At 71.4% G+C, this 54,925-nt stretch carries 59 protein-coding genes, 1 tRNA gene and 1 pseudogene (2 of these 61 cut by a window edge); 33 read left to right on the forward strand and 28 right to left on the reverse strand.

From position 1 onward, the window contains the following. Positions 1-163 carry the 5' end (the start) of an alpha/beta hydrolase gene (locus Pta02_RS12620; protein WP_203874946.1) on the reverse strand. 1,373 nt of this gene lie to the left of the window's left edge, so the window shows 163 of its 1,536 coding nt (coding positions 1-163); the start codon lies at positions 161-163; its stop codon lies beyond the left edge, outside the window. Between the two features lie 99 nt (positions 164-262). Continuing rightward, complete coding sequence (aceE, locus tag Pta02_RS12625) at positions 263-3,058, reverse strand: pyruvate dehydrogenase (acetyl-transferring), homodimeric type (protein WP_507763416.1); 2,796 nt, start codon at positions 3,056-3,058, stop codon at positions 263-265. A gap of 227 nt (positions 3,059-3,285) precedes the next feature. Between aceE and Pta02_RS12630 the strand changes: the two genes are divergently transcribed. From Pta02_RS12630 to Pta02_RS12660, 7 genes are all read left to right on the forward strand, one after another. Then, entirely contained in the window at positions 3,286-3,480 is a 195-nt protein-coding gene (locus Pta02_RS12630) for a DUF1918 domain-containing protein (protein WP_203874947.1), read from the forward strand. A gap of 10 nt (positions 3,481-3,490) precedes the next feature. Further along, positions 3,491-3,898, forward strand: a complete 408-nt coding sequence (locus Pta02_RS12635) for a secondary thiamine-phosphate synthase enzyme YjbQ (protein WP_203874948.1) — start codon at positions 3,491-3,493, stop codon at positions 3,896-3,898. A 123-nt stretch (positions 3,899-4,021) separates the two neighbouring features. After that, complete coding sequence (locus tag Pta02_RS12640; RefSeq protein ID WP_203874949.1) at positions 4,022-4,450, forward strand: DUF3052 domain-containing protein; 429 nt, start codon at positions 4,022-4,024, stop codon at positions 4,448-4,450. Between the two features lie 97 nt (positions 4,451-4,547). Then, positions 4,548-5,009, forward strand: coding sequence for a peroxiredoxin (locus Pta02_RS12645; protein ID WP_203874950.1), 462 nt, complete (start codon positions 4,548-4,550; stop codon positions 5,007-5,009). A gap of 59 nt (positions 5,010-5,068) precedes the next feature. After that, positions 5,069-5,386, forward strand: a complete 318-nt coding sequence (locus Pta02_RS12650; protein WP_203874951.1) for a hypothetical protein — start codon at positions 5,069-5,071, stop codon at positions 5,384-5,386. A 404-nt stretch (positions 5,387-5,790) separates the two neighbouring features. After that, positions 5,791-6,756 (forward strand): ROK family protein, encoded by a 966-nt coding sequence (locus Pta02_RS12655; RefSeq protein WP_203874952.1) that lies wholly within the window; start codon positions 5,791-5,793, stop codon positions 6,754-6,756. Between the two features lie 33 nt (positions 6,757-6,789). Next, positions 6,790-6,864: transfer RNA gene (locus Pta02_RS12660), tRNA-Val, on the forward strand. Between the two features lie 145 nt (positions 6,865-7,009). Here Pta02_RS12660 and Pta02_RS12665 read toward each other — a convergent pair. Together Pta02_RS12665 and Pta02_RS12670 are read right to left on the reverse strand one after the other, a co-directional pair. Next, a complete protein-coding gene (locus Pta02_RS12665; RefSeq protein ID WP_203874953.1) occupies positions 7,010-7,339 on the reverse strand; it encodes a helix-turn-helix domain-containing protein in 330 nt (109 codons plus the stop codon). Continuing rightward, complete coding sequence (locus tag Pta02_RS12670) at positions 7,336-7,590, reverse strand: hypothetical protein (RefSeq protein WP_203874954.1); 255 nt, start codon at positions 7,588-7,590, stop codon at positions 7,336-7,338. Before Pta02_RS12670 ends, Pta02_RS12665 begins: the two co-directional genes overlap by 4 nt. Before the next feature lie 200 nt (positions 7,591-7,790). Between Pta02_RS12670 and Pta02_RS12675 the strand changes: the two genes are divergently transcribed. Beyond that, positions 7,791-8,039, forward strand: a complete 249-nt coding sequence (locus Pta02_RS12675) for a hypothetical protein (RefSeq protein WP_203874955.1) — start codon at positions 7,791-7,793, stop codon at positions 8,037-8,039. A 34-nt stretch (positions 8,040-8,073) separates the two neighbouring features. Here Pta02_RS12675 and Pta02_RS12680 read toward each other — a convergent pair whose 3' ends face one another. The 3 genes from Pta02_RS12680 to Pta02_RS12690 all read right to left on the reverse strand — a co-directional run bounded on the left by Pta02_RS12680 (position 8,074) and on the right by Pta02_RS12690 (position 10,273). Continuing rightward, a complete protein-coding gene (locus Pta02_RS12680) occupies positions 8,074-8,688 on the reverse strand; it encodes a DUF6461 domain-containing protein (protein ID WP_203875035.1) in 615 nt (204 codons plus the stop codon). A gap of 363 nt (positions 8,689-9,051) precedes the next feature. Beyond that, a complete protein-coding gene (locus tag Pta02_RS12685; RefSeq protein ID WP_203874956.1) occupies positions 9,052-9,543 on the reverse strand; it encodes an SRPBCC family protein in 492 nt (163 codons plus the stop codon). Between the two features lie 355 nt (positions 9,544-9,898). After that, positions 9,899-10,273 (reverse strand): hypothetical protein, encoded by a 375-nt coding sequence (locus tag Pta02_RS12690; RefSeq protein WP_203874957.1) that lies wholly within the window; start codon positions 10,271-10,273, stop codon positions 9,899-9,901. Positions 10,274-10,635: 362 nt separating this feature from the next. On the opposite strand from Pta02_RS12690, the gene Pta02_RS12695 reads away from it, so the two are divergent. Then, on the forward strand, positions 10,636-10,926 hold the full coding sequence (locus tag Pta02_RS12695; RefSeq protein ID WP_203874958.1) for a hypothetical protein: 291 nt from the start codon (positions 10,636-10,638) through the stop codon (positions 10,924-10,926). A 208-nt stretch (positions 10,927-11,134) separates the two neighbouring features. Here the strand turns inward: Pta02_RS12695 and Pta02_RS12700 are convergent, their stop codons facing one another. The 6 genes from Pta02_RS12700 to Pta02_RS12725 all read right to left on the reverse strand — a co-directional run bounded on the left by Pta02_RS12700 (position 11,135) and on the right by Pta02_RS12725 (position 16,690). Next, positions 11,135-11,770, reverse strand: coding sequence for a DUF6461 domain-containing protein (locus Pta02_RS12700; RefSeq protein ID WP_203874959.1), 636 nt, complete (start codon positions 11,768-11,770; stop codon positions 11,135-11,137). 117 nt (positions 11,771-11,887) lie between these two features. Further along, entirely contained in the window at positions 11,888-12,139 is a 252-nt protein-coding gene (locus Pta02_RS12705) for a hypothetical protein (protein ID WP_203874960.1), read from the reverse strand. A gap of 414 nt (positions 12,140-12,553) precedes the next feature. Beyond that, on the reverse strand, positions 12,554-13,363 hold the full coding sequence (locus Pta02_RS12710; RefSeq protein WP_203874961.1) for an isocitrate lyase/PEP mutase family protein: 810 nt from the start codon (positions 13,361-13,363) through the stop codon (positions 12,554-12,556). A gap of 39 nt (positions 13,364-13,402) precedes the next feature. After that, entirely contained in the window at positions 13,403-14,797 is a 1,395-nt protein-coding gene (locus tag Pta02_RS12715) for a DHA2 family efflux MFS transporter permease subunit (protein WP_203874962.1), read from the reverse strand. A 197-nt stretch (positions 14,798-14,994) separates the two neighbouring features. After that, positions 14,995-16,065 (reverse strand): sigma-70 family RNA polymerase sigma factor, encoded by a 1,071-nt coding sequence (locus Pta02_RS12720; RefSeq protein WP_203874963.1) that lies wholly within the window; start codon positions 16,063-16,065, stop codon positions 14,995-14,997. Positions 16,066-16,315: 250 nt separating this feature from the next. Then, positions 16,316-16,690 carry a hypothetical protein gene (locus Pta02_RS12725; protein ID WP_203874964.1) on the reverse strand — a complete coding sequence of 125 codons (375 nt, stop codon included), beginning with the start codon at positions 16,688-16,690 and terminating at the stop codon, positions 16,316-16,318. A 25-nt stretch (positions 16,691-16,715) separates the two neighbouring features. Between Pta02_RS12725 and Pta02_RS12730 the strand changes: the two genes are divergently transcribed. Continuing rightward, complete coding sequence (locus Pta02_RS12730) at positions 16,716-16,973, forward strand: hypothetical protein (protein ID WP_203874965.1); 258 nt, start codon at positions 16,716-16,718, stop codon at positions 16,971-16,973. Between the two features lie 164 nt (positions 16,974-17,137). After that, a pseudogene (locus tag Pta02_RS12735) lies at positions 17,138-17,377 on the forward strand (SpoIIAA family protein); the annotation flags it as partial. Positions 17,378-17,418: 41 nt separating this feature from the next. On the opposite strand, the gene Pta02_RS12740 reads toward Pta02_RS12735, so the two are convergent. Beyond that, positions 17,419-18,042 (reverse strand): DUF2269 family protein, encoded by a 624-nt coding sequence (locus Pta02_RS12740; RefSeq protein ID WP_203874967.1) that lies wholly within the window; start codon positions 18,040-18,042, stop codon positions 17,419-17,421. 192 nt (positions 18,043-18,234) lie between these two features. Between Pta02_RS12740 and Pta02_RS12745 the strand changes: the two genes are divergently transcribed. Both Pta02_RS12745 and Pta02_RS12750 read left to right on the forward strand, forming a co-directional pair. Next, positions 18,235-19,380 (forward strand): sensor histidine kinase, encoded by a 1,146-nt coding sequence (locus Pta02_RS12745; protein ID WP_203874968.1) that lies wholly within the window; start codon positions 18,235-18,237, stop codon positions 19,378-19,380. Then, positions 19,355-20,005: a response regulator gene (locus tag Pta02_RS12750; RefSeq protein WP_203874969.1), complete on the forward strand. Its 651-nt coding sequence runs from the start codon at positions 19,355-19,357 to the stop codon at positions 20,003-20,005. The genes Pta02_RS12745 and Pta02_RS12750 overlap by 26 nt, the downstream gene beginning before the upstream one ends. Before the next feature lie 117 nt (positions 20,006-20,122). Here Pta02_RS12750 and Pta02_RS12755 read toward each other — a convergent pair whose 3' ends face one another. Next, positions 20,123-20,593, reverse strand: a complete 471-nt coding sequence (locus Pta02_RS12755) for a hypothetical protein (protein WP_203874970.1) — start codon at positions 20,591-20,593, stop codon at positions 20,123-20,125. Positions 20,594-20,845: 252 nt separating this feature from the next. Between Pta02_RS12755 and Pta02_RS12760 the strand changes: the two genes are divergently transcribed. The 3 genes from Pta02_RS12760 to Pta02_RS41890 all read left to right on the forward strand — a co-directional run bounded on the left by Pta02_RS12760 (position 20,846) and on the right by Pta02_RS41890 (position 22,797). After that, positions 20,846-21,175: a YciI family protein gene (locus Pta02_RS12760; RefSeq protein WP_203874971.1), complete on the forward strand. Its 330-nt coding sequence runs from the start codon at positions 20,846-20,848 to the stop codon at positions 21,173-21,175. Beyond that, positions 21,172-22,407: an RNA polymerase sigma factor gene (locus tag Pta02_RS12765; protein WP_203874972.1), complete on the forward strand. Its 1,236-nt coding sequence runs from the start codon at positions 21,172-21,174 to the stop codon at positions 22,405-22,407. Before Pta02_RS12760 ends, Pta02_RS12765 begins: the two co-directional genes overlap by 4 nt. A 267-nt stretch (positions 22,408-22,674) precedes the next feature. After that, positions 22,675-22,797, forward strand: a complete 123-nt coding sequence (locus tag Pta02_RS41890; RefSeq protein ID WP_275423576.1) for a hypothetical protein — start codon at positions 22,675-22,677, stop codon at positions 22,795-22,797. Positions 22,798-22,818: 21 nt separating this feature from the next. On the opposite strand, the gene Pta02_RS12770 is transcribed toward Pta02_RS41890, so the two are convergent. The 3 genes from Pta02_RS12770 to Pta02_RS12780 form a co-directional block, all read right to left on the reverse strand. Beyond that, positions 22,819-23,445: a hypothetical protein gene (locus tag Pta02_RS12770; RefSeq protein ID WP_203874973.1), complete on the reverse strand. Its 627-nt coding sequence runs from the start codon at positions 23,443-23,445 to the stop codon at positions 22,819-22,821. Positions 23,446-23,617: 172 nt separating this feature from the next. Beyond that, a complete protein-coding gene (locus Pta02_RS12775; protein WP_203874974.1) occupies positions 23,618-24,100 on the reverse strand; it encodes a metallophosphoesterase family protein in 483 nt (160 codons plus the stop codon). Positions 24,101-24,189: 89 nt separating this feature from the next. Next, a complete protein-coding gene (locus tag Pta02_RS12780) occupies positions 24,190-25,965 on the reverse strand; it encodes a glycoside hydrolase family 43 protein (RefSeq protein ID WP_203874975.1) in 1,776 nt (591 codons plus the stop codon). A 255-nt stretch (positions 25,966-26,220) separates the two neighbouring features. Here Pta02_RS12780 and Pta02_RS12785 point away from each other — a divergent pair, with 255 nt between their 5' ends. Next, positions 26,221-26,376 (forward strand): hypothetical protein, encoded by a 156-nt coding sequence (locus Pta02_RS12785; RefSeq protein ID WP_203874976.1) that lies wholly within the window; start codon positions 26,221-26,223, stop codon positions 26,374-26,376. Between the two features lie 85 nt (positions 26,377-26,461). On the opposite strand, the gene Pta02_RS12790 is transcribed toward Pta02_RS12785, so the two are convergent. The 3 genes from Pta02_RS12790 to Pta02_RS42175 form a co-directional block, all read right to left on the reverse strand. Then, a complete protein-coding gene (locus Pta02_RS12790) occupies positions 26,462-28,432 on the reverse strand; it encodes a prolyl oligopeptidase family serine peptidase (RefSeq protein ID WP_203874977.1) in 1,971 nt (656 codons plus the stop codon). Beyond that, entirely contained in the window at positions 28,432-30,219 is a 1,788-nt protein-coding gene (locus Pta02_RS12795) for an N-acetylglutaminylglutamine amidotransferase (protein ID WP_203874978.1), read from the reverse strand. Before Pta02_RS12795 ends, Pta02_RS12790 begins: the two co-directional genes overlap by 1 nt. A 73-nt stretch (positions 30,220-30,292) precedes the next feature. Then, positions 30,293-32,212 carry a zinc-binding dehydrogenase gene (locus Pta02_RS42175; protein WP_203874979.1) on the reverse strand — a complete coding sequence of 640 codons (1,920 nt, stop codon included), beginning with the start codon at positions 32,210-32,212 and terminating at the stop codon, positions 30,293-30,295. Positions 32,213-32,330: 118 nt separating this feature from the next. On the opposite strand from Pta02_RS42175, the gene Pta02_RS12805 reads away from it, so the two are divergent. Further along, entirely contained in the window at positions 32,331-33,275 is a 945-nt protein-coding gene (locus Pta02_RS12805; RefSeq protein WP_203874980.1) for an AraC family transcriptional regulator, read from the forward strand. Between the two features lie 3 nt (positions 33,276-33,278). Then, on the forward strand, positions 33,279-33,641 hold the full coding sequence (locus Pta02_RS12810) for an MmcQ/YjbR family DNA-binding protein (RefSeq protein WP_203874981.1): 363 nt from the start codon (positions 33,279-33,281) through the stop codon (positions 33,639-33,641). Here the strand turns inward: Pta02_RS12810 and Pta02_RS12815 are convergent. Further along, positions 33,559-34,194 carry a hypothetical protein gene (locus tag Pta02_RS12815; RefSeq protein ID WP_203874982.1) on the reverse strand — a complete coding sequence of 212 codons (636 nt, stop codon included), beginning with the start codon at positions 34,192-34,194 and terminating at the stop codon, positions 33,559-33,561. The two genes, Pta02_RS12810 and Pta02_RS12815, sit on opposite strands and share 83 nt — an antisense overlap. A 167-nt stretch (positions 34,195-34,361) precedes the next feature. Between Pta02_RS12815 and Pta02_RS12820 the strand changes: the two genes are divergently transcribed. After that, positions 34,362-35,504, forward strand: coding sequence for an XdhC family protein (locus Pta02_RS12820; RefSeq protein ID WP_203875036.1), 1,143 nt, complete (start codon positions 34,362-34,364; stop codon positions 35,502-35,504). Positions 35,505-35,717: 213 nt separating this feature from the next. Here Pta02_RS12820 and Pta02_RS12825 read toward each other — a convergent pair whose 3' ends face one another. Both Pta02_RS12825 and Pta02_RS12830 read right to left on the reverse strand, forming a co-directional pair. Further along, positions 35,718-36,965 (reverse strand): RNA polymerase sigma factor, encoded by a 1,248-nt coding sequence (locus Pta02_RS12825; protein WP_203874983.1) that lies wholly within the window; start codon positions 36,963-36,965, stop codon positions 35,718-35,720. After that, positions 36,962-37,315: a YciI family protein gene (locus Pta02_RS12830; RefSeq protein ID WP_239130382.1), complete on the reverse strand. Its 354-nt coding sequence runs from the start codon at positions 37,313-37,315 to the stop codon at positions 36,962-36,964. The genes Pta02_RS12825 and Pta02_RS12830 overlap by 4 nt, the downstream gene beginning before the upstream one ends. Positions 37,316-37,654: 339 nt before the next feature. Here Pta02_RS12830 and Pta02_RS12835 point away from each other — a divergent pair, with 339 nt between their 5' ends. Further along, positions 37,655-39,304 carry an FAD-dependent monooxygenase gene (locus Pta02_RS12835; protein ID WP_203874985.1) on the forward strand — a complete coding sequence of 550 codons (1,650 nt, stop codon included), beginning with the start codon at positions 37,655-37,657 and terminating at the stop codon, positions 39,302-39,304. Positions 39,305-39,391: 87 nt separating this feature from the next. Here the strand turns inward: Pta02_RS12835 and Pta02_RS12840 are convergent, their stop codons facing one another. Beyond that, entirely contained in the window at positions 39,392-39,625 is a 234-nt protein-coding gene (locus Pta02_RS12840) for a hypothetical protein (protein WP_203874986.1), read from the reverse strand. A gap of 333 nt (positions 39,626-39,958) precedes the next feature. On the opposite strand from Pta02_RS12840, the gene Pta02_RS12845 reads away from it, so the two are divergent. The 7 genes from Pta02_RS12845 (at position 39,959) to mihF (ending at position 46,906) form a co-directional block, all read left to right on the forward strand. Next, a complete protein-coding gene (locus Pta02_RS12845; protein ID WP_203874987.1) occupies positions 39,959-41,200 on the forward strand; it encodes a BtrH N-terminal domain-containing protein in 1,242 nt (413 codons plus the stop codon). A gap of 242 nt (positions 41,201-41,442) precedes the next feature. Then, entirely contained in the window at positions 41,443-42,630 is a 1,188-nt protein-coding gene (locus Pta02_RS12850; RefSeq protein WP_239130341.1) for a hypothetical protein, read from the forward strand. A 144-nt stretch (positions 42,631-42,774) separates the two neighbouring features. Continuing rightward, positions 42,775-43,656, forward strand: coding sequence for an MBL fold metallo-hydrolase (locus Pta02_RS12855; RefSeq protein ID WP_203874989.1), 882 nt, complete (start codon positions 42,775-42,777; stop codon positions 43,654-43,656). An 85-nt stretch (positions 43,657-43,741) separates the two neighbouring features. Next, a complete protein-coding gene (locus Pta02_RS12860) occupies positions 43,742-43,951 on the forward strand; it encodes a hypothetical protein (protein ID WP_203874990.1) in 210 nt (69 codons plus the stop codon). Positions 43,952-44,015: 64 nt separating this feature from the next. After that, the gene (locus tag Pta02_RS12865) at positions 44,016-45,005 is read left to right on the forward strand and encodes a GlxA family transcriptional regulator (protein WP_203874991.1); all 990 of its coding nucleotides are present in this window, start codon (positions 44,016-44,018) and stop codon (positions 45,003-45,005) included. Positions 45,006-45,088: 83 nt separating this feature from the next. Further along, a complete protein-coding gene (locus Pta02_RS12870; RefSeq protein ID WP_203874992.1) occupies positions 45,089-46,504 on the forward strand; it encodes a DJ-1/PfpI family protein in 1,416 nt (471 codons plus the stop codon). Positions 46,505-46,594: 90 nt separating this feature from the next. Beyond that, complete coding sequence (gene mihF, locus Pta02_RS12875) at positions 46,595-46,906, forward strand: integration host factor, actinobacterial type (RefSeq protein ID WP_203874993.1); 312 nt, start codon at positions 46,595-46,597, stop codon at positions 46,904-46,906. Between the two features lie 34 nt (positions 46,907-46,940). Here mihF and Pta02_RS12880 read toward each other — a convergent pair whose 3' ends face one another. Beyond that, positions 46,941-48,173 (reverse strand): NAD(P)/FAD-dependent oxidoreductase, encoded by a 1,233-nt coding sequence (locus Pta02_RS12880; protein WP_203874994.1) that lies wholly within the window; start codon positions 48,171-48,173, stop codon positions 46,941-46,943. A 164-nt stretch (positions 48,174-48,337) separates the two neighbouring features. Between Pta02_RS12880 and Pta02_RS12885 the strand changes: the two genes are divergently transcribed. Together Pta02_RS12885 and Pta02_RS12890 are read left to right on the forward strand one after the other, a co-directional pair. After that, positions 48,338-48,775, forward strand: a complete 438-nt coding sequence (locus tag Pta02_RS12885; protein ID WP_203874995.1) for a hypothetical protein — start codon at positions 48,338-48,340, stop codon at positions 48,773-48,775. A gap of 68 nt (positions 48,776-48,843) precedes the next feature. Then, on the forward strand, positions 48,844-49,104 hold the full coding sequence (locus tag Pta02_RS12890) for a hypothetical protein (protein ID WP_203874996.1): 261 nt from the start codon (positions 48,844-48,846) through the stop codon (positions 49,102-49,104). A 190-nt stretch (positions 49,105-49,294) separates the two neighbouring features. On the opposite strand, the gene Pta02_RS12895 is transcribed toward Pta02_RS12890, so the two are convergent. Then, positions 49,295-50,038: a hypothetical protein gene (locus Pta02_RS12895; RefSeq protein WP_203874997.1), complete on the reverse strand. Its 744-nt coding sequence runs from the start codon at positions 50,036-50,038 to the stop codon at positions 49,295-49,297. 286 nt (positions 50,039-50,324) lie between these two features. On the opposite strand from Pta02_RS12895, the gene Pta02_RS12900 reads away from it, so the two are divergent. Then, positions 50,325-51,962 (forward strand): ABC-F family ATP-binding cassette domain-containing protein, encoded by a 1,638-nt coding sequence (locus tag Pta02_RS12900; RefSeq protein WP_203874998.1) that lies wholly within the window; start codon positions 50,325-50,327, stop codon positions 51,960-51,962. A gap of 62 nt (positions 51,963-52,024) precedes the next feature. On the opposite strand, the gene Pta02_RS12905 is transcribed toward Pta02_RS12900, so the two are convergent. Next, positions 52,025-52,969 carry a trypsin-like serine peptidase gene (locus Pta02_RS12905; protein ID WP_203874999.1) on the reverse strand — a complete coding sequence of 315 codons (945 nt, stop codon included), beginning with the start codon at positions 52,967-52,969 and terminating at the stop codon, positions 52,025-52,027. 194 nt (positions 52,970-53,163) lie between these two features. Here Pta02_RS12905 and Pta02_RS12910 point away from each other — a divergent pair, with 194 nt between their 5' ends. Beyond that, positions 53,164-53,736, forward strand: a complete 573-nt coding sequence (locus tag Pta02_RS12910) for an NADPH-dependent FMN reductase (protein ID WP_203875000.1) — start codon at positions 53,164-53,166, stop codon at positions 53,734-53,736. A 114-nt stretch (positions 53,737-53,850) separates the two neighbouring features. Then, positions 53,851-54,925, forward strand: the 5' portion of a protein-coding gene (locus tag Pta02_RS12915) for an ABC transporter ATP-binding protein (RefSeq protein ID WP_203875001.1). It continues 686 nt past the right edge of the window; only the first 1,075 of its 1,761 coding nucleotides appear in the window; its start codon is at positions 53,851-53,853; the stop codon falls past the right edge of the window.

The raw sequence follows: 54,925 nt of genomic DNA on the forward strand, positions 1-54,925 counted from the left end.
ATTTGATGTCGGTGCACGTCCCCCAGGTGACGGCGCCCTGCACCTCGGGCGTCTGCGGCGCGGTGGTGCCCGGGGCCGCGTCACCGCTCCCGTCGCTCCCGCTGCAGGCCGTCAGTCCGGCCGACAGGGCCACCGCCGTGACGGCCGCCAGAATCCTTCGCACGATGTGCTCCCCTCGAAATCGCTCGCATCGCTCGCAGGGGAAGAGATTCAACCCTAACCGGGCGGGGTCTTCGAATCGAAGGCCCCGCCCGGCCGAATCTCAGAAGCCCATCGACTGGGTGTCGTTGCTCTCGGCGCCACCGGCCTCGGTCACGCCGTTCTTGAGGTGGTAGCGGGAGATGGCCTCGCGCAGCACCTCCGAGTCCAGCTCGCCGCGCCGGACGAGCTGGGTGAGCACGGCCAGGGTGATCGAGGCCGCGTCCACGTGGAAGTGGCGGCGCAGCGCCGAACGGGTGTCCGACAGGCCGAAGCCGTCGGTGCCCAGCGAGGACCAGTCACCCGGCACCCACTGGGCGATCTGGTCCTGCACCGCGCGCATGTAGTCGCTGACGCCCACGAACGGGCCCTGGGCCTGCGACAGCGCCCGGGTCACGTACGGCACGCGCTGCTCGGCGTCGGGGTTGAGCAGGTTGTGCTCCTCGGCCGCCAGCGCCTCGCGGCGCAGCTCCGTCCAGGAGGTGGCCGACCAGACCTCGGCCGCCACGCCCCAGTCCTCGGCGAGCATCCGCTGGGCCTCCACGGCCCACGGGCCGGCCACGCCGGAGACCAGGATGTTGGCCTTCGGGCCGGAGACCCCCTCGGGCGCCGGAGCGAAGCGGTACAGGCCCTTCAGCAGGCCGTCCACGTCGAGGTTCTCCGGCTCGGCGGGCTGGAGGTAGGGCTCGTTGTAGACGGTCAGGTAGTAGAAGACGTCCTCCGGCTGCTCGCCGTACATCCTGCGCAGGCCGTCGCGGACGATGTGGCCGATCTCGAAGGCCCACGACGGGTCGTAGGACACCGCCGCCGGGTTCGTCGAGGCGATCAGCGGGGTGTGGCCGTCCTCGTGCTGCAGGCCCTCGCCGTTCAGGGTCGTACGGCCCGCCGTGGCGCCGAGCAGGAAGCCGCGGCCCATCTGGTCGCCCATCTGCCACATCTGGTCGCCGGTGCGCTGCCAGCCGAACATCGAGTAGAAGATGTAGATCGGGATCATGTGCTCGCCGTGCGTGGAGTACGACGTGCCGGCGGCGACGAGCGAGGCCATCGAGCCCGCCTCGCTGATGCCCTCGTGCAGGATCTGACCCTCGGTCGACTCCTTGTAGGACAGCAGCAGCTCCCGGTCCACGGCCTCGTAGGTCTGGCCGTGCGGCGAGTAGATCTTCGCGGTCGGGAAGATCGCGTCGAGACCGAAGGTGCGCGCCTCGTCCGGGATGATCGGCACGAAACGGTGGCCGATCTCCTTGTCGCGCATGAGGTCCTTGAGCAGGCGGACGAACGCCATGGTGGTGGCGACGTTCTGCTTGCCGGAGCCCTTCTTGAGCTGCGCGTAGGCCGCGTCTCCGGGGAGCGCGATCGGCTTGGCGCGGAGCACGCGCTTGGGCAGGACGCCGCCCAGGGCCGCGCGGCGCTCCTTCATGTAGGCGATCTCGGGGTCGTTCTCGCCCGGGTGGAAGTAGGGCGGCAGGTCGGCGTCCAGCGCCGAGTCCGGGATCGGCAGGTAGAGCCGGTCGCGGAACTCCTTCAGCTCGGCCTTGGACATCTTCTTCATCTGGTGCGTGGCGTTGCGCGCCTCGAAGTCCTTGCCCAGCGTCCAGCCCTTGATGGTCTGGGCGAGGATGACCGTCGGCTGGCCGACGTGCTCGCGGGCCGCCTTGAAGGCCGCGTAGACCTTGCGGTAGTCGTGGCCGCCGCGCGACAGCTTGCGGATGTCGTCGTCGGTCAGGTGCTCGACCATCTTGCGCAGGCGCGGGTCGCCGCCGAAGAAGTGCTCGCGGATGTACTCGCCGCTCTCGACGGAGTAGGTCTGGAACTGGCCGTCGGGGGTGGTGTTCATCTGGTTGACCAGCACACCGTCGACGTCGGCGGCCAGCAGCGGGTCCCAGTCGCGGCCCCAGACCACCTTGATGACGTTCCAGCCGGCGCCGCGGAAGTAGGACTCCAGCTCCTGGATGATCTTTCCGTTGCCGCGTACGGGGCCGTCGAGGCGCTGCAGGTTGCAGTTGATGACGAAGGTGAGGTTGTCGAGCTCCTCGCGGGCGGCGATGCCGATCGCGCCGAGCGACTCCGGCTCGTCCATCTCGCCGTCGCCCAGGAAGCACCAGACGTGGCTGCGGCTGGTGTCCTTGATCTGGCGGTTGAGCAGGTAGCGGTTGAACCGCGCCTGGTAGATCGCGCCGATCGGGCCCAGGCCCATGGAGACCGTGGGGAACTCCCAGAAGTCCGGCATGAGGCGCGGGTGCGGGTAGGACGGCAGGCCCTTGAAGCCGTGCGACAGCTCCTGGCGGAATGCGTCGAGCTGGGCCTCGTTGAGGCGGCCCTCCAGGAAGGCGCGGGCGTAGATGCCGGGTGCGGCGTGTCCCTGGAAGAAGACCTGGTCGCCCGACTCGCCGTGATCCTTGCCGCGGAAGAAGTGGTTGAAGCCCACCTCGTAGAGCGACGCGGCGGAGGCGTAGGTGGCGATGTGGCCGCCGACGTTGGTGCGGGCGTTGGCCCGGGTCACCATGACCGCCGCGTTCCACCGGATGTAGGCGCGGATCCGCCGCTCGACGTGCTCGTCGCCGGGGAACCAGGGCTCACGCTCCGGGGGGATGGTGTTGATGTAGTCGGTGCTGCGCAGGCCGGGCACGCCGACCTGGTGCTCGCGGGCCCGCTCCAACAGGCGGAGCATGAGGTACCGTGCCCGGGTTCGACCCTCCGTCTTCACGACGTTGTCGAGCGACTCAAGCCACTCCTGGGTCTCGCTGGGGTCGACATCAGGGAGCTGACTGGGTAGGCCGTCGCTGATGATCGAGAAACGCTGGCGTCCGGAAGCCACTGGGTCTCGCCTTCCGAGAATGGACTTTTGTCTGGTGTAGGTCACCTTCCATCCTGGTCGCTTACTCCGGAAAGTGCATCTCTACTGACCGGTAACCAGGATGTCCCTGCTGGCAGGGGGAGAACAGTGGCCTAGACCACCGATGGTAGGACGAATCAACATCAAAGGTTACATCGGGGCGCCTCTTTTCTGGAGAGCGCAGTCGTACGAACCTGGAGATGCCCGAACTCGTCATGTTCAGAGCTCGTCATGTTCAGAGGGAGGCACAAGGGATGCGTGCGGCAGTGGGCGACCAGATCGTGGTGCACGGTCACACGACCGGCCACGGAGACCGGCGGGGCGAGATCGTCGAAGTGCGCGGAAGCGGGGGAGAACCCCCCTATCTGGTCCGGTTCGACGACGGGCACACCGGCCTGGTGTTCCCCGGGCCGGACGCCGTCGTCGTCCCGGCCTCCCGCGGATCGTAGGATTTGACATGTGAGATCTCAGACGATCGAGGTGGTGACCGGTTCCCATGAGCGGGTGCACGACATCACCTTCGAGTGCGAGAGTTTCGTCCGGTCGTGCGGGGGCGACGGCCTGCTGCACGTCTTCGTGCCGCACGCGACGGCGGGGGTCGCGCTGATCGAGCTCGGCTCGGGCAGCGACGACGACCTGCTCGCGGCCCTGAAGGACCTGCTCCCGGCCGACGACCGATGGAAGCACGCACACGGATCCCGGGGGCACGGCCGGTCGCACGTCATGCCCGCCCTCATTCCTCCGTACGCCACCGTCCCGGTTCTCGCCGGGCGTCTCGCGCTGGGCACCTGGCAGTCCATCGCCGTGGTCGATCTCAATGTCGACAATCGCGAACGCCAGGTGCGGCTGTCATTTTTGTCGGACTAATTCATGCGTAGCCCAGTCGTTGCCGTGGCGACCGTTGACGACTGAGGGTCACAGCGTGTGGACTGTGCCGAAGCACTGTGAGCACCGTGTAAGGACGGGGCCGTCGAAGCAGGAGGGATAAACGTGAGCGCGACCGCGGGTCAGGCGCAGGGCGAACGCAGCCTGGCCGAACGACTCGGCCTCAAGCCGGGTCAGGTGGTGCAGGAGGTCGGATGGGACGAGGACGCCGACGACGATCTGCGCGACTCCATCGAGGAGCTGACCGGTAACGAACTGGTCGACGAGGACTACGACGACGTCGTGGACGTCGTGCTGCTGTGGTGGCGTGACGGGGACGGCGATCTGTTCGACGCGCTGAGCAGCGTGGTGACCAACCTGACCGACGGTGGCCAGATCTGGCTGCTCACTCCCAAGGCGGGCCGCGAAGGCCACGTGGAGCCCAGCGACATCGGTGAGGACGCCACGACTGCGGGTCTGTCGCAGACCAGCAGCATCAGCGCCGCTCCCGACTGGTCGGGCACGCGCCTGGCCACGCCCAAGGCGCGCCGGTAGGACCGGCGAGGTCCGGTCCGCCCTGCCGTACGGCTCGCGCGAGCCGTACGGCAGGATGACGGTGTCCGCCCGTCACCCGCGTGAAAGGACCAGCGACATGGCGGTCGAGGTGGGCTCCCCGGCACCGGACTTCGAGCTGAGAGATCAGCACGGCGCTCCGGTCAGGCTCTCGGACCTCCGGGGGCGGAAGGTCCTGCTGGTCTTCTACCCCTTCGCCTTCAGCAACGTGTGTCACGGCGAGCTGTCCGCGATCCGCGACGAGCTCGCCGGCGGCGGCCTGCCGCAGGACGTCCGCGTTCTCACCGTCTCCGTCGACTCCGTCTTCGTCCAGCGCGCCTGGGCCGACCAGGAGGGCTACGGTTTCGCCATGCTCTCCGATTTCTGGCCGCACGGACAGGTGGCGCGGGCGTACGGTGTGTTCGACGATGACAGGGGCATCGCGATGCGGGGCACCTTCGTCATCGACGGCGAGGGCGTGGTCCGCTGGCGTGTCGTGAGCCCGATCCCGGAGGCACGCGACATGGCCGAGTACCGCAAGGTGCTCGCCGAACTTTCCTAAGCCGTGATCCGGCGGACGCGCGACCCGTGACCGCCGGTCTCGACCCATCGGAGGCGATCATGCCCTGCTTCTCGTGCGGGGCCCGGCAGACCGACCCGGTCCGTGGCGCCAGCCCCTGGAAGCGCGGGGTGCGCCAGGAGACCCAGGTGCTCATCTGCCCGGACTGCCAGCGCACCCACGACCTCGACCTCGACACCTGCACCGCGTGCGGCTCCATCGCGCTCATCTGCCGGCTCGGCGAGGTGGAATGCCGCTCCTGCGGGGCGGTACGGCTCGCGGGCAGCCGCCCGGAGAACCCCGCACGGCCCGACGGCCTGGCCGACGAGGTCGCCGCCGCCCTCGACCGCGTGCTCGGCCGGCTGACCTCCCACGCCTGAACCGTCCTGTCCGTGATCCGGACGGCCTATGCCGCCGACGGTCCGGCTGGGTTAGGGTAAGTCGGCACAAACAGGGCATGCAGCCGATGTCGCGCTGCTCTTCGCCCGGGGTGCACACCGGTGATCGTGAAGAGGGCTGGATGAGCATTCGTGGTGACCGTCATGGTGATTGCCATGGTTGCCGTGGTTGCCGTGCCTGCAATGGTGGCCGTCATGGCGGCTGTCTGCGCCGGAGGCGCTTCGCGGGCGGGCGTGTGATGGTGCTCTGCGCTGGAGGCGCTTTGTGAGCGGCCGTATGGTCGTCGGTGTCGGAGGCGCTTCGTGAGTGGGTGTGCGGCGGTCGTCGATGTCGGAGCCGCTTCGTTGAACGGCCACGTGGTGGCCGCGGATGTCAGGGGGACCTCGTGAGCGACTATGTGGTGGCCGTCGACGTCGGGGGCACCTCGATGAAGGGCGGCGTCGTCACGCGCTCGGGCGAGGTCGCCGCGACCGACCGCCGCCCCACCGGCCGCGAGGGCGGCCCGGGCACCGTGGTCGCCACCATCCGCTCCTTCGTCGGCGACCTGGCCGCCCGGGGCTCCGCGCTGTTCGGCGCCGGGCCCGCGGCCGTCGGCATCGCCGTCCCCGGGCTCGTAGACGACGCCACCGCCACCGCCCTCTACGCGGCCAACCTCGGCTGGCGCGACGTGCCCGCGACGGACTTCGTGCCTCTGGACGTGCCCGCCCTGCTCGGCCACGACGTGCGCACCGGCGGCCTGGGCGAGAGCGTGCTCGGCGCCGGCCGGGAGCTGTCCGACTTCCTGTTCCTGCCGATCGGCACCGGCATCGCCGGCGCGATGATCATCGCGGGCGAGCCGTACGCCGGGATCTCCGGCTGGAGCGGCGAGATCGGCCACATCCCGGTCTTCCCCGACGGCGAGACGTGCGCCTGCGGCCAGACGGGGTGCCTGGAGACCTACGCCTCCGCCTCGGCCGTCGGCCGCCGCTACTCCGCCCGCGCGGACCGCCCCGCCACGGCGAAGGAGGTCGCCGCCCTGACCGTCGCCGGCGACCCGGTCGCCACGGCGGTGTGGGACGAGGCGATCGAGGCCCTGTCCCTGGCCCTGGCCACCTACACCCTCCTGCTCGACCCCTCCGCGATCGTCCTGGGCGGTGGCCTGGCCGAGGCGGGCCCCCTGCTGTCCGACCCCCTGTCCGAACGCCTCGCCAAACGCCTGGCCTTCCGCTCCGCACCCCCGCTGCGCCGCGCCGTCCTGGGCGTCGACGCCGGCATGCTCGGCGCCTCCCTGCTCGGCTGGCGAGCCGCCGGAGTCCGGGACGCGGGCGCGTCGTGGACGCTGGATGTGCCGACAACCCCCATGGTGTCGTAAGGTTGTGTCCGCCTGTTCCGTAAGGAACCTCCCGGGCGCTTAGCTCAGCGGTAGAGCGCTCGCCTTACAAGCGAGATGTCACTGGTTCGAACCCAGTAGTGCCCACCACGATGCCCCTGACCTGCTTTGGCAGGCCAGGGGCTCTGTATTTTCAGGGAAGGCGCCCGGTGTTCGCCGCTTGGTGACATCTCGCTTCATCGGCGAGTGCTCCATACGATGAGGCGAGGGCTGGTCCTGGCGAACGTAACCTGCTTCAGGCGACCTTGACGGAGTGCGGGCCGACGCTGATCGTCACGTTGAGGTGCCCGCCCAGCGCGGTCGCATAGGCGCGGAGGGTTTCCAGCCCCATGGCGTCGAGATCGCCGTTTTCGATCTGGGAGACCCGTGACTGGGAGATGTCGAGCGCGGCGGCGACATCGGCCTGGGTTTTGCCGAGAGACTTGCGCAGTTCCTTCAGATGGTGGCCGGCCACGTAGGCATCCAGCTCGGCTTCAGCGGCGGCCTGCCGTTCCGGGGTCGCCAACTCCGGATGGAGCCGGTGAGCCTCGGCCTTGACCTCCTGCCAGCGGCGCGCAGGGCTCATCGCCTGTCCTCCTCGGCCTTCTCGGCCTTCTTCGCGCGGTACTCCACATAGCGGGACTTGGTCAGGGGGATGGCCTCGTCATACCAGCGAGACCACTTACCCGCCTTGTCCCCGGCCACGAGGAAGATCGCTTCTCTGTCGGGGAGGCGGTCAATGGCCTTCTCGATGAGGGCTGCGGAGTCAGGATCGCTCTCGCAGAGCTTGAGGAACCAGGACTCCACGGGCTCCAGTAGGAGGATCTCCCAGGGCACCTCCAAAATATAACCTCTGACTCATATTTTGTCTGGGGATTGGCTGGATACACGAGCGCTGGGCAAGGTGAGTACAGCTCTGGTCGGCGGCGCTGGAGCCGCTGAACCGGCTCATCTCTACTGGGTCAGCGCCGACGAACTCCAGATCATCGAGGCCCGCGTCTACGCCGAGCTGCGCCGTACCCCTGCTCTCCGAGGCGTTGACGCACTACGACGCCGCGCACATCCGGGAACTGGTGCCGTATCCGTCTTGGCTGGCCGTGGCCCTGGCCGACGCCGACGAGCCGGAGGAAGCGGCGCATACGGCCTTCCGGCTGCTGGAGCTGTCTGCCGGCCTGACCAGTGACCGCACCACCCAGCGCGCCCATGTAGTCCTGGCTCGGCTCAAGCCGTACGCCAATGTCCCTCAAGTTCGGGAACTCCTAATCCGCTACCCCATGCGTGCCTGAGCCTGTCGACAGAAGGCCTCCCTGGATTCGTCGATCAGTCCTCAAGGGGTTCCGCGCCGAGGAATCGCAGCTCCAGCATCTCCAGGGAGAAGGGGAGACCCGTGATCCTTCCCGCGAGGGCGAACGAACGCTCTATCGGGAAGTCGATGTGCGAGTCGTCATCGAAGATGTCGTATTCGGGATCCAGGCCGACTCCACGCATCTCCTCGATGAAACGGTCCGGATCGCTGCCCGACCGATCGTCTGGGCACATCGGATCGAAGTGGACGACCGACTCACCCTCAACGATGTAGGCGAAGCTGTCCGAGGCGTAGTCATGGCGGCAGACCGACACGACCTCGGTTCCCCGTGAGACCGGGCCGTACACGTCGGAGTCGACGGCGATCTTCCATCCTCCCGGTTCGATGACCAGGGTCCAGTCACCGATCTTCGCGGCGCCGATGTAACCGGCCGAGTCGGCCCTCATGCTCTCCACCGAGCGTTCGTTCAGTTCCTCGGCTGTCGCTCCTTCCTCCATGGTGTTCTCGTCCACGCCGAATCGGCGGAGGACCTCGTCCGGGGAGAGCCCTCGGACGAAGGACACACAGTAGATCTCACCCAGTTCTTCACGGCCGGAGAGCCAGCGGAACCCCTCAGGGCACTCGGTCATCGTCACTCCTTTGAACAGGTGGACGGCATGATCGCAGTTGTCGCCGACAGAAAGGGATCGAAGGTCCGATCGGTGAGGGAAGCTCGGCGACAGCTCTGGTTTTAGGGATGTCTTCTGGGCGACAACGACCGGGGATGCGGCTGGACACCGGTGGACGGTCAAAGCCCGTAGCTTCAGGTCAGGGCAGGTATCGGTACCAGTCATGCTGCGGTACCGATCAGGACGGTGCCGAAAGGGTCCCGGATCAGGTACCGCAGAGCCTGGACGACCTTGACGACCGTGGTGGGTCAGCGGCTGCAACGTGTGGCACGCGGCTACAACCCCCTGGTCGCAACGTTGTCGGCGCCGCCGTCCGCAAGCAGATCAGTCCTTCGCTTCGCGGACGTCCTCTCCCTGCTCGGCGAACGCCTTGAAGTCCTGCATGTGCTGTAGCGACTGCTTGCGGAAGGCACCGGGCATCAGGAGGCCCACCAGCCGCATCAGCAAGCCGCTGAACCGGTATTCGTTCTCGCTCACCCAGAGCGTCGTGTCCGGACCGGCTTCGGTGAACCGGTCGCGCGTGGCGCTCCACATGCCCTCGCCGACGATCTCGCGTTCGAAGTGGACGACGCTCTCTTTCGGGATCCCGTGCAGGTCTTCCGGCTCCCGGCGCGTGATGGTCTCGATGCCCTCGAACTTCTGCTGCCCCATCTGCATCACGACCCGCGACTTGGTACCGACCTGCCCGTGCACCCCACTCAGCGGCTCATGCAGCACCAGGCCCCGCAGCCACATCGGCATGTGTGCCGGGTCGGCGAGCAACTGGACCGCCCTCTCCCGCGGCAGGGCGATCTCGATCGAGACGGTGTACTTCATGGCGGAGCGCTCCAGGTTCCTGAGTGAACGGACCTACGCTGACAGCCTCGCCTCATATCGAACAGGAGACCGATCAACATCGATCAGAAGGGCGAAGCCAGGATCAGTTCTAACGAATCACCGTGCATCGCCCAACGCTAGGGGATCACTGATCTTCTCGGAAGGGGTAAGCGCCCATGCCTCCGGCGGGGGTGCTCCGGCTCCGGGATGATCACCGTGCCCGTTGCGTGCCCGTTCTGTCGGCGATCGCCGGGGAGTCCCGGTGACTCACGGGGATCCGGCTGCATAGGCCCAGGTCAGCGTTGGCCTTGGTCAGGAGCGGTGATCCGGGGAGAGTTCCCAAGCTGATAGCGCATCACGCCGGGTAGTCGGTGTTCCAGGGGTAGGCGAGGCGCTCGGGTGACACTCCCCATTCCTGAAGGTGTACTACGAGCCCTGCTTCATCCTGAGCCGATTCCCGCTTGATCTCGCTGCTCCCCATGTCGTAGTCCCAGCTGTCGAGGTACTCGGCGACGAACTCACGATGCACGAGCCGGAAGGCGCGTCCCGCATCGCTTCGCGTCCACCCCTCCCGTCGAGCTGCGGCATCGGTCTCCGTCAGGATCGGACGGATCTCGACCCATGCCCGGCGCCCCGGCCGGCTCGCCTCCACCTCGGCGATGAGGAGGCGGCCGAGCCGAAGCGCATTCAGCTTGTCCGCGGGAAGCGCCTCGGCAAGGTCATCGGTCATGGAGCACCCTTCAGATGAACTGACAGCGAACGGCTCTGAAGGGTCCTGGACGTCGTTCGGGGACCTTCAAATGAGATGTCACTGGTTCGAACCCGGTAGCGCCCACCAGCGAAAACGCCCCGTTTCCGATCGAGGGAACGGGGTGTCGTGCCATTGACGTGCCATAGGCCAGCGCGGGCGAGCACTCCTGAAGATCCATCGTCATCGTCCGGGCGGACCTCTTCGACCTTGCTGTTCATCGCGTCGGCGATCTTCCGGTCGGCTTCCGCCGTACGGTGCTTATAGATCGGATCGGCGCCGACCGCTCGGCTCCCGGATGGAGATCTACTCCGCCGGAATCCCATGTCCTACGATCGTCCGCCATGACGACGTTCCAGAAGGACCGCCTCAAGTTCCTTCCCATGACAGCTTGGATCTTCCCGGCCCTCAGCACCTTCCTGCTGGTCTTGAGCTTCCCCGACGAAGGCGCGCCGGTTACCGCGCAAACGCTGTTCATGATCGCGACAGCAGTCGTCATCGCACTCGGAGGAGTCATCGCGGTCCTCGCCGGGATCATGTCCGCACTGGTCGCACGGCTCGGTGAGGGAAAAGACGCCTCCGGCGGTGCCACTCGGCTCCGGGGTGATCGCCAAGGTGAGACCGTGGAGCCGTAGGCGGCCGAGGTGGAGTCTGATCGTCCCGCCTGCCACATCCCAGGCAGAGCCCAGCAACCCGGTTCCTCCGGCCCAAGCACGTCTGCGCTCGCCGGCATCCGATGATCGAGGAACGGCGACCGGTCCAGGGACATGCCAAGACGGGCTCGACCGCCGTTTCCGGGGCGCTTTCGACGCCAATGCCCGTGCTACGGGCGCTTGAAAGCGGTCATCGGTTACGAACTGCGGCACCGAGGAGCGGGGTGTTCACCGTGTCCTCGGTGAAGGAGATGCCGGTGATCTTTTTTGCCAGTGCGAAGCACTGCGGAAACGGATTATGTGCGATGGGAGTCTCCCTGGAGGGGCCGAGATCTAGGCCGACCTCACGCATCGTGTCGAGCAGACGGTCCGGGGCGCTGCCCCGGCGGGCGTAGGGAGCCAGTTGATCGAAGAAGGTGACCAGTTCACCGTCGACCGTGTAGGAGAAGCAGTCCGAAGCCTGGACGTTGCGGTAGACGGATACGACCTCGGTTGCCCGGGAAAGACTGCGCAGCAGGTGCTCATCAGTGGTGAGTGAACCTGTCCAGAACTGGATGAGTATCGTCCAGCCGTCCTTCTCCAGTGCGCCCACGTAGCTGCTCCGGAAGTTGTCGGAGTAGATGTATTCCATCGTGCGCTCCTGGTGTGCGTCAAAGGTCACCTCCTCGATCGTGTCCTCCTCTGCGCCGAGGCGGATCAATGCCTCAGAGGGGGTGAGGGATCGGACGAAGGAGACGCAGGAGACGTCGCGGAACGGGCCGTGCTTCAGCAGCCAGCCGAATTCCTCGTGTGAGATCGTCAGCGTAGCCTCCTTGAGGGTTTTCATTCCGAATAGTGATCAGATTCAGTCGTTCACAGTACGGGCGGCCCGCGCCGTCGAAGAGTCGTTCCTCAGAGGGGATGGCTCACCGCTTCTCGGCAGAAGCCGTCTATACCCGTGGTGTCAGTCCCGGCGTCGCTCGACCGCGATCACCCGGCCGGCTTCCGCCTCGGTCGCCGCGCGGACCTCGACGAAGTCGTTTTCGGCGCGCAGACCATAGGCGAAGAACGGCGGACCAAGTAGCAGCCGTTGCCCGGAAGGGCCGCGCATGGGACCGCACAGTTCCACGATGCCAGCGTGACTCAGGTAGGTGACCTGCCCAGTCTCGCCCCAAGGCTCACCGGGTGCGGGAGGTTCGGCGTACCAGGCTTCCATCCGCACCTGCGCCGTTCGCGCCCTGGCATGACTTTTGATGCCGACCGGGGACACGGCTGGACACCGGTGGACGGCCAGATCGTAGCTGCAGGTCAGGGTCGATATCGGTACTGGTCGGGGACCTGCTCGGATTGCCTGACAAGCGAGATGTCACTGGTCCGAACCCGGTAGCGCCCACAGAGATGCCCCTGACCTGCACTGACAGGTCAGGGGCCCTATGTTTTCAGGGAACGCGCCGAGCGTTCACCGCTTGGTGGCATCCCGCTTCGGCGGCAGTCTGCCGTTGCGGGGCGGCCGGCTCGGGATGGAGCGGCGGACCTCGACCTTGGCCTCCTGGCAACGGCGCGCGGGGCTCATCGCCCGTCCTTCTCATCCTCCCCGGCCGGCGCATCAAGGTGAAAACGGCTGACTGCGTCAGAGCACGAATGGATTCTCGTCGGATGTGACGGCCGAGAGCAGCGCGGAGCCGAACTTGCCGTACAGGTGTCGCTGAAGGGCCGGACCGAAGCTCACCCGAGCGACGCCGAGCGCGGCGAGTTCGGCCAGCGACAGCTTCCCGAGCCCGTACGCGACGTTGACGGGACCGGGAATGCCCTCGGCCAGGACCTTGATCACGTCGGGGTTGCCGGCGCCGATCGGATAAACGCAGTCCGCGCCGGCCGCGAGGTATCGGGCGCCGCGGTCGAGTGTGGCGGCCAGCTGCGCCCGCGGCGACCCGGACCGGCGCAGGAACGAGTCCGTACGCGCGTTGATGACCAGGTCCACGTTCAGCGACGTCGCCGCATCGCGCACCGCCGCCAGGAAGTCCGCCTGCTCGGCGACGTCGATCATGTTTCCGTCCGGCGGGTTCGAATCCTCCAGATTCAGGCCGGCGGCCCCGGTCGCGGCGAACCGCTCGACGAGCTCAGCCGGCGCGAGCCCGTAGCCGCGCTCGAAGTCGACGGTCACCGGCAGGCTCACCGCCCGGACGATCCGCTCGGCCGCGGCCAGCACCTCCTCGACCGGCGCCGCCTCACCGTCGTCGTAGCCGAGTACCGCGGCCGTGGCGGCGCTGCTCGTGGCCACGGCCGGCAGCCCGGCCGCCTCGACCATCCGGGCCGAGGCCGCATCCCAGGCGTTGGGCAGCACAAGCGGGTCACCGCTCACGTGCAACCGGCGGAGTGCGGCGGCCTCTCTCTGCGGCGGGGAAGCCTCCCGGACCTCCGGGCGGGATGGGTCACTCATGGAATCCTCCATGTCATGGATGTCTAGGGGCAGCGTCACTCACCTCGTCGCCTGCGCCGGTGCGGTCACGGGGGTCAGCCGTCGGCCGGGCATGCCGAGTGCGATGAGTGCGCCGACGAACGCGAGCGCGGTGACCGCGCCCATCGCCGCCGTGAACCCCTCGCTGAACTCCCCGGCTGAGTCGTAGCCCCCGGCACCGGCGAAGACGGCGACCGTGACCGCGACACCGAACACCCCACCGAAGATCCGCAGCGTCATGAACGCACCGGACGCTTGACCGATCTCCTGTGGTCGCACCGCTCCGACCACCGCCTTCTGCGCTGCGGGCATGGCCATCGTCAGTCCGGCGCCGCTGATGATCAGCGCGGGCAGCAGCTCGGGATAGCCCGTGTCGGTATCGGCGACCACGGTGATCCAGCCCATGCCCGCGGTCTGGAGCAGCAGCCCGCCGACCACGAACGTCCGCTCGCCGATCTTGTCGGCCAACCGGCCGGCGATCGGCGCGCACACCATCAGCGTCGCGGTCCACGGCATCAGCCGCAGGCCGGCATCGAGCGGTCCTTCACTGTGCACGGTCTGGAAGTACTGGGCGAGAAAGAACAGCGTGCCGTACAGGGAGGCGAAGACGCAGAAGTTCGCCGGGTTGGCCGTGGCGAACGCCCTCAACCGGAAGAACCGCATCGGCAGCATCGGCGCCTCCGCGCGTCGTTCCCAGAGCACGAAGGCGATCACCAGCGCGGCACCGAGCACCAGCGCGCCCAGCACTTCCGCGCTGCTCCAGCCCGCCGCGTTCCCGCGGACCAGACCCCAGACGATGCCGAACGCGCCCAGGGTCACGAGCGCGACCCCTCCCAGGTCGAGCCGGCTGCCCGGGCCGGCGGTCTCATCGACGTGCCGCACCGTGAACAGGATCGCGATCACTCCGATCGGCAGGTTCAGCCAGAAGATCCACTGCCAGGTCAGCTCCTCGGCGACGACGCCGCCGAGGAACGGGCCGCCGAACGTCGCCAGACCGGTGACGCCCAGGTACAGCCCCATCGCCTTGCCCCGCTGCCGCGGCGGGAACATCGCACTGATGAGGGTCAGCGACAGCGGCAGCACCAGCGCGGCGCCGACGCCCTGGAACGCCCGGGACGTGATCAGGGTGCCGATGTCCGGCGACGACGCACAGGCCACCGACGCGACGGTGAACAGCGCCAGTCCGGTGACGAACACGCGGCGGCGGCCGAACCGGTCACCCAGCGCCGCTCCCGTCAGCAGCAGTACCGCGAACGTCAGGCTGTAGGCGTTGACGGTCCACTCGAGTGCTTCGAGCGACGCCGCCAGATCCTGCCGGATCGTGTTCAGCGCCGTCGTCACGATCAAACTGTCCAGGGACATCATGAACGACGCCAGTGAGGCAAGCCCCAGTACCCACGCCTGCTCGGACGTCATCCCTCCTCCGGCATTCACCGTTTCTCCTTCTGTTCAGAGTTTTCCCGGGTACGTGAGCGGACGCCGTCGCCGTGAATTCCGCAGCGCTGTCACCGGGAATTCCGCGGCGCCGCCGCCCTTTTGCGCATGACGATTCGCGCGCCCCCCGGGCGCGCTTTCGGGTGTCCCCGCGGGGAATCGAGTCCGGTAGCGGCCGATCAGGTGCGCAGCGACCGCGGGAAACCGAACAGCGTCAAAAGCGAGTTGTCGATGAATCGCGTCAGCACGGAGATCCGGCCGCCGGTCAGAGTCAGTACGAGAACTCCGTGCGCGTGCATGATCGGGGTCCGCGGGTCACGTACATAGCAGCCGAACGCCGGTTGGCCGTTCGCCCGCGTCGGGACCAGCACGTACCGCAGGCCGTTGCGCAGCGCGACGGTGGTCAGGAAGTTCCGCACGGCATCGGGGCCCTGGTATTCCAGCGGCAGCGGCGGCATGGTCAGCCACGCGTCGTCCGTCATCATGGCCACGATCGCATCGACGTCCCCGGCCTCGAACGCGCGGACGAAGTCATCCACGATCCGGCGTTCCTCCGGCGAGTTCGGCAACGGGGAGCTCTCCCGATCGGGAGCCGGAAGCTCGTGCGCCAGGGCGGCCCGCGCCCGCTTCAGCGCGCTGTTCACCGCGTTTTCAGTCGTGCCGAGAATCTCCGCCACCTCGACGGACCGGAACGCCAGCACATCCCGCAGCACCAGTACGGCTCGCTGCCTCGGCGGCAGCTGCTGCAGCGCTGCCAGGAACGCCAGCGACACCGACTCCCTGGCCTCGTACCGCGCCTCCGGCCCGGGCAGGTGGTCGGCGATCTCGTCGAGCAGCACATCGGGGTACGGCTCCAGCCAGCTCGGCTCCGCCCGGAGGCGCGACGGCTCGGGCAACGGGACCTCCGGCTGATAGGCCGCGTACTCCTGTGGGCGACGGCTGACGGCCCGCAGCGCGTTGAGGCAGCGGTTGGTCGCGATGCGGTAGAGCCAGGTCCGCACCGAAGCGCGTTCCGCATAGCCGTCGATCCCGCGCCACGCCGCCAGCAGCGTCTCCTGCAGCAGATCCTCGGCGTCCTGCACCGAGCCGAGGATGCGGTAGCAGTGCACCTGGAGCTCACGGCGGTACGGCTCGACGAGCTCGCGGAACGCCTCACCGTCCCCGCTCCGCGCCAGCGCCAGCAGGTCACCGGCCGGGTGCCGGGCACGGGCCGGGGCGCCGGATCCCCCGGTCGGCGGAATCCCTCGCATGGCGGCTCCTTCTCTCCCGAGTCTCTCTCGTAAGAACAGACACCGCCAACGCCGGAAAGTGGTCGGCCGGCGCCGAGTTCTCGGCGAGAGTCCCGCGGGTCTTCAGGTCCGGTGCGTCGGTTCGAGCCGCCAGGACACGCCTGACCGTGCGCGAAGGGTCCGTCGCCATGGGCACAAGGATCTCCGGAGGCGTGGCGGGGTCGCTCGCCACGGCCGGCCGGTGCCCTTGTTCCGGGTGGGTGAGGTTCGTTCACTCGTTGAGGGTGATGCCTCGCCGGGTCCTCAGCCGGGATCCTACGGGGGTCGTGGTGGGTGTGGATGCCGGTGCGGAGGTGCGGTCGATGCCACGCAGAGTCTCCTCGGCGGTGGTGGCCGTGATCCTCGCGACGGTGGGCCTGGTCGTCGGATGCTCCGGTGGCGGTGGCGGTGGCGGGTCGCAGGCCGGGACACCGCCCTCGTCCACCGGGAGCGTCGACTTCACCCCCAGCCGGAGTGCGGACGCATCCTCGACCCGCAGTGCCGATCCCCAGGATCGCGTGACTCCGGAGGTCTCCTCCGGTTCGGTGAGACCGTCGCCGACGACGAGGACCAGGACAGTGCAGCCGACGACGACAGCGGTCGTCACGGAACGTGTTACACAGAGCGCGACGTTGACCGCCCCCCAGGCCGAGCCGCAGCCGACGACGACCGTGGTCGTCACGGAACGTGTTACGCAGAGCGCGACGTTGACCGCCTCCCAGGCCGAGCCGCAGCCTGTGGCGTCCGCGGGTGCCGAGTCGCCGATCCCGGAAAGCGGCGCCGGTTCTCCGCCGCTCTGGCTCTGGATCATCCTCGCGGTGGTCGTCGGCGGCCTGGTGGCATGGCTTGTCTACGCGATCCGGCGGGGTTCGAGAACGGAGCGGACCTGAGGTGCCGGATCTCTGCCCGGCGCTCACCTTCGGCCTGACCGAGGACCCCTCAGGGGGCGTCGCCCGGGCGGTCGGCCTCGTCGAGGAGCTCGCCCGGCGTCGCCGCATCGCCTCCCCGGTGCGGATGACGGTGGCGACCACCGACGAAGGAAACCGGCAGAGTCCGCATCGTGATCGTCTTCAGGGCCAAGTTCGAAGGCATGGAACCGGGGGCGGCCTGGCAGGACCTCAGGATGGGGGTCCGTGACTGGAACGCCTGGGAACGTATCGCGCTCGTGACCGATCACGCGTGGATGAAGGACGGGCTCCAGCTGTTCGCCTGGGCCATGCCAGGTGAGGTCAAATCCTTCGAGCTGGCCCAGCAGGACGACGCCGTCGCCTGGGCGGCCGGCCTCGCCGAGTAGGCGGCGCTCGTATATCGGGTGGCCGCGGTCCGAGTGGAAGCTCACCGGTCCGGTCGGCCTGCGGTGGGCTCTTGTCCCACGCGTCGCCGTTGCCGGTGGGCGTCTGCGCGGCGTCCCCGCGGGGTCCTTCCCCACGGCTTGTAGATCGACAGGATGGTCGCGACGACGAGCAGGATGAAGGCGGCGAGGTTGCCCGCGATCAACAGGGTGCGGACGGCGTGCCCGGTGGCGGGTACGGCCGGGCCCGTCGCCTCGGCGAGGGCCCGGCCGGTCCACTCGTGCAGGAAGAAGAAGCCGTTGGCCATCGCCAGCAGGACCAGCCCCAGCTTGGCGACGACCCAGTGGTGCTTCAGGACGCCCCAGTTGCTGGACAGGCCGCTGACTATGCCGCTGAGGAGGGTGAGCAGCGCCGTCGGAATGACGATCACATCGTCGATGAGGACCATGATCTGATAACCGGTTCGTACGAACGCCGGGTCCTGCGACTGCCGCAGCGTCATCCCCAGGACGATCATGACGACCGCCACGCCGAGCCAGCCGACCGAGCCGCCGACGTGGATGACGAGTGCCGCCCTGCGCAGGCGTGGTCGCCGCGGGGAGCGTCCGGCCGCGGTACGGCTCGCCGGGCGCGGGCGCGAAGCAGTGGTGGAACGTTCGTCGGACATGGCCGCCAGCGTGCCGTCGCCCGGCCGTCGCTGTCGTCGCCCGGGCAACGGATCATGGTCTGCGCGCCGGAGCGCAGGGGTCCTGCCACATCCGCCGTAGCCGAGTGCGTGCGCGCCGTACGTCGGGGAACGTACGGCGCATACGGTCTGATACCGATGACGGGTGAGTCTCCGCTTCCTAGGCTGACGGGCGTGAGGTTCTCCCGGGCCCGGCTGTGGGACTGCGCGGTGGCGGCGGTCGCCGTGCCGCTGTTCATCGCGGGGAGCGCGGCGGCGTCCCGGAGCGGGGCGCCGTCCTTCCGTGCGCTCGACGCGCTCGCTCACATTCTGCTCGTCGTGGCCGGGCTGGCTCTCGCGGCCCGATCGCGGTACCCGGTGGCGGTCTTCGCCGTCACGCTCGCCTGCTGCGCGGGGATGCTCGCGCGGCACTACGCCTACGGGCCGGTTTTCCTCGCGTCGTACGTGGCCCTCGTCACCGTGGTGGTCCGCCATGGTCTGCGGACAGGACTGGCGGCGGCGGGCGCCGCCGGAACCGTGCTGCTGGTCGCCGATGTGATCGGCTGGGGACGCGAGTGGGTCGTCGAAGACGCCGGCGCCTGGATCGTCTGGTACGCCTCGCTGCTGATCCCCGCCGCGGTCGGCGCGGTGGTCCGCCTCGACCGGGACCGGCGGGCGAACGCGGAGGAGGCCGAGGCGGAGCGGCAGCTGCGGCGCCTCCAGGATGAGCGCCTGGCGCTCGCCCGGGAGGTCCACGACGTACTCGGTCACAGCCTCAGCGTGATCAGCATGCGTGCCGGCGTCGCGCTCCATGTCGCCCGGCGTCGCCCGGATCAGGCCCTGGAGGCGTTGGAGGCGATCCGGAAGACGAGTAAGGAGGCGCTGGACGCGTTGCGGACGACGCTCGATCTTGTCAGGGAGCAGCACTCCTCCCCGGGTCCGGAGCACATCGGCGGTCTCGTGGAGTCGATCAGGGCGGCAGGGCAGCGGGTCGAGCTGACCGTCGGCGGTGATCCGGCGCGGCTCCCCGGGGCGACAGGGCACGCCGTCTACCGGATCGTGCAGGAAGCCCTCACCAACGTGGTACGGCACGCGAAGCGGGCCACGGCGACCGTGAAGATCGACTACCGTTCGGACGAGGTGATCGTGTCGGTGACCGACGACGGCGCCGGGCGCACGCGCGACATCCCCGGCAACGGGATCACGGGCATGCGGGAACGGGTGGCGGCACTGCGCGGCACGCTCACGGCGGGCCCGCAGGACGAGGGCGGCTTCGCCGTACACGCGCGGCTGCCGGTGACGGGAGAGGGCCGGCATGATCAAGGTTCTGATCGCCGATGATCAGGCGCTGGTCCGGATCGGCCTGCGGGTGCTGATCGAGACCGAGGACGACCTGGAAGTGGCGGGGGAGGCCGCCGACGGGCGGGAAGCCCTGGAACTGGCCCGGCGGCTGCGTCCGGACGTCGTGCTCATGGACATCCGGATGCCCGGTATGGACGGCCTGGCCGCGCTCCGCGGCATTCTCTCCGATCCGGCGCTGAGCGGGACGCGCGTGGTCATGCTGACCACATTCGAGATCGACGACTACATCTTCACGGCACTGCGCGAGGGCGCCAGCGGCTTCCTGATCAAGGACGCCGAGCCGGAAGAGCTGCTCAGAGCGGTCCGGGTGGTGGCGGACGGCGGCTCCCTGCTGTCGCCCTCGGTGACGCGGCGGGTGATCGGCGAGTTCGCCTCCCGCCGTACTCCGGTGGTGCCGCACGGGAGGCTGGGGGAGCTGACCCGGCGGGAGCGCGAGATCGTGGGGTTGGTCGGTGAGGGGTTGTCCAACGACGAGATCGCCGCTCGCCTGATGGTCAGCCCGGCCACGGTACGCACTCATGTGGGCAGGGCCATGACCAAACTCGACGCCCGCGACCGGGCCCGGCTCGTGGTGATCGCCTACCGGTCGGGTCTCGTACGTTGATCGCGCAGGCCGCGGCGGTACTCCTCCAGGAATCCGGCGATCAGGGTGACGGGGCCTGCCTGCCGCCCGTCGGCTGGGCGGTACGACCGTGAACGGACGACGGCCGGTCGCGGCAGCTCATCCGCCGCAGGTGGAGTATTCCCTGCTGCTGACGTAGTCCTGGACCAGCCAGCCGGACTCGGTTCTGCGCAGGGTCAGAGTCCCCAGGTCGTTGGGGGTTTCCGCCAGCTCCACATCGTCGGGGTGTGTCCATCCCCTGCCGCAGTATCCGCTGACCTCGGCCTCCTCGCCCTCCGTCTTGAGCCCGGTGGGAACCATCTGCCGATAGGCGTCCCGATTGGTGATCTTGCCGTGGAACAGGTTGACGGCCTGCACGCAGGTGCTCATCTCGTTGCTGCGAGCGAACAGCTCCTGCGCGGACACCGACATCAGGTTGCAGGCGTCTTCGCCCTCGTCGTCGGCGATGAACGCGGTCAGCCTCGTCAACGTCTCCTGCGGTGTGTCCGCCCCTTCGGGCTCGCCGCTGCCGCAGCCTGCGGCGGCCAGCGAGGACATTGCGAGGACGAGCAGCAGGCGGTGCGGGCGCATAGCTCTCCAGTCGGATGGTCGGGATGATCTTCCCGGCGCCGACTTTATCTATTTTTCAGTTTTTATGCTGACTTACCGCAAATTAGTGCATGAGAGTGCGACAAAGGCCACGATAAATGGATATTTGCGTACGAAGTCATGTCCAGCATCTGAGGACGGGCAGTGGCGGTGTCGGATCGGGACGGAGGCGTTCGTAGTAAGGGTGAGAGGCCGCCCGCGAGGGGCGCTCCGAAGCACAGGAGATGATCCGAGATGCAGTACCTGGTTTCCGTGATCTTCGACAGGGACAAGGACGGCTTCGCCACTCCGGAGGAGGGGGCTGCGATCGACGTGTTCAACGAGCGGCTCATGGCCGAGGGGCACTGGGTCTTCGCCGGTGGCCTCGGGACGACCGACTCGGCCACTGTGATCGACAACCGGGGCGGGGAGACGATGTTCACCGACGGGCCCTTCCTGGAGTCGAAGGAGTTCGTCGCCGGCTTCTGGATCATCGAGGCCGCGGACCTCGACGTGGCGCTCAAGCTCGCCGCCGAGGGATCGAAGGCCTGCAACCGCAAGGTCGAGGTGCGGCCATTCATGTGAACGACGCCGATGTCGGGAAGGCGATCACCCGGGCGCACCATGAGGAGTGGGCGCGGCTGGTCGCCTTCCTGACCAGGCGTCTGGGTGATCTCGACATCGCCGAGGAGGCGGCGGCCGAGGCGTTCGCGGCCGCCGTCCAGCGGTGGCCGGTCGACGGCGTGCCGCCCAACCCCGGCGCCTGGCTGACCACCACCGCCAATCGCAAGGCCATCGACCGGATCCGGCGCGAGACCAGGCGTGAGGACAAGCACAAGGAGGCTCAGCTGTTGTACGACGACGACCCGCCCGAGCCTGCCGGCGTCATCGGCGACGAGCGGCTCCGGCTGATCTTCACCTGCTGTCACCCGGCGCTGGCCATGGAGACCCGCGTGGCGCTGACGCTGCGCATGGTCGCCGGTCTGACCGTGCCCGAGATCGCCCGTGCCTTCCTGGTCCGGGAGAGCACCATGGGGCGGCGGATCACCCGTGCGAAGGACAAGATCAAGGCGGCTCGCATCCCCTATCGGGTGCCGCCCGCGGAAGATCTCCCGAACCGCGTCTCCGGCGTCCTGGCCGTTCTCTTCCTCGTCTTCAACGAGGGCTATCTCGCGAGCGGCCCCGACAGCGATCCCGTACGTCACGACCTGACCGCCGAGGCGATCCGGCTCACCCGCCTGATCCGTGACCTCATGCCGGAAGACGGTGAGGTGGCCGGGCTGCTGGCGCTGATGCTCCTGATCGAGGCCCGCCGTACCGCCCGGGTCTCGGGCGGCGGCGAGCTGGTCCCCCTCGACGAGCAGGACCGCGGGGCCTGGGACGCGGCGCTGATCGCCGAGGGCCATCGGCTGGTACGCGAGCGTCTGGCCGCCGGGCAGGCCCCGGGCCGCTATCAGATCCTCGCCGCGATCAACGCCGTGCACACCTCCGCCCGCGACGTACGCGACACCGACTGGTCGCAGGTCGTCGCCCTCTACGACCAGCTCGTCCGCCTCGACCCCTCGCCGATCGTCGCCCTCAACCGGGCCATCGCGGTCGCCGAGCTCGACGGCCCGGAGGCGGCGCTGGCGGCCGTCGACCGTCTCGAGGGCAAACTTGCCGGCTATCACGCCTACCATGCGACCCGCGCCGACCTGCTGCGCCGGCTGGGCCGCAGTCACACCTCACGGGCGGCGTACGACAGAGCCATCGAGCTCGCGGGCAACACCGCCGAGGTCGCCTACCTGACACGCCGCCGCGACCAGCTGGGACGGTGACCCGGTCGCCGACGTCTTCCGCTGCCGCCGTGGCCTTTCTTGCTCGTGGTGACGTGGTCTTCCCCCCAGGCCGGAGAGCTGATGAGCGACGGAACCGCTGGTTTTCAAGAGCAGGGATCTTGTGGAATCCGAGGGCGATCCTGCACCGTACTCTCACATTCCCTGCGCCCGATCGTCGCGGGCGGATCGGCTCTCGTCTCCTTGCCGATGAACCCGGTCGCCTGCCTTCCCTGGTTCGCCAGACACGGCGTGCTGAAGGCGGTCCTGATGGCTTTCGCCGTTCTCGTCGCCACGGCCGGTCCGGCGGCGATGATCGTTCACGACGTCACCGCCGACGCGACTCCGGGCCAGTGCCTCCCGCCCCGGTGGCCCTCCTGGATCACCCGGTGACGGGGTCGGGCCGGCCCCGCCTCAGCCGCGCATGAGTCCCGAACGGCGGGCCAGCTCGTCTTCCGCGGGGGTGCCTTCTCTCGTGCCCGGTCTGCTGCGGGTGACGTAGCGGAACGGCATGCCTCCCGGCACCGCCAGGATGCCGCCGAAGCGGGTGTCACCGGCGAACCACATCTCGTCCCCGGCCACCGGCCCCCGGTGACCGGGGCCGTCCCATCCGTCCCACGGCGGCGGGAACGAGCAGTGGCTCTGACCGTCCGGCTGCAGGAGCGTCACCCTGTTCTCGGTGCCCCATCGGCGGCCCCGTGCGCGTTCTCCGGCGCCGGACACCACTTTCACCGGCCCGGTGCGGCACGGCCACACCTGCCAGCCGTAGGTCTCCAGGATCCGTCGCTCCCTGTGCCGCGCGCGACGCCACAGCATCGCCAGGCCCGCCGTCGCCGAGAACGTGACCGCGAGCATCGCGCCGATCGCCCCGGCGGGACCTCCGGCCGGGAGGAGCACGGCCGCGAGCCCGCCCTGGGGGACGAGCGCGACCAGGGACCACAGAGCGCCCGCGCGCTCACGACGGCGCAGGACGGCCTCCACGCCGGGGGTGGCGACGGCCTTGTCCGGCAGTACGGCGTAGCCGTACTGATCTGCGATCACTGGGAACCTCCGGTCGGCGGTGCCCCGGCTTCCCCGTCCCTGATGAGCCGGGAGGACGACATCCGGGTAGGCGGGCCGACCGCGAACCGGACGTGCCACGGGCTGTGACGCATTATGCCGGGGCGGGCTCCATCCGTTTTCCGGCTGCCGGCCACCGGCCGTCGGCCGCCGGTCAGGTGACCGGCACGATCCTCGCCTCGGCCAGGACGCCGTTCTCGATGTGGAGCAGGCCCAGGGTGCCGTGCGGCTGGCGGCGGCGGTCGGTGGGGGAGCCGGGGTTGAAGATGCGCAAGCCGCCCTCGCTCTCGTCGAGCGGGATGTGCGAGTGCCCGAAGACGACCAGGTCGGCCCCGGGGAACCGGCGGCGCAGCCGGGGCAGGCGTCCCCGTGCCGCGCCGCTGTCATGGATCATGGCCACGCGGAGCCCGTCCAGTTCGAGTTCGAGCGTCTCGGGTGCGACCACGTCAGGCCCGTCGTTGTTGCCCTTGACGGTGTGGACGGGCGCGTAGGCGGCCAGCTCGTCGAGCACGCCCGCGGTGCAGACGTCCCCGGCGTGCAGGATGAGGTCGGCGCCGGTCAGGTGCTCGGCGACGCGGGCAGGGCAGGATTTCCACCGCCGCGGCGCGTGGGTGTCGGACAGGACGACGACGTTCACGATGCCGTCCTGCCCGCGCCCGCGCCGGGCTCACCTTCTTCCCGCGCCGCCGTACGGCACCGCCGACCTCGCCTTCCCCGCGCCGCGGGTCAGCGGCGGTGGAGGCGGAAGTAGTCGAACTCGGCCGTGGCACCCGCGCCGCCCAGGGAGATGAGCCCGACGCGCAGGCCGGCGTCGGCCGGCAGGGTCCACACGCCGCCGTAGACCCAGTTGCGGCCGTCGCGGCTGGTGGCCGCGCGCAGTTCGTGCTCGCCGTCGCGCCGGTCGACCCGGTGGACCAGGCGCAGCCAGGTCTCCTCGGCGGGCGGTCCGACGATCGTGCCGCCGTAGGCGATCCGGCCCTCGTACGGCATCTCCTTGCCGAACTCGGTCTGGCGGGTGTTCCAGATCGCGACGTGGACGAGCTTGGTGTAGAGATCGTCACCGGCGTAGGCGACGAGGCCGGCCTGCTGATAGTTGCGGACGCTGTCGGTTCCCAGGTCGATGCGGAGCTTGGTCTCGGCGGTCCAGTCTCCCTCGGGGACCTCGCGCAGCAGGACGGAGGCGGTGTTGTTCTCCCTGTTGAGCTCGGCGTCCTGGGTCGGCCAGCGCAGCGCCCCGCCGGTGACCTCTCCCTGCGGCGCGCGCACCCAGCTCCAGCCGGAGCCCAACTGCGTGCCGTCGAACTCGTCGCTGCGGCGGCGGTCGACCGGGCCGGGGCGGGGGGCCGGCGCGACCTTCACCGGGCCGGTACGGCCCGGCGCCGGCTGCGGGTCCTCCGAGGCCCACGCGCCGCCCCGGACGGTCGGCCAGCCGCCGATCCAGTCGAGCCGGTCGATCAGCATGGGCCGCTCGTTGATCCCGAACGGCTCGTCGAGGTAGGGGTCGGCGCGGTCGATGGCGTGGTAGACCAGCCAGTCCTGCCCGGCCGGGTCGGTCACGACGGCGTTGTGCCCGGTGCCCACCCAGCGGTTGCCGTTCGGCGCGATGACGATCGTGCCGCCGGCCCGCGAGGTGGTCAGCGACACTCCCTCCCGGTCGGTGTAGGGGCCGGTGATGGAGCGCGAGCGCCCGGCGTAGACGCTGTAGCCCGTGGTCGGTCCGGCGCAGCAGTCGGCCGAGGAGGCGAACAGGTACCAGTAGCCGCCGCGGCGCACCAGGTAGCCGCCCTCGAACTTGTTGTCGACGGCGATCATCGTGGGCTCGCCCACGGCCTTCCTGCCGGTGGAGTCGAGGCGCGTGATGAAGATCCCGCCGTAGTAGGAGCCGTAGACGAGATACTCGGTCCCGTCGGTGTCGACGGCGTGGCTGGGATCGAAGGTCCACTTGAAGTCGCCGGAGGCCCCGGCGCCCCTGCGCGGTTCCACGACCGGGGCGCCCGAGTCGGTCCACGGGCCGGTCGGCGTCGGTGCGGTGGCCATCCCGATCGCGTTGTCGTTCGGCTCGGGCGTGAGGGTGGTCTGGGTGACCACGTAGTACAGGCGGTACTCGCCGTCGACGCGCCGGATGTCCGGCGCCCACAGGCTCGCGCCCGCCGCGGTGTCGGCCCAGGCCGGCAGGGTGCGCTCGGTGAAGGCGTCACCGACGTAGGTCCAGTCGACCAGGTTCCGCGAGCGGGAGACGGGCAGGTAGTGGCGGGTCCCCTCGCCCTCGCGCAGGGGGTCGCTGGTCCCGAAGGCGTACCACCAGCCGTCCTCGCCCCGGACGATCGCCGGGTCGGCGAAGGTGTCGGAGAAGGAGCGGCTGACCGGGTTGGTGTAGGTACGGGGCCCGCCCCCGCCGGGGGCCGCGACCGATCCGCCAAGGACGGCGTCCGGCCCCGGATCCGCCTCCGCGGCCGGGGCCACCGCCAGCAGGCAGGTCAGGCCCGCCAATGCGGCGATCATCCGTTGAACGACTCTGGCACCCATGAAGACCTCTTCCGCTGCGCCTCGCACGTGTCCCCGACCGAACGCCCCCGTTCCCAGATCTTTCTACAACGTTGTATTCAACGTTGTACATAGGTGGCCGCCACCATCCCGGCACGGACTTCACCGCGTCCGGACGTTAGAGGTGAGGGAGGCGGGGCACGTCGGCGGACAGGAAGATCCGAAACTGACCGGGCGTCCTCACGCCCGGCCGGACGTCACTGGAGGTCGTGCATGCTGGCTCGGACCAGGCGAAGGGCGGCGCTGGCCGCCGCGGGGACGGCGATGCTCGCCGTACTGGCCGGTGGATGCGGAGGCGGCGACGAGGGCGACGACGACAGCCCGGACGTGGTCGAGACGACGGACACCGAGAACGACCAGGACGACTGATCCGGGCGCGGATCCGGACGGCGGGTTCTCTGCACGACGGCGATCGCCCGGCCCCGGCCCGTGCCGGGGCCGGGCGGCCGCGTTCTCAGCCCCGGCCCGTGCCGGTCAGCTGCCGTTCGAGCCATCCGACGACGTTCCGTACGAAGATCGCCCGGTTGGCCGGCTTCCTGATCGTGTGGCCCTCGTCCTCGAAGATCAGATGGTCGCAGGGCAGCCCGAGTCCCCGGGTCGCCCGGATCACCTGCTCGGCCTCGTACAGCGGGACGTTGGTGTCCTGGGCGCCGTGCACCACCAGCAGCGGGGCGGCCAGCCGGCCGAAGGAGTGCAGCGGCGACAGGGCGCGCAGCAGGTCGCGGTCGTTGACGGGATGGCCGTACTCGCTGACCGCGGCCGCGGCGATCCACGGCTCGGTCCGCGCGTAGAAGGTCTCGAAGTCGGCCATGCCGCAGAAGTCCACCCCGGCCCGGAACAGGCCGGGATGGGTGACGAGGGCGGCCAGCGTCAGATAGCCGCCGTAGGACCACCCCATGCAGGCGATCCGGGCCGGATCGGCGAGGCCGAGCCGGGCCAGTTCGAGGGCGCAGTCGGCGACGTCGTCGATCGCGCGGAAGCGCAGGGCGTGGTTGTCGGCGTCGCGGAAGGCCCGCCCGAAGCCGGAGGAGCCCCGGACGTTGGGCGCGAACACCCCGATCCCGGCGGCCAGCAGGTTCTGGTACAGGGGGTTGAAGCACGGCCGTTCCTGGTCCTCCGGGCCGCCGTGCAGATGGATGAGGAAGGGCGCCGCAGCGTAGGCGCCCGGCGGCCGGTAGAGCCAGCCGGTCAGCTCCATGCCGTCGCGCGCCCGCAGGCGCACCGGTTCGGCCCCGACCGCCCCGGTGATCGGGCCCGCCCCGGCCACCTCGCGGTAGACGCCCGACTCCAGGTCGCACAGCACCACGTGGGAGGGGTGGCCGGGCCCCTCGGCCGCGAGCACGGCCACACCGCCGTCCAGCGACACCCTGATCGAGGACACCACCTCGGCGGGCGGCGGCGGCAGCGCGTGCACCGTGCAGGTGTCGGTCTCCATCAGGTCCAGCTCCGACCTGCCGGAGACGTTCCACACCAGTACGGCGCGGCAGCCGTCGGCGCTCAGCGCGAACCGGTCCAGCTCGGCGTCGGGGCGCTCGGCCAGTACCTCCGTCTCGCCGTCCCCCCGCACCCGGAGCAGCGCGGCCCGGTCGCGTCCCGCGTCGGACAGCAGATAGGCGGTCGCGCCGTCGGGGGAGAGGATGCCGTAGTCGGTGGAGCCGGGCAGCCCCTCCAGCAGCGCTCGCTCCCCGCCGCCCACCGGTCCCGCCGGATGGTCGGGCGCGGAGCCGTCCGGGCCCGCCGTACGGGCGATCGCCGCTCTTCCACGGCCGTCGGGCGCGGGCCCCGCCGCACGGCCGGCCGTGAAGCCCTCCGGACCGCCCGCCACGAGCCTTCCCGGGCCGCCGGGCGCGAACCCGGCAGGAAGGTCGGTCAGGTACATCCGCCGGACGCCGCGCGGGCCGTGCCGCAGCAGCATCCGCCCGTGGTCGCGGCTGATCGCCGCGGGATGGAGCAGCGGCCCGGCCGCGACGACCTCCCGGCCGCCCGAGGCGGCGTCGGCCAGCACCACCTCGGTGACGCCCGCGGCGGAGGTCTCGGCCACGAGGAGGATCTCGCCCCGCCCGGTCCAGCGCACGAACGAGGCCGACCCGCCCGCGGGGGCGGCCAGCGGACGCAGGTCCGAGCCGTCCGGCCGGACCGTCCAGACCTGCGTGTGCTCCCCGCCGCCCGGCACGACGAGGACCGCCAGCCGCCCGCCGTCGGGGGACCAGCGCACGTCGGCCACGGGCTCCGGCCCGGTGTCGACCGGCCGGCCCTCCTGCCCCCCGCCCCGCAGGTCCCGGATCCACACGCGCGGCCGGCCGTCCCTGTCGCTGACGAAGGCGACGGCGTCCGCGTCGGGCGCCAGGGCGGGCGCCCGGCAGTGCCAGGTGGTGAGGCTCGCGTCCGCCGAAAGGCGCGGGCGGACGCCGAGGATTTCCGCCATCAGACTCCTTGGGCCTGCAGCCACATCTCCAGGAGTCCAAGCTGCCACAACACGTTGACGCCCACCGGCGTCCTGTGCTCGTTGGGCGTGGCGAGCAGCGTGCCGACGTAGTCGCGGTCGAACAGCCCGCGTGAGCGCGCGGCCGGTGAGGTCAGCGCGTCGCGGACGAGCTCCAGGAACGGCCCCTGAAGGTGGCGGACGGCGGGGACCGGGAAGTAGCCCTTGGGCCGGTCGACGATCTGGTCGGGCAGCAGCTTGCGGGCGATGTCCTTCAGGACGCCCTTGCCGCCGGAGGCGAGCTTGAGCTCGGGAGGACAGGCGGCGGCCAGCTCGACCAGGTCGTGGTCCAGGAAGGGGGTGCGGGCCTCCAGCCCGAAGGCCATCGTCATGTTGTCCACCCGCTTGACCGGGTCGTCGACGAGCATGACGCCGGTCTCCAGGCGCAGCACCGCGTCGAGCGCGGTGTCGGCTCCCGGTTCGGCGAGGTGGCGCCGGATGAGCTCACCGCTGGCGTCCTCGTCCAGGAGATACTCGGGTGAGAGGACCCCGGCCAGTTCCTCGTGCGGGCGGTCGAAGAACTCCCGGGCGTAGACCTCGGCCGCCTGCTCGCGCGGCACCCCGGCCAGCGGCGGGAACCAGTCGTATCCGGCGAAGACCTCGTCGGCGCCCTGACCGGACTGCACGACGGTGACGTGCTTGGAGACCTCCTCCGACAGGAGATGGAAGGCGACGCAGTCATGGCTGACCATCGGCTCGCTCATCGCCCGCACCGCCCGCTCCAGGCCCGGCAGCAGGCGCGAGTCGTCGATGAGGATGCGGTGGTGGCCGGTGCCGAACTCCGCCGCTACCAGGTCGGAGTAGGTGAACTCGTCCCCCTTGACCCCGCCGGCCGGGTGGAAGCCGATGCTGAAGGTCGACAGGCCCGCCTGCCCCTCCTCGGCCAGCAGCGCGACGATCAGGCTGGAGTCCAGGCCGCCCGAGAGCAGCACGCCCACCGGCACGTCCGCCACCATCCGCCGGCGCACGGCCGTTCGCAGGCTCTCCAGGACGGCCTCGCGCCAGTCGTCGGCGTCCATCCCGGCGTGTCCGGGCAGGGCCGAACGGGTGTAGGGCGGCTGCCAGTAGCGGTGGTCGGTGACCGTGCCGTCCGCCTCGACGGTGCGCACGGTGGCCGCGGGCAGTTTGCGCACACCGGCCAGGATCGTGCGCTCGCCCGGCACCAGCGAGTGGAAGGTCATGTAGTGGTGCAGGGCCACCCGGTCGATGTCGCCGCCGATCCCTCCACCGGCCAGCAGCGCGGGCAGGGAGGAGGCGAAGCGCAGCCGCCCGGAGTCGTGGGACAGGTACATCGGCTTGATGCCCAGCCGGTCGCGGGCGAGCGTCAGCCGGCCGGACCCCCGGTCGAACACGGCGAAGGCGAACATCCCCTTGAAGCGGTCGACGCAGGACGCCCCCCAGCGGTGGAAGGACTTCATCAGCACCTCGGTGTCTGAGGTGGAGAAGAAGCGGTAGCCCTCCTCCTGCAGCTCTCGCCGCAGCTCCCGGTAGTTGTACAGGCAGCCGTTGAACACCCCGGCCAGGCCGAGGGCGCTGTCCACCATGGGCTGGGCGGCCTTCTCCGACAAGTCGATGATCTTCAGGCGGCGGTGGCCGAGGGCGACCGGCCCCAGCGACCACAACCCCGACCCGTCGGGGCCGCGGTCGTGCATCGCGTCGGTCATCCGGCCCACCGCGCCGATGTCCGCCGCCTCCCCGTCGAATCGGAACTCACCGCTCAGCCCGCACATCGCCCGTCCTCACGCCGTACGTGTCCCTTGCACCCTCCGTTCCGAGAGGAAAGCCGTACGGTCCCGGTCGCGATCATCGCCATCCCCGGGCAGTGGCGTCTCGGCCAGATGGATTTTCCCTCTCTTCCCAGAAAACGGACTTTTTCACTTCGCGAGGACCACCCGAAACCTGACGCGGGAACGCCGAAACGTCGGGGGATGGCCGAAATAAGGTGTCCGGGACATTCCCTTGAGGAATGAGGACGATCTTCCCGCGGGTCCGTCCGGCCTCGCTCCGGCGGTGGACGGCGGCCGCCTCCGCCAGCGGGCGGGACTCGGAGACGTCGACGGTCAGCTCACCGGTGTCGAGGAGGGAGACGATCCGCGCCAGCTGCCCGGGATCGTTGCGGGCCACGAAGTGCAGGACGGTCACGGAGGGCGGGGGCGCAGAGCGCGGGGAATCCGGGAGCGGGGGAGCGGCGGGCAGGGGGGTGGCGGCCGAGACCGCGACGCCGCCCGGCCGGACGAGCGCGACCAGCCGGGCGGCGTCCTCCGGGCCGACGGCGGCGAGGTTGATCACCGCGTCGACGTCGTCCGGCAGGGGCTCGGCCGTGTAGTCGACGACCTGGTCGGCGCCGAGGGAGCGGACCGCGGCGGCGCTGCGGGCGCTCGCCGTGGCGATCACGGTCGCGCCGGCGAGCCTGGCCAGCTGGACGGTGAAGCCCCCGACCCCGCCTCCGGCGCCGTTGACCAGCACGCGGTGGCCCGTCTCCGCCTTCGCGTGCTCGAAGACGGCCTGCCAGGCGGTCAGCGCGGCGACCGGGATCGCCGCGGCGTCGGCCGCCGGGACGGACACCGGCGCGGCGACCAGGACCCCGGCCGGGGCGGCGACGTACTCGGCGGCGGCCCCGCCCCCGTCCAGCCGGCCGATCACCCGGTCGCCCGGAGCCCACCGGGTCACCCCGGGCCCGACGGCCGCGACCGTTCCGGAGACGTCCCAGCCCAGGGTGTACGGAAACGCCACCGGCAGCACCTGCCGCAGCAGCCCCGACCGCAGCGCCGCCTCCGAGGGGTTGAACGAGGTGGCGGCGACGCGGACGAGCACCTCGCCGGGACCGGGTTCCGGGATCGGCGCCTCCTCGTGGCGGATGACCTCGGGCCCGCCGTAGGCGTGGATGCGCGCGGCCCGCATGACCGGCGAGAAGGCGTGCGCGTGCTCGGCCGCCCAGGAACGGAACGTCCGGGCCGGGACCCCGGTGACCTCCCGTACCGCGGCGGTGACCGGTGACGGACCGGCCGCCATCCCGGCCTGGGCGCGCAGGACGTCGTCCGCGACCTCGGCGGGCCAGCCGCGGGCCAGCATCCGCCGCCGGGCCTCGCGCGGGGAGGCCTCCTGCCAGCGCACCGGACGGCCGGTCGCCTCGCCGATGATCCGCACCTGCTCGGCCTGGGTCAGTGAGTGCGGCCCGGTCAGCTCGTAGACGGCGCCGCAGTGCCCGTCCCCGGTCAGCGCCCGAACCGCGACGGCGGCGATGTCGCGCTCGTGCACCGGGGACGCGGCGGCCCCGCCGTACGGCTCGCGCACCACACCGGCGGTGCGGATCCCTCCGGCCCAGCGCAGGGCGTTGGCCGCGAAGGCGTGCGGGCGCAGGATCGTCCATGCCAGCCCCGAACGCCCGATGAGCCGCTCGGCCCGCCGCTCGTGCTCGCGCACGGCCGCCGACGACAGGTAGACCACCCGCCCGGCCCCCGCCTTCGACAACGTCTCCAGCACCTCCTGCAGCCCGTCGGCCGCGGCGAACGGCCAGAGCAGGAACACGCCGCCGACGCCCTCGGCGGCGGCCCGCAGGGAGCCGGGCACCGCCAGGTCGCCGCGCACGCCCTCCGCGCCGGCCGGGAGATCGGCCGGCCGGCGGATCAGCGCGCGGACCTCCGCTCCGGCCTCCAGCAGCTGCGCCGTCACCTGCCGGCCCACCGTGCCGGTCGCCCCGGTGACCAGGATCCTTCGTGGCATCACGCCGCCCCCTCTTTCTCGGGTTCCACTGGTCGTCGACCCTAGGAGGAGAAAAGAGCACGTCCAATGCGTAGAAATCTGTGATTCATACGCGATCGTCTCGCGCTAGTCTCCTGCCGTGGACATGCTCAGCGACGTGGTCGCGGTCATGCGCACCGGGCGGCCCCGTTCGGCGCGCGTCACCTGGCACGCCCCCTGGGGGCAGCGCTTCCCCGCGGTGCCCGGCTCGGCGGGTTTCCAGGTGGTCCTGCAGGGGTCGTGCTGGCTCGTCCCGCCCTCCGGGGATCCCGTCGCGCTGAGCGTCGGCGACGTGGTCTTCTTCCCCCACGGCCACGGGTACGGCCTGGCCGACGATCCGTCGACCCCGCCGGCCGGGCCCGCCTGCGACCCGCTTCAGGAGGCCGAGCCGTTCGTCTCCGACACCGTGGGGCACGGCGGGCCCGTCACCGTGACCCTGTGCGGGGGATACCGGCTCGATTCCCGCCACGCCCACCCGCTGCTGGGAACCCTGCCCGAGACGATCCACCTGCCCGCCAGGCTCGGCCGGCACCCGGAGCTGCGCGCGGCCCTCGACCTGCTCGGCAACGAGGTCGGCGATCCCCGCCCCGGCGCCGACACCGTCGTGCCCGCCCTGCTCGACGTGCTGCTGCTGTACATCCTGCGCGCCTGGTTCGAGGAGCCGCCCGCCCGGGCGCCGGGCGCCGGCTGGGCCGCGGCGCTGGCCGACCCCGCCGTCGGGGCCGCGCTGGACGCCGTGCACCGCGACCCCGCCCGGGCCTGGACCGTCCAGACGCTCGCCGACCGGGCCGGGCTGTCCCGGGCGGCCTTCTCGCGCCGCTTCGCCGCCCTGGTCGGCCGGCCGCCCCTGACCTACCTGACCTGGTGGCGCATGACCGTCGCGGCCCGCATGCTGCGCGAGTCCGACGCCGTGCTCGGCGAGGTGGCCGCCAGGGCCGGCTACACCTCCGAGTTCGCCTTCGCCAACGCCTTCAAGCGCCGGTACGGCGTCGCGCCGGGGAGATACCGTCGCGGGGAAATGTCGGCGTCCTCTGGTATGAGGTGAATCATGGGTGTGAGTGTTGATGAGTTCCTGGCGATGGTGGACACGCTGCCCGAGACCCGGCAGGGTCAGGGCGGCGACTGGATCTCGCTGAAGGTGCACGACAAGGGTTTCGGCTATCTGTGGGAGAGGACCGAGACCGTCGGGCTCAAGGCGACGATCGAGGAGCAGATGGCGCTGGTGGCCGAGCGGCCGGAGGTCTTCGAGATCCAGTTCACCGCGGGCCGGTTCGGCTGGGTCGTGGTGCACCTCGGCAAGATCGACGCCGACGAGCTGCTGGAGCTGGTCACCGAGGCCTGGTGCCTGACGGCGCCCAGGCATCTGGTCGAGGCGCACGAGGCCGCGATCGGCCTGACGACGCCCTCCTGAGCCCGCCGTCCACCGAGCCCGCCGTGATGACGTAGGCCATGACCAGCAGTCCCGCGGCCCCCATCCCGATGATCGCCAGTTTCCGCCTCCTGGACAGACGGGAGGCGGGCAGCCCGCTCAGCCGCCCCCAGCCGGGGGCGCGCCCGGCCACGACCGCGCGTACGCGCTCCGACGGGGCGGTCCGGGCGTCCGTGATCGGCGTTCCCCGTCCGGCCGCGAAGGCGCTCACCTCCCGGGACTCCCACCGGCCGGGCAGGTCGAGCAGGACCAGGCCGTCGGCGTCGAGTGCCGCGAGCCCTCCGACGGTGTGCGGCTCCTGCTTCCCCCGGCCGATGACCTTCTGCGCGCATCGATAGTGATAGAGGGTCGCGGGCGTGAGCCGTACCGAGCTCCCGGACAGGGTGTCGGCCGCCACCAGCGCGTCCCCGTCCCAGGAGAGCACAGTCGCCGGGCAGGGCGCGCCCTCGGCCGCGCCGCCCGCCGGGCGCAGGCGGGCGGGCTCCGGATCGGATCCCGCGGGGCCGTGCGTCGCGTCCTCGCCTCCGTACGGCAAAACCCCGTCTTTTCAGATGACGGGCGGAGAAAGTGCGAAGTTCCACCCATGCCGGAGGGGAACGGCGTCGCCGGGAGGGCGGCGTCAGTTCGTCCGTCTTGACGTCGCGCACCACTCGGGGGAAGTGTCCAGGAAGGAGCGGTGTGCGAGGTACGGAGGGATCGGCGATGCGGGACGTCCTGGACACGATCCTGGGGTGGTACTCGGCGGGGCAGACGTTCGCCCTGGCCACGGTGGTGAGCACCTTCAAGAGCGCGCCCCGCGAGCCGGGCGCGGTGATGGCGGTCTCCGCCGGCGGCGAGGTCGCCGGCAGCGTCTCCGGCGGTTGCGTCGAGGGCGCGGTGTACGAGGCGGCCCGGCAGGTGATGGAGACGGGGCGGCCGGTCCTGGAGCGGTACGGCGTCAGCGACGACGACGCCTTCGCGGTCGGGCTCACCTGCGGGGGAGTCCTGCACGTCTTCGTCGAGCCGGTGAACCGGGAGACCTTCCCCGAGCTGGCCGAGGTGGCCGCGGCGACGGCCGGCCGCCGCCCGGTCGCCGTCGCCACGACCGTCGCCGCGCCCGGCACGGCCGTGGAGCCCGGGGCGGGTGCCGTACTCGGTGCCCGGCGGGTGATCTGGCCGGACCGCGTCTCGGGGTCCCTCGGGCCCGAGGGGCTGGACGCGGCGGTGGACGACGACGCGCGCGGCATGCTCGCCCAGGGGCTGACCGGCGAGCGGCACTACGGGCGGCACGGCGAGCGGCGCATGGACGAGGTCGCGGTGTTCGTGCGCTCCTTCGCGCCGCCGCCCCGGATGCTCGTCTTCGGGGCGATCGACTTCGCCGCGGCGGTGGCGCGCGTCGGGACCTTCCTCGGCTATCACGTCACCGTCTGCGACGCCCGCGCCGTGTTCGCCACCCGCAAGCGCTTCCCCGACGCCGACGAGGTCGTGGTGGAGTGGCCGCACCGGTATCTGAGCCGGACGGAGGTCGACGGGCGCACGGCGATCTGCGTGCTCACCCACGACCCCAAGTTCGACGTCCCCCTGCTGGAGGTGGCCCTGCGCACCCCGGCGGGTTACATCGGCGCCATGGGCAGCCGCCGTACCCACGACGACCGGATGAAGCGGCTGCGCGAGGCGGGCCTGACGGAGGAGGAGCTGAGCCGTCTGCACTCCCCGATCGGCCTCGACATCGGCGCCCGCACCCCGGAGGAGACGGCCGTGTCGATCGCGGCCGAGCTCACCCAGCACCGCTGGGGCGGCACGGGCATGCCGCTGCGGCGGACCGAGGGCCGCATCCACGGCACTCCGATCCACGACACCCCGTAGGCGCCCTGCGGCGACCCCCGGCCGCGCGGGGCAGGAACGATCACCCGCGCCGTGTCGCCGCCGGGCCGGCCGTCTCCGAACGGAAGCTGTGACCCGGCTCGGCGCCGAGGCCGTGATAGTGCCGGAAATTGTAGATCAACGGACTCCACGCGGCCGGGTCCACATGGTCCGTGCCATGCCCGGCGGTCGTGCCGATCCGGGGGACGTCTCCGGTCACGGCGCCGGGAGGCGGGCGGCCCGGGTCTCCAGATAGCGCTGTTCGGGCAGGCTGGTCGTACGGCGGGCCGCGGCCCGGTAGGCGTCCCGGGCGGCGTCGTGGTCGCCGGCCATCTCCAGCAGGTGGGCGCGGACCGCGTCGAGGCGGTGGTGCCCGGTCAGCCGGTCGTCGCCGTCCAGCGTCGCGAGCAGCTCCAGTCCGGCCCGCGGGCCCCGCACCATGGCGAGCGCGACGGCGTGGTTGAGCGTGACCACGGGGTTGGGCGAGAGGCGTTCGAGCAGCCGGTACAGCGCGAGGATCTGCGGCCAGTCGGTGCCGGCGGCCTCGGCGGCCTCGGCGTGGACGGCGGCGATGGCCGCCTGGAGCTGGTAGGGCCCCAGCGGCGCGGCGGTCAGCGCGCCGGTGATGAGCGCGACGCCCTCGCGGATCTGCTCGCGGTCCCACCGGCTGCGGTCCTGCTCGGCGAGCGGGACCAGCGCCCCGTCGGGGCGGGTGCGCGCCGCCCGGCGGGCGTCGGTGAGCAGCATGAGGGCCAGCAGCCCGGCGACCTCGCCGTCGCCGGGCAGCAGCCGGTGGACGGCGCGGGTCAGCCGGATCGCCTCGCCGGTGAGCTCGGCGCGGTGCAGGTCGGGACCCGAGGTGGTGGTGTAGCCCTCGTTGAAGATCAGGTACAGCACGTGCAGCACCGCGCCCAGCCGGTCGGCGCGCTCCTCCTCGGGCGGCATGCGGAAGCGCGCCCCGGCGGCCTTGACGCGCTGCTTGGCCCGGCTGATGCGCTGGGCCATCGTCGCCTCGGGGACCAGGAAGGCGCGGGCGATCTGCGCGGTGGTCAGGCCGCCGACGGCTCGCAGGGTGAGCGTGACCTGGGAGGCCGGCGTCAGCGCGGGGTGGCAGCACAGGAAGAGCAGGGTCAGCGTGTCGTCCTGCCCGGGCGGGACGTCGGCGTCGGCGGCGGGCGCCAGGAACTCGTCGGCCGGGGCCTGCGACGCCACGGCGACCTCCCTGCGCCGCCGCGCCTCCTCGCTGCGCACGTGGTCGACCATCCGCCGCGAGGCGACCGTGACCAGCCAGCCCTGCGGGTTGTCCGGCAGCCCCTCGCCGGGCCACTGGACGGCGGCGGCCAGCAGCGCGTCCTGCACCGCGTCCTCGCAGGCGTCGAAGTTCCCGTAGCGCCGCACGAGCGCGCCGAGGACCCGCGGCGCGAGCTCGCGCAGCAGGTCCTCGGCTCCGGTGGAGGCCGTCACCTCTCCCCTTCGACCGAGCCGACGACCGCCCGCACCTCCATCGCCCCGAAACGGGCGTCCGGCCACCGGGCGGCGATCTCGGCCGCCCGCTCGGGGGTGGCGCAGTCGACCATGACGTAACCGGCCAGCTGCTCCTTGGCCTCGGCGAACGGCCCGTCCGTGGTCACCGGGACGCCGTCGCGCACCCGGACCGTCCGGGCCAGCTCCGGCCCGGCCAGCGCGTCCCCGCCGACCAGCTCGCCGGAGGCGGTGAGCTCCTCGAGGATCGAGTCGACCGAGGCCATCACCTCCTCGCGCTCCTGCTCGGACAGGGCCGCCAGGGTCGCGGGGTTGTTGTAGATCAGCAGCATGTACTTCACGGCTCTCACTCCTCGGAGCTGCGGGCATCTGTCACGCACGGGTCGGAGCGGGCGCCCCGGTCTCGACATCCGCTGAGAGGAAACCACATCCCGCGTGTCCGGGTAATGCGCCCCGGGGCATTGAGATGTATCGCGTCTTGGTGAATACTCGAAATCGGATATTCCGGTGCGCCTGCCGACAGCAGGCGGCGCGCCGGCTGGAAATCGGTCCCGGCGGGTGCGGCAACACCGCGCCGGACCGGCCATCTCGCGTGGAGGCGGAACCCGGCCTCGCTGCACGGACCGTCCATGCCAGGGGACACCTCCACGCCGGCGACACGGAGGTTTTCCATGTACGAGTCATCACCGCACGGGTCGTCGTCGGCGGACCGTCCGGACGAGCGGGTCCCGGTCCTCGTCGTCGGCGCCGGGTACGCCGGCCTGAGCGCCGCGACGCTGCTGGCCTGGCGGGGCGTACCGGTCCTGCTGGTCGAACGGCATGCCGGCACGTCCGTCCAGCCCAAGGCGTTCGGGGTCAGCGCCCGCGCCATGGAGCTGCTGCGGGTCGTCCCCGGCGTCGAGCCCGCCCTGGCGGAGATCGCCGAGGGTGTCGGCGACGGCAGCATGCGGATCGCCATCGCCGAGGCCCTGAACGATCCCGAGGCGAAGGTGATCTTCAGCACGCAACGGGGGGACTTCGACTTCCTGGCCGACCTCACCCCGGTCCCGACCATCGGCGCCCCCCAGGCGCAGGTCGAGCGGGTGCTGCGGGCCAAGGCCGAGGAGCTCGGGGCCGACCTGCGCTTCTCCACCGAGCTGCTCTCCCTGGAACAGGACGCCGACGGGGTCACCGCGCGCATCCGCGACCTGGCGAGCGGCACGGAGACGAGCGTGCGCGCGGACTACGTCGTGGCCGCCGACGGCTACCGCAGCCCGGTGCGCGAGCGGCTGGGTTTCCCGGTGTCGGGCAGAGGCGAGCTCGGCCGGCTGTGCTCGATCATGTTCGACGCCGACCTCGGCGCTCTGGCGCCCGGGCGCGAGGTCACCCTCTGGTACCTGCAGAACGAGACGTTCACCGGCGTCATCGTCACCGGGACCGGGGTCGGCTCCCATGTGATGGGCGTGAACTACGACCCCGGGCGGGGCGAGAGCGAGGCCGACTTCACCGACGAGCGCTGCCGCGAGCTCGTCCGGCGGGGGACCGGCCTGCCGGACCTGGAGGTGAAGATCGTCGACCGGACGAGCTTCTCGATGGCGCACATCCTCGCCGGCAGCTACCGGCGGGGCCGGGTCTTCCTGGCCGGCGACGCGGCGCACACGATGCCGCCGACCGGTGGGCAGGGCGGCAGCACCGCGCTGCAGGACGGCTGCGACATCGCCTGGCGGCTCTGGCTGGTGATCTCCGGCCAGGCCGGGGACGGGCTGCTGGACGCCTACGACGCCGAGCGGCGGCCGATCGGCGGGCTGACGGCCGACGCCCAGCTGGCCAACCTGGGCGTGCGCATGCCCCCGGCGATGCGCGTCGGCTATCCGGAACCGCTGGAGGACCCCTTCGCCGCGATCATCGGCTACCGCTATCACTCGGCGGTGATCGCAGCCGAGCCCGGCGACGACGGCTCGCTCCTGGAGGATCCGCGCACCCCCACCGGCCGCCCCGGCAGCCGCGCCCCGCACGCCGTGCTGGAGCGGGAGGGCCGGCCGCTGTCCACCGTCGACCTGTTCGGATCCGGCTTCGTCCTGCTCGCCGCGCCACGCGGGGAGGCGTGGGTGCGGGCCGCCCGAACGGCGGCGGACCGGCTGGGCGTGCGGCTGGCGGCCTACCGGATCGGTGCGGACCTGAGTGATCCGGACGGGGTCTGGGAGAGCCGGTACGGCGTGCACGAGGACGGCGCGGTGCTCGTGCGGCCCGACGGCTGCGTCGCCTGGCGGTCGCGCACGGCGGACGGCGACCCGGAGGCGGTCTTCGGGCGGGTCCTCGGCACGGTGCTCGCCCGCGGCTGAGGACGGCTGTGATCTGCGGGCCCGCGCGGCCCGCGGATCCCGGCGATCGCGCCGGGCCGCACCCGCCGGCCCGGTGCGATCACCGGATCAGCGCTCCCCGGTCGAGAGCCGCTCGAAGAGGTCGAGCGCGGCCTGCCGTACCTCGTCGGGGGTGATGCCGCCGAGGACGGTCCTCGCGTGGGCGGCGTCCCTGGTGGTGGCGCAGGTGATGGCCACCGAGGCGGCGGCGGCGTGGTCGAGCGACCCGGCCTGGGCCGCGTCGGCCATCTGCTGGGCGCTGGTGGCGAGGTCGAGGTTGTTCGGTGCGGGTGAGGTGGCCAACGGGACTCTCCTCGGGTGGTAGGTGTTCGCAGCCATTGTGACCGGTCCCGCCGGTCGTACCAGCGCTTCGGTGATTTCCCCGGAGTTCTCCCCCCGTACTCGCGGGAGATGTCCCCGGTGCGCCTTTCGTCCTGGGGCGATACCCTGACAGGGGGCGCCGTCCCGCGCCCGACCTCCTGAGCCCGTGCCCACGCCGCGGGCCCGCGCGGAGGCAGAGGGGATCGATGTCCCCGGGACGGCTGTCGGGTCACTCCGGTCTGGAACCACCCGTACGGCGGAGCCGGCACGGAGCGTGGGAGCCGTGCGCGCGCGCCGCCACCCCGGGAGCAGACGATGACCGACCGCAAACACCTCAAGCGCCGGGTCCGCGAGCGGATGACCAGGACCGGCGAGTCCTACACCACCGCGCTGCGCCACGTCCTGGCCGCCCGCGACGCCGGTGACCCCGCTCATGCCGCTGCGCCGTCCCCGCAGGACCCGCCCGGCGGGCACCACGAGGCGTCCCTGCTGCACCGGCTCCTGCCCGCGCACAGCGAGGCGATGCTCGCCGGTCTCGGCGGCGGCGTCGGGTTCATGTACGCGATCTTCGAGTACAAGGGCCACCACCCGATGCTGACGATCGTGGCCCGGGCCCACCCCGACCCCGTGATCCCCAAGGCGCTCGGCCGGGCCGGGGTCCCGCACGAGGTCCGGCAGACCGGCTCGGCCCGCGTCGCCGAGCGCGGCCTGCGCGAGACCGCCGGGGCGGGCCGGGCGGCGATCTGCCGGGTCGCCCGCTTCTCGCTGCCCTGGCGGCCGGGATACCCCTTCCCCGACCCGCTGGAGGTCGTGGTCACCGGCGTCGACGGCGACGGGGTGTCCGTCCTGGACGCGCGGGAAGAGCCCGAGCGGCTGCCGCTGGAGGAGTTCATGACCGCGTGGTCGGCGCTGAGGAAGGACAGGCACCATCTGATCTCGATCACCGGCACGGCCGGCGCCGACCCGGCGAAGGCCGTACGGGAGGCGATCGCCGAGACCGCGGCCAGGATGACCGGGCCGGTGCTGGGCACCTCCTTCGACGTCAACTTCGGTCTGTCGGGGATGAACCGCCTGGCCGGGCAGCTGGGGGACGCCTCGGGCAGGACCGGCTGGCGGCGGCGCTTCGCCGACCCCCGGGCGTTCTTCGGGGCGATGACCCGGCTGCACGAGTGCCTGGAAACCGAGTACACGGCGCCCGGCGCGACCCGCCCGCTGTACGCCCGCTTCCTGGAGGAGTCCGCCGATCTGCTCGGCGGTACGGCGTGCGGTGAGGCCGCCGCCCTCTATCGCGAGGCGGGCGGGCTGTGGTCGCGGATCGCCGCCCTGGCGGCCGAGCCCTTCCCCCGCTATCGCGAGCTCGCGGAGGAGAAGGCCGAGCTGCTGCTCACCGAGGGTGCGCCGGCCGCGGACCGGCTGCGGGAGATCGCCGCGGCGGACGCCTACGAGGGACCGCTGGGCGAGGACGACCGGACCGGGCTGCTGGCCGAGCTGGCGGACCTGGCGGCGCGCGTCGTACGGACCGAGGAGGAGGCGGTGGCGGCGCTGCTGCGGGTGTGAGGCGCAGGACCCGCAGATGACCGCGCGGGCGGGCGGGAGCGCCCGTCGGGAGCTTCCGCCCGCCCGCGTTTGCACTCTCGTAACAGAGGCAGGTCGCCGTTCGGCGAACAGGAGGCCGTGGTTCTGGAATGATCGTCCGACACCCTTCGGACATCGAGACTGACGGACCGTGACAGATGCCCCTTATCGATGAGATCGCCGCTTACGTGTCGGATCAACCGGTCGGAACGGCCATCATCTGTGTGGCCGGCCTGATCCTCGCGATTCTCGGATTCTTCATCCTGCGTGCGGCCATCCGGGTGGGCAACCGGCTCTTCCATCGTTACGTCGCCCCCCGGCCGGTGGAGGACATCCTCACCGTCGTCGCCGCCAGCATCGCCACCGGCGTCTCGGCCCAGGGCATGTGGCGCTTCTCCAGCGACGTCCTCGGGTTCGACGGGCCCCTGCGGCTGCTGCTGTTCGCGTTCATCGAGGTCGCCGTGATCACCAGCGCCGTGCGCGCCCGCCGCAACATGCGTGAGAACTTCTCGGCGGGCATCGACGGCGTGGCCGTGTGGGCGCTCACCTGCCTGACCGCGGTGCTGTCCAGCATGGACGCCCGCAGTGTCGCCGAGGCGGTGTTCCGCCTGGCCGCTCCGCTGGTGGCCGCCTGGCTGTGGGAGCGCGGCATGGCGATCGAGCGGCACCGCATCACCGGGCGTTCCCGGATCAACTGGCGGCTCACCCCCGAGCGCATGCTGGTCCGCGTCGGGCTGGCCGAGGTGAGCGACCGTACGGCGAGCGAGGTCGACGCCCACCGGCGGCTGACCCGGGTCGCGCTGGCCGCCAAGAAGGCCCGCGCGCTGCGCGAGGCCGGGGCGTCGGACCGGAAGATGCGCGCGGCCCTGGCCAAGCTCGACCGGGAGATGGACCGGGCGGTGGAGCACACCGGGCTGGCGGCCGACCCGGTCCGGCAGGAGGCGCTGCTGGCGCAGATCGGCGCGCTCTACAACACCTCCGCGCTGATCGACCTGAGCCCGCCCGTGCCGTGGGCTCCCGAGGCCGAGGTCGAGTCGCCGGCGCTGCCCGCCGCGCGGCCGGTCAGGGCGATGTTCGACGACGACGACGAGGAGGCCGAGGCGGTCGCGACGGAGGACTCCGCGCAGGTCGCCGACCCGGCCCAGCGCGCGACCCTGATGCGCGCGGCACGGGAGTACTGGGACAAGCAGATCGAGCGCAAGTTCGTCCCCCGCGCCTCCGACATCGCCCACGAGACCGGCATGCCGCTGTCCACCGCCCGGGAGTGCCGCGCGCTGTGGAAGCTGGAGCCGCGTGCCCACGCCCTGATCGAGGCGGCGCGCGAGCACGGCATCGTCGACACCGGGACCTTCCCCGCCATCGAGGTGCCGGAGCCGGCCGTGACGGCGAACGGCGCGGCCTCCGCGCGCTGAGCCGCCGGCCCGCGCGCTCTTGTCGCAGGTCCGCGGTGGTGTCGCCGGCCGGCGCGGTCATGACCGGGTGAAATGCCGCCTTCGAGTGATTGCCGGTGTTCAAAGGGTACGTAGTGGGCCTTCGACGATAGGAGGGGGCCCACCATGGCAGAGTCGGAGGAAGCCAGCGTTCTCTTCATCGGGAACGCCACCGTGCTCATCCGCTACGGCGGTTTCACCCTGCTCACCGATCCGAACTTCCTGCATCGGGGCCAGCGGGCCTATCTGGGGTACGGGCTCACCACGCGGCGCCGTACCGACCCGGCGCTCGAGATCGACGATCTCCCGCCGCTGGACGCGGTGGTGCTGTCGCACATGCACGGCGACCACTGGGACAGGGTGGCCCGCCGGGGGCTCGACAAGGACGTGCCCATCCTCACCACCCGGCAGGCCGCCCGCCGGCTCAAGCGTCAGGGCTTCCACCAGGCGCGGGGGCTGGACACCTGGGAGGATCACCGGTTGCAGCGGGGCGGCCGCACGCTGAGGGTCACCGCGGTCCCGGCCCGCCACGCGCCGGGCCCCGTCAGGTCGCTGCTGCCGCCCGTGATGGGCAGCATGCTGGAGTTCTGCCGGGAGGACCGGGTCGAGATGCGCATGTACATCAGCGGCGACACCCTGATGACCAGGGAACTGCAGGGGATCCCGCGCCGCTATCCCGACATCGACGTGGGCATCGTGCACCTGGGCGGGACCAGGATCCTGGGGATGTTCATGGTGACCATGGACGGCGCGCAGGGGGCCGAGTGGGTCAACCTGATGAACCCGCGGGCGGTCATCCCGATCCACTACGACGACTACGAGGCGTTCGCCTCCCCGCTCGGCGACTTCCGGCAGGAGGTCGAGCAGGCGGGCCTGGCCGAGCGCGTGTACTACCTCGCCCGCGGCCAGAGGCTCAACCTGCCCGTGCGGGCACGCCGGGACGAGCAGGCCTGGATCGCGGCGGGCGGCCCCGCGCGGGGGCTGGACCGCGAGGAGCCGTGGGGCTGACCCGCGGGCGTCCACGAGAACACCGTCCGCGAGAACAGCGTTCGCAAGGACAGCGTTCGCAAGGACACGGAGAAAGGCGGGACACATGACCGAGACGGATCCGGAGACCGGCCGGGGGCCCACCGAGCCGCCGGCCGACATACCGGACGACAGGGTGGACGCGGAGGGCTCCGACAGCCCGACCGGCACCGACCCCGACGGCCCCCCGGCCCAGGTTCCCGACGACCGGAAGAGCGCCGCAGGCTCCGGAATGCCGGATCCCGACGGGGAACAGGCGCCGTACCGGAGTGCCTGATCCGTCCGGTGCCCGACGCGGGGGGCCCTGACGCCCCCGCTCCGCGCGGCCTAGCGTGGGAGGTGTGGAAGAGGAGAACCGCACCGGCAGGGTCGTCGTGCTGGTCCTGCCCGAGGTGAACCTGCTCGATCTGGGCGGCCCGGTCCAGGTGTTCGACACCGCGGCCCACCTGGGCGCGCCGTACCGGGTGGAGTACGTCGCCGAGACGCCGGAGGTGGTCTCCGCCCAGGGCCTGAGGTTCGCCGGGATGGAGCCGCCGGGCCCGGTGGGTCCCGGTGACCTCGTGCTGGTCCCGGGACACCGGCTGCGCCCGCCCGCGCCCGGAGAGCTCCTGGTCTCCGGGACGGTGGTGGACTGGCTGCGCGCCGCCCACCGCGACGGGGCGTGGATCGCCTCGGTCTGCAGCGGGGCGGCCGCGCTCGGCGAGGCCGGGCTCCTGGACGGCCGCCGGTGCACCACCCACTGGTCGCTGATCGACGCGATGCGCGAGCGCTATCCCGCCGCCCGGGTGCAGGACGCGGTGCTCTACGTCCACGACGGGCCGGTGAGCACCAGCGCGGGGATCTCCACGGGCCTGGACCTCGCGCTGTCACTGGTCGAGCGCGAGCACGGGCCCGCGCTCGCCGCCGCGGTGGCCCGCCAGCTCGTGGTCTACATGCGCAGGTCCGGCGGCGACGGGCAGATCAGCGCGTTCCTGCAGCACCGGGCCCACCTCAACGTCGCCGTCCACCGGGTGCAGGACCACCTGGCGCAGAACCTCGACGCCCAGCACACCCTCGCCGAGCTCGCCGCGATGGCCCACCTGTCGCCGCGCGGCCTGAGCCGGGCGTTCACCGCCACGATCGGGATCACCCCGCTGGAGTACCGCCAGCGGCTCAGGCTGGAGCTGGCGGCGACGCTGCTGGCCGAGACCGGCCTGACCGTCGAGGCGGTCTCCGCCCGGTGCGGATTCCGCGACGCGCGCCACTTCCGCAGGCTCTTCACCGCCCGGTACGGCGTGCCGCCCTCGGCCTCCCGCGGGGCCGTCGCCACACCGCTCACCCCCGCCCTCTGACGGTCGCGGCGCTCACCGCCGCCCCGGCCGCCGCGCCGCCCTTGCACGTCCCCACCCGCCCTCAGGCACCGAGGAGATCCGTCATGCCCTCATCCCCGCGCGGCCGTGTCCGCATCCTGCTCGGGGTCCTGTCCGGCGCCGCGCTGTCGGCCGCCGTCCTGGCCGGTACGGCGTTCGCCGGGGTCTCCGCGACGATGGGCGAGAGCTTCCCCTCCGGGCCCGGCCCCGTCCCCGTCGGAGGCTGGCCGGCCGCGGAGCCGGTGCCCGCCGGGCGGACGGTCGTCGCGGTGGTGCTGGGCGCGACCGGCTCGGTGGTGGGCGACGTGCTGCCGCCGTACGAGGTGTTCGCGCGGTCGGACAGGTTCGCGGTGTACACGGTCTCCGAGCACAGGCGGCCGGTGGCGCTCTCCGGGGGGCTGCGCGTGCTGCCCGACCACACCTTCGGCGACGTGGCGACGGGCGGGGTCCCGCAGCCGGACGTGGTGGTGGTGCCGGCGGTGGTCGAGCCCCGGGGTGAGAGGGAGGCGCCGCTGCGCGGGTGGATCGCCGCGCAGGCGGGCCGGGGCGCCCGGATCCTGGGAGTGTGCGCGGGCTCGGACCTGGTGGCCGCGGCGGGCGTGCTGGAGGGGCGCCGGGCCACCTCCTTCTGGGACCGGATCGCTTCGCTGGAGAAGAGCGATCCGCGGACGGAGTGGGTGCGCGGCCGGCGCTACGTGCAGGACGGCCCGATCACCACGACCGCCGGGGTGACCTCGGGCATCGTCGGGGCGCTGCGACTGGTCGAGCAGCTGGCCGGGACCGCGGAGGCCGAGCGGATCGGCCGCGAGGTGGCCTATCCGGGATGGTCGCCCACCGCCTCCACGGCCATCCCGGTCAACGGGCTCACCCCGGCCGACCTGCCGTACGGGCTCAACTCGGCCTTCCCGTGGGGGCGGCCCTCCGTCGGCGTGGGACTGACCGGGGGAGCGGGCGAGATCGACGTCGCCGCCGCCTTCGAGATCTACTCGGGGACGTCCTTCGCCGCGCGCGCGATCCCCGTCGCCGCCGGGCCGGTGGTCAGGACCCGGCACGGGATGGTCCTGCTGGCCGAGCCCGCGGGCGCCGGGACCGCCTCCCCGGACCGGCTGGTGGTGCCGGGCGCCCGCGGCACGGGCGAGGTCGATCCGGCCCTGGCCGCCTGGGCGGCCGGGCGCGGGCTGCGGGTGGAGCTGCCGCACGCCGACCGCCGGCCGGGGGAGTCGGCCTTCGACCCCGTCCTGCGCGACCTCGCCGTGCACGCCGACCGGGCCACCGCCCGCACCACCGCCAAGTTCGCGGAGTATCCCGCGGCGCACCTCACGCTCACCGGGGCCGCCTGGCCCTGGCGCCCGACCGCCCTGCTCATCGCGCTCCTGGTGACGGTGGGCGGCGTGTGCGCACTGCTCATGCGGCGTTCCCGCCGGCCCGCCGGAGCCGCTCCGGGACGCCCGCCGGGGGCGCGTGATCTCCAACGTGCCTGATGTGTCCGGGCTTGCCGGGGAAAAAGTAATGATTAGCCTGGTCGTTGTGGGTAGCAGGATGGTCACGTCCACCCGATGAAGGAGCAAACCATGGCTCTCCCCACCCTTACCCCCGAGCAGCGCCAGGCCGCTCTCGCCAAGGCCGCCGAGACCCGTACGGCCCGGGCGAAGCTGCTGGCCGACGTCAGGTCCGGTGAGATCAGCCTGAAGGAGCTGCTCGACCGCGACGACGACATCGCCAAGCGCATCAAGGTGTCCCAGGCGCTGCGCGCCCTGCCGGGCGTGGGCAGCGTGAAGGCCGCGCAGCTGATGAAGCGGGCCGACGTCGACGAGGCCCGCCGCCTCGGCGGACTCGGCGCGCAGCAGCGCCGCAAGCTGATCGAGGCCGTCACCTCCAAGTGATCGGGCGCGCCGTCCGGCGAGGGCGGCGCGCTCGTCACCCCTCGTGGCCTCCCAGGTCCGCCAGCACCGCCCGCGCGGTGCGGCGGCCTGAGACCAGCGCGCCCTGGATCGAACCGGTGTCGCGATGGTCGCCGCAGACGTACCGGCCGAGGTCGAGCCGGACCGGGCGGCGCAGCGGCATCGGCGGCGGCATCGCGGGCAGCGCGGCCTCGATCGCGTAGGTCGCGATGTGCTCCCACGCGTCGGTGCCGCCGTAGATCTCCTCCAGGCGGGCCCGCACCCGCGGTTCGTCCGCGTCGGAGGCCATGCCCAGCACCGACGTCGCCACCAGCGCCCGGCCGTCGGCCGAGTAGTCGGGGGCGGCGTCGGTGAGCACCAGCGTGTCGGTGATCTGTCCCTCGGCGTCCACCACCTGGATGGGCTCCTTGAGCGGGGACTGCGGAGCCGCGTGGTAGAAGGTGGTGACCGATCGCATCTCGGGCACCGGCAGGCCGGGCAGCAGCCGGCCCGCGGTCCCCGGGTCGGTGGCCACGACCACCGCGTCCGCGGGTATCTCCGTACCGTCGGTGAGCAGGACCCCGTCGGAGGTCACGGCCTCGACGGGGGTCTCCAGGCGGATCGTGCCCTCCGGCAGCCGCCCGGCCAGCTGGGCGGGCGCCTGTCCCATGCCCAGGGCGGGCAGGCCGATCGTGCCGCGGGCGAAGGAACGCCAGAACAGGTGGAAGATCCGGCTGGAGGTCTCCAGCTCCCGTTCCAGGACGACGCCGGAGAAGAACGGGCGCAGCAACGTCTCGACCATCCGCTCGGAGATCCCCCAGCGCCTCAGCTCCTCGGCCGTGGTGCGCTCGGTGTCGTCCTTGAGCATCGATGCGGGGAAGGCCAGGTCGCGGCCCGTCATCACGGCCAGGGCCACCTTGTCGCCGATCGTGCCCACATCCGCCGTGACGCCGCTGAAGGAGTGCCGGGGGTGCTTCCAGGGGAGCATCACCCGCTCCGTCCTCCCCTCGCGGAAGACCAGCAGCCCGGAGTCGAAGGCCCGCACGTCCAGCGCCTCGAGGTCGAACACGCGCGCGGCCTCGGGATAGGCGGTGTTGAAGACCTGGAACCCGCGGTCCAGGCGGAAGCCGTCCACGATGTCGGTGCGCATCCGGCCGCCCACGCCGTCGGAGGACTCCAGCACCTGGACGGTGCGGCCCTCCGCGCCGAGCCGCAGAGCGCAGGCGAGGCCCGCCAGCCCCGCACCGACGACGATCACGTTTCCGGGCATGCCCGTTCCCCCCTGTCCGCCTGCCGGCCGGATGTTCGTCCGTCTTTCCCGTTCTCTTCCTTCGGACGGTGCGCCGGACCGGATTCACCGGTTCTCCTGACCGGCGGCGCTCGGGGCAAACCCGGGCGGTGAATATCCGGGTCCGGACCGGGTAACGGCCGATCATGGAAAACGATCGCCCCGATCCGCAGCACCGCAGGCCCGAAGGGGTGGACGAGGCCACCGTGGAGGCTCTGGGGAAGCTGTCGGAGGCCCTGGAGACGACCGAGCGGGCCCGCGGCCACCTGTACACCTTCCACCAGCTCACCGGGCACGCCGATCTGATGCTCGACGAGGCCGTCGAGCTGCTGCGCGCCGCCGGGCACGAGGAGCAGGCCGAGGCCGTGCGGACCGAGCTGATCGGGCGCAACGTGATCGCGGGCCGGTGGACCTTCCAGATCGTCGAGGACTACGACGACGGCTACCACCGCTGCTTCCTCGACCTGGAGGGGCGGATCAGGAACGAGCTGGCCGGCGGGCGGCGCCACCTGTACGAGGCGGAGATGAAGGAGCGCCGCCGTACGCGCGGCCGCCGGGGACACGAGGCCCTGCCCGCCGAGTGAGCGGCCGCGCTCGCGGAAGCGGGCGGCCGCCGGGGCATGACGACCGTCTCGCGGGGGAGGTGGGGGGCATGGACGAAGACGAGAACGCGTCGGCGCAGACGCCGGAGGAGACGCACGACCATCGGCCGGGGGAGGCGGGCGAGGAGCTTCCGCCCGCCCCGGACGGGCTCGAAGGGGAGACCCGCACGGTGGCGGCGAGGTCGGGAGCCGACACCTCCTTCCCCGAGCGGCCGGTCCCGGCCGATCCGGTGGAGGCCTCCCCCGAGGACCGGGAGGCCGGTCATGACGAGGGCCGGACCCCCGAGCCGGAGGTCGGCCCCGCGTCCTGAGGCTCACCGGGTGTACGGCGAGTCTCGGCCGTACGGGCGAGTCAGGGAGAGCCGGAGGCAGCAGGGGAGACGATGAAGGCCCGGGGAGACCCGGGCCTTCACGTATGGGCGGACGTTCACCGATCGGGGGACCGGTGAGCGGCCCGTGGGGCCGGTGACCGGCCTGCGGGCCGGTCACCGGGGAGGGCGACTACCGGCGCCAGGTCCGGACCCGGACCCAGTCGGAACGGCTGACGCTCTCGCGCAGCTCGTCGTCGCCCTCGAACACGGCGCGGAACTCGCCGCTCCTGAACGCGCGGGCCTTGGCGTAGAACCGGCCGCGGTGGTCGGTGTCGGCGGAGGTCACGTACTTCCAGGCGCTGGAGCCGCGGGAACGGAAGTAGATCTCCACCTCCTCGTCGTCCACGCCCTGCCAGCGCCAGTCCTCACGCACCTGCAGGCGGCCGGAGAAGTGGATCCAGCGGCCCTTGCGCACCGAGCCGGGCTCGGCGGAGAACCGGCTCAGGCGGGTCGGAGCCGCGCTCTGCTCGTGCTTGACGGAGAAGGTCACCTGGTCGGTCACCTTCTTGCCGTCCTTGTCGTAGGCCTCGGCGATGGCGAGCCAGCGGCCCTCGAAGTCCGACTTGTCGAAGTCGGCGGAGAAACGCCACAGGTCGCCCTGGTGGAAGAGCTTGGGCTCCTCCTCCGCCAGGGTGCGGGCCCGGTCGCTGTCCGGGCGGAGCCGGAGGTCGACCCGGGTGGCCTCGGTGGTGCGGACCTCGATGGTGACCTTGGTGTCGTCGCCGCCCTTGACGACGACGGGGTTGGGGGCCACATCGGTGATCTTGACGGTGAGCTCGGCACGCGTCGCGGAGGCCGTACCGGCACCGGCGGTCAGGAGCAGCGAGCTCCCGACCACCGCGGACAGAACGCCGACGGCGATTTTTCTGACCACAATCATTCCTCTCCCCGTTCGATGGAAGCGAGCTCGGGTGATCGCTTCCACACCCCTTAACGACGAGACTGGAGGGGAAGACGTTGCCTCAAATCACGAAAAATCCGGACTCAAGTTTCCGTAAGATCACGTTTCGGCCACAAGATCGCAGGTAGCCCTGCGATTCACGGGACGGGAGAAGTCAGAGGAACAGAATATAAATCTGTCCGATTTGCCGGGATTACGACTCCGGCCCTCCGGGGAAACCCGTTCGGTGATTGCCGCCCCGGGCGGATAGCGTGCCCCCATGAGCGCCACCATCGTCGCAAAGGACCTCGCCGCCGGACACGGCGACCGCGCCCTGTTCTCCGGGCTGGACCTCGTCGTCGCCCCCGGCGACGTCATCGGCCTGGTCGGCGTGAACGGAGCGGGCAAGTCCACCCTGATGCGGATCCTCGCCGGGCTGCTCCCCGCCGAGCACGGCGCCGTACGGCTCAGCCCGCCCACCGCGACGGTCGGCTATCTCCCCCAGGAGCGCGAGCGCCGGGCCGATGAGACGGTCGCCGCCTTCCTGGCCCGGCGGACCGGGGTGGCCGGCGCGCAGCACGCGCTGGACGCCGCCACCGAAGGGCTGGTCGAGGGCCGGCCCGGAGCCGACGACGACTACGCGGTGGCCCTGGAGCGGTGGCTGTCCCTGGGCGGCGCTGACCTGGAGGACCGGGCCGCCGAGGTCGTCGCCGACCTCGGCCTGGCGGTGGGCCTCGACCGCCCGATGACGGCCCTGTCGGGCGGGCAGGCCGCCCGCGCCGGCATGGCCTCCCTGCTGCTGAGCCGCTATGACGTCTTCCTACTCGACGAGCCCACCAACGACCTGGACCTGGACGGCCTGGAGCGGCTCGAACGCTTCGTCGCCGGCCTGCGCGCCGGGACGGTCCTGGTCAGCCACGATCGCGAGTTCCTGGCCAGGACGGCCAACCGGATCGTCGAGCTCGACCTGGCCCAGCAGCAGGTCCGCGCCTACGGCGGCGGCTACGAGGCCTACCTCGCCGAGCGCGAGGTCGCCCGGCGGCACGCCCGCGAGGAGTACGAGGAGTACGCCGAGACCGTCGCCGAGCTCAAGGGCCGCGCTTTGAAGCAGCGCAACTGGATGGAGAAGGGCGTCAAGAACGCCCGGCGCAAGATGCCCGACAACGACAAGATCGGCCGCAACGCCCGCGTCGAGACGACCGAGAAGCAGGCCGCCAAGGCCCGCCAGACGGAGAAGTTGATCGAGCGCCTGGAGGTGGTCGAGGAGCCCCGCAAGGAGTGGGAGCTGCGCATGGAGATCGCCGTGGCGCCCCGGGCCGGGGCGGTCGTGGCGACCCTGCGCGAGGCGGTCGTACGGCGCGGCGCCTTCACCCTCGGCCCGGTGGACCTCCAGGTCGGCTGGGCCGAGAGGGTGGCGATCACCGGCGCCAACGGCTCGGGCAAGACCACGCTGCTGGCCGCGCTCCTGGGCCGCCTGCCGCTGCAGGAGGGCCACGCCTCCCTGGGGCCCGGCGTGGTCGTCGGCGAGGTGGACCAGGCGCGCGGCCTGTTCCTGGGGGAGGAGTCCCTGCTGGACGCCTTCGCCTCCGCCGCGGGCGGCATGCTCCCGGCCGACGCCCGGACGCTCCTGGCCAAGTTCGGCCTGCGCGCGGCCCACGTGCTGCGCCCGGCCGCCACCCTGTCACCGGGCGAGCGCACCCGGGCCGCGCTCGCGCTGCTCCAGGCCAGGGGGGTGAACCTGCTCGTCCTCGACGAGCCGACCAACCACCTGGACCTGCCCGCGATCGAGCAGCTGGAGTCGGCGCTGGCCTCCTATCCGGGCACGCTGCTGCTGGTCACCCACGACCGCCGGATGCTGGAGGCGGTGCACACCACCCGCCACGTCCACGTCGACGCGGGCAAGGTCGCCGAGAGCTGACGCACCCGCCGCCCCGGGTGAGGGACGGCGGGTGCGGGAGGCGGGTGTGCGGGGAGCGGGGGTCAGCCCGCCAGCTTGCGGTAGAGCGCGTAGGCCCGGTCGCCGAGGTAGGGCGAGGAGTTCCAGGTCGTGACGCCGTTCTCGTCCCACCACTTCATGCTCTGGATGCCGACGAGATAGCCGATGCCGGTGGGGAAGGAGTAGTTGCTGACCCAGGGGCCGCCGCTCGAACCGCCGTTGAGCGTGCAGCGGGCGAAGCGGTGGTTGGCGATGCCGGCCTCGGGCACGGTGTCGAGCTCGGTGGTCTGCAGGCAGCTCACCACGCGCGAGCCGTTCCAGGGCAGCTCGGCGGGATAGCCGAAGATCCGCATGCTGACCGTGGCCGGCTGGTTCCACTTGATGCCCTGGGCGCCGACCACGTTCGCGATGTTCCTGCCGGCGAGCGGCCGGACGGTGATGAAGGAGTAGTCGAAGTCGGGGTCGAAGCCGCGGGCCCACTCCGGCTCGATGACCGCCCTGCTGACCGTCCAGGTCCCGAAGGGCTTGTTGTGCTTGCCCTTGACGTAGGAGTACGCGGGGATGAAGATCCAGTTCTTGGACCACCCGCCCACGTCGTACACGCAGTGCGCGGCGGTGGCCAGCATGTTGCGGCCCCGCGAGTTCACGACGCTCGCCGAGCACACGTAGTTCTGGCCGCCCTGGGTGAAGAAGACCTTGCCGACGTTGCGGGGCTGGCCCGACCCCTTGATCGGCAGCGCCGGGACGGTCCTGGCCAGCGCGGTGGGGGCGCCGGCCTTGCGGAGGGACTGGACCGGGCGCTCGGACCGCCGGGTGATCGGGCGGGCCGCGCTCATGCGCGAGGGGGTCCAGTAGCCGGTGATGTCGTTGGAGGGGGTGTCCTGCGACACGGTGTGGCTGATGGGTTCCGGGGTGCGCGGGGCCGCGGCGGCGGGCGCGGGCGTGGACGCGGGAGCGATCAGGGCCAGGGCGAGAGCCAGGGGCAGCATGCGTTTCCTCGGTCAAGGGTCTCTAAAACAGACATAAAGCTATAAACAACCCAGGAGTGCATATAACGTCAGAGCGATGATCTACCAAACGGACATCGAGCTGAGATCTGGCCTGGACGGCCCCGGCTTGACCTCAAGCGCACTTGAGGTTGCAAAGTGACGGGCGGACCGCCGTACCGCGCCAGGAGAACGCCATGCTCGACGTCGCCGTCATCACCGCCACCAGCCCCGAGGGTCGTTCCGGGGCGAACGTGAGCCGGTGGTTCCTCGGTCGGGCGGGACGGCGCGAGGACCTGCGCCTGGACCTCGTCGACCTCAACCGGATCCCGCTGCCGCCCTTCCACCCCGGGCGCCCGCCCTCGGGGACCGACGGGGCCACCCGCGCCCTGGCCGCCCGCGTCGGCGCCGCCGACGCCTTCGTGGTGATCACCCCGGAGTACAACCACGCCTATCCGGCCGTGCTGAAGCTGGCCGTCGACGCCGTCCGCGAGGAGTGGGCCGCCAAGGCGGTGGGGTTCGTCTCGTACGGCGGGCAGTCCGGGGGCCTGCGCGCCGTGGAACAGCTCCGGCTCGTCTTCGCCGAGCTGCACGTGGTCTCGGTGCGCGACACCGTGAGCTTCCACCGGGTGGAGAGGCAGTTCGACGAGGCGGGCGAGCCGGTCGACCCCGCCGGCGTCGACGGCGCGGCCAAGGTGCTGCTCGACCAGCTGATCTGGTGGGGGACCGCGCTGCGGGAGGCCCGCGCCGCGCGGCCGTACACCGTCTGAGCGACCGTGACCGCGTCACGGGGAGGGGCCGTGTGCTCACGGGGAGGGCCGGGGCGTGGAGAAAAACGCGACAGGGGAGGATATAGCGCAGATCTATCCTGATTTGGGGGATTTGTGGTCGGCGCTCTCGATCATCGCTACCGGGGTGAGCACCCCGTCCGTACACTCGCCTACCTCTTCGCGGAGGAACGCCTCAAGCTCCTCGTGGCGGTCTTCGCCTTCATCGTCAAGCACAGCCCCATCTGGGTCCTGCCGTTCGTCACCGCCAACATCATCGACGTGGTGCAGAGCCGCCAGGGCATCGTGGTCCTGTGGGTCAACACGGCGGTGCTGCTGGCCCTGCTCCTGCTGAACTATCCCCTCCACCTGCTCTACGTCCGCTGCCTGCACGGCGCCATCCGGCGGGTCGGCACGGCCCTGCGCTCGGCGCTCTGCCGCCGCATGCAGCACCTGTCCATCGGCTACCACTCCCGGGTCAGCGCCGCCGTACTGCAGACCAAGGTCGTCCGCGACGTCGAGAACATCGAGCAGACCACCCAGCAGACGAGCGACATGGGACTGTCGGCGCTGACCACGCTGGCCGGCGGCCTGGTGATGGTCGCCTTCCGGGTGCCCGTGGCGATCCCGGTCTTCCTGGTGGTCGTGCCCGCCGCCGCGTACCTCGTCATCAGGCTCCGCACCCGCATGCGCGAGGACAACGAGAGCTTCCGCCGCGAGGTCGAGAAGATGTCCGCCCGGGTCAGCGAGATGACCACGCTGATCCCCATCACCCGGGCGCACGGCCTGGAGCGCGACGCGCTGCACCGGGTGGACGGCACCCTGACCAGCGTGCTGCGCAAGGGGCTCCGGCTCGACCTGCTCAACGGCAGCTTCGGCGCGCTGGCCTGGATCCTGCTCAACGCGCTCGGCGCCGCGGTCCTGGCCGGCTCGGCGCTCGTGGCCTACTACCAGGTGATCCCGGTCAACGTCGGGGACGTGGTCATGCTGAGCACCTTCTTCCCGATCCTCACCTCGGCGGTGACCTCGCTGCTCAGCCTGACCCCGGTGGTCAACAAGGGGCTGGCCTCGGTGCGCTCGGTCGGCGAGGTGCTCCAGGCGCCCGACCTGGAGCACAACGCGGGCAAGACCGAGGTGACGTCCGTGCGCGGGGAGGTGGAGTTCCGCGACGTCGTGTTCGGCTACGGCGAGC

Source organism: Paraplanobispora takensis, assembly GCF_016863195.1.
GTDB lineage: Bacteria > Actinomycetota > Actinomycetes > Streptosporangiales > Streptosporangiaceae > Planobispora > Planobispora takensis.

Coding starts and splice junctions, on each gene's coding strand:
- Pta02_RS12680 (WP_203875035.1), bottom strand. CDS start 8,688: ATGACCGAGTGCCCTGAGGGGTTCCGCTGGCTCTCCGGCCGTGAAGAA.
- Pta02_RS12830 (WP_239130382.1), bottom strand. CDS start 37,315: ATGCTGCTGATCTACAACAACCCCGCGACCCTGGCGGCCCTGTCCGAG.
- Pta02_RS12900 (WP_203874998.1), top strand. CDS start 50,325: ATGAGCGCCACCATCGTCGCAAAGGACCTCGCCGCCGGACACGGCGAC.
- Pta02_RS12760 (WP_203874971.1), top strand. CDS start 20,846: ATGCAGTACCTGGTTTCCGTGATCTTCGACAGGGACAAGGACGGCTTC.
- Pta02_RS12710 (WP_203874961.1), bottom strand. CDS start 13,363: ATGAGTGACCCATCCCGCCCGGAGGTCCGGGAGGCTTCCCCGCCGCAG.
- Pta02_RS12855 (WP_203874989.1), top strand. CDS start 42,775: ATGGCAGAGTCGGAGGAAGCCAGCGTTCTCTTCATCGGGAACGCCACC.
- Pta02_RS42175 (WP_203874979.1), bottom strand. CDS start 32,212: ATGCCACGAAGGATCCTGGTCACCGGGGCGACCGGCACGGTGGGCCGG.
- Pta02_RS12650 (WP_203874951.1), top strand. CDS start 5,069: ATGCCCTGCTTCTCGTGCGGGGCCCGGCAGACCGACCCGGTCCGTGGC.
- Pta02_RS12835 (WP_203874985.1), top strand. CDS start 37,655: ATGTACGAGTCATCACCGCACGGGTCGTCGTCGGCGGACCGTCCGGAC.
- Pta02_RS41890 (WP_275423576.1), top strand. CDS start 22,675: ATGGCTTTCGCCGTTCTCGTCGCCACGGCCGGTCCGGCGGCGATGATC.
- Pta02_RS12785 (WP_203874976.1), top strand. CDS start 26,221: ATGCTGGCTCGGACCAGGCGAAGGGCGGCGCTGGCCGCCGCGGGGACG.
- Pta02_RS12630 (WP_203874947.1), top strand. CDS start 3,286: ATGCGTGCGGCAGTGGGCGACCAGATCGTGGTGCACGGTCACACGACC.
- Pta02_RS12780 (WP_203874975.1), bottom strand. CDS start 25,965: ATGATCGCCGCATTGGCGGGCCTGACCTGCCTGCTGGCGGTGGCCCCG.
- Pta02_RS12685 (WP_203874956.1), bottom strand. CDS start 9,543: ATGAAGTACACCGTCTCGATCGAGATCGCCCTGCCGCGGGAGAGGGCG.
- Pta02_RS12715 (WP_203874962.1), bottom strand. CDS start 14,797: ATGACGTCCGAGCAGGCGTGGGTACTGGGGCTTGCCTCACTGGCGTCG.
- Pta02_RS12755 (WP_203874970.1), bottom strand. CDS start 20,593: ATGCGCCCGCACCGCCTGCTGCTCGTCCTCGCAATGTCCTCGCTGGCC.
- Pta02_RS12695 (WP_203874958.1), top strand. CDS start 10,636: ATGACGACGTTCCAGAAGGACCGCCTCAAGTTCCTTCCCATGACAGCT.
- Pta02_RS12905 (WP_203874999.1), bottom strand. CDS start 52,969: ATGCTGCCCCTGGCTCTCGCCCTGGCCCTGATCGCTCCCGCGTCCACG.
- Pta02_RS12720 (WP_203874963.1), bottom strand. CDS start 16,065: ATGCGAGGGATTCCGCCGACCGGGGGATCCGGCGCCCCGGCCCGTGCC.
- Pta02_RS12740 (WP_203874967.1), bottom strand. CDS start 18,042: ATGTCCGACGAACGTTCCACCACTGCTTCGCGCCCGCGCCCGGCGAGC.
- Pta02_RS12750 (WP_203874969.1), top strand. CDS start 19,355: ATGATCAAGGTTCTGATCGCCGATGATCAGGCGCTGGTCCGGATCGGC.
- Pta02_RS12860 (WP_203874990.1), top strand. CDS start 43,742: ATGACCGAGACGGATCCGGAGACCGGCCGGGGGCCCACCGAGCCGCCG.
- Pta02_RS12880 (WP_203874994.1), bottom strand. CDS start 48,173: ATGCCCGGAAACGTGATCGTCGTCGGTGCGGGGCTGGCGGGCCTCGCC.
- Pta02_RS12690 (WP_203874957.1), bottom strand. CDS start 10,273: ATGACCGATGACCTTGCCGAGGCGCTTCCCGCGGACAAGCTGAATGCG.
- Pta02_RS12885 (WP_203874995.1), top strand. CDS start 48,338: ATGGAAAACGATCGCCCCGATCCGCAGCACCGCAGGCCCGAAGGGGTG.
- Pta02_RS12890 (WP_203874996.1), top strand. CDS start 48,844: ATGGACGAAGACGAGAACGCGTCGGCGCAGACGCCGGAGGAGACGCAC.
- Pta02_RS12700 (WP_203874959.1), bottom strand. CDS start 11,770: ATGAAAACCCTCAAGGAGGCTACGCTGACGATCTCACACGAGGAATTC.
- mihF (WP_203874993.1), top strand. CDS start 46,595: ATGGCTCTCCCCACCCTTACCCCCGAGCAGCGCCAGGCCGCTCTCGCC.
- Pta02_RS12790 (WP_203874977.1), bottom strand. CDS start 28,432: ATGGCGGAAATCCTCGGCGTCCGCCCGCGCCTTTCGGCGGACGCGAGC.
- Pta02_RS12870 (WP_203874992.1), top strand. CDS start 45,089: ATGCCCTCATCCCCGCGCGGCCGTGTCCGCATCCTGCTCGGGGTCCTG.
- Pta02_RS12845 (WP_203874987.1), top strand. CDS start 39,959: ATGACCGACCGCAAACACCTCAAGCGCCGGGTCCGCGAGCGGATGACC.
- Pta02_RS12795 (WP_203874978.1), bottom strand. CDS start 30,219: ATGTGCGGGCTGAGCGGTGAGTTCCGATTCGACGGGGAGGCGGCGGAC.
- Pta02_RS12645 (WP_203874950.1), top strand. CDS start 4,548: ATGGCGGTCGAGGTGGGCTCCCCGGCACCGGACTTCGAGCTGAGAGAT.
- Pta02_RS12810 (WP_203874981.1), top strand. CDS start 33,279: ATGGGTGTGAGTGTTGATGAGTTCCTGGCGATGGTGGACACGCTGCCC.
- Pta02_RS12820 (WP_203875036.1), top strand. CDS start 34,362: ATGCGGGACGTCCTGGACACGATCCTGGGGTGGTACTCGGCGGGGCAG.
- Pta02_RS12910 (WP_203875000.1), top strand. CDS start 53,164: ATGCTCGACGTCGCCGTCATCACCGCCACCAGCCCCGAGGGTCGTTCC.
- Pta02_RS12665 (WP_203874953.1), bottom strand. CDS start 7,339: ATGAGCCCTGCGCGCCGCTGGCAGGAGGTCAAGGCCGAGGCTCACCGG.
- Pta02_RS12705 (WP_203874960.1), bottom strand. CDS start 12,139: ATGGAAGCCTGGTACGCCGAACCTCCCGCACCCGGTGAGCCTTGGGGC.